This window comes from Solimonas aquatica (assembly GCF_900111015.1).
In the GTDB taxonomy this organism is placed as follows: domain Bacteria; phylum Pseudomonadota; class Gammaproteobacteria; order Nevskiales; family Nevskiaceae; genus Solimonas; species Solimonas aquatica.
Genome location: NZ_FOFS01000019.1, coordinates 1 through 56,408 on the forward strand (window position 1 = coordinate 1; position 56,408 = coordinate 56,408).

Consider the following 56,408-nt stretch of genomic DNA (forward strand, 5'->3'; position numbering starts at 1 on the left):
GCAAGGCTTCCTTGGTCGCCTCGTTCTCCAGCATCGCCTCAGCCAGCAGTCGTTTCAGCCGGCCGTTTTCCAGCTCTAATGCCTTCAGCCGCTTGGCGTCCGACACGTCCATGCCGCCGAACTTGCTCCGCCACAGATAGAAGCTCGCCTCGGAAAAGCCGTGCCTGCGGCACAGCTCCTTGATTGCCATGCCAGCTTCCGCCTGCTTCAGAAACCCGATGATCTGCTCTTCGGTAAATCGCTTCTTCACGTCCAATCTCCTTGTTCATGGGATTGGACTCCAAATGCCAGTGCTACTCAAAATCGGGGGGACGTCGCTTCCGGCAGTTCCAGGTTGGCTTTGTTGGCGGTGGTGACGATGCGGGTGCGGTAGTCCTTGCGGTTACTCACTTCTGAAACGCGCTGCTGGCTGGAGCCGGCGTCGGAGACGCGGGCGTCGATCTGGGTGTCCTTGCGCACGTACACGCCCTGGGCGACGCGTTCGCGGATGGAGATGTCGGCCACCAGCATGTAGGTGACGTCCTTGACCAGGGAATTGGCCACCAGCGAAACGCCCGTGGCAGCGAGGCCGCCGACGACACCGCCGGTCCAGGTATTGCCGCTGCGTGAGCCGATCACCGCACCGGCCGCAGCGCCGGCCATGGTTTCGCCACCACCCACATAGCCCTGCTGCAAGGCTGCCTGTGCGGCCGTGGGGCTGGCCTTTTCCAGATTCAGCACATAGACCAGCATCTGGAAGTGTGCCTGATCCGGATCGTCCACGATCTGGTAGCCATTCTCGTTGCTGGCGAACTGCTGCTTGACGAACTGCGAGAAGTTGCGCCGGTCGAATTCCATCACGCCGCTGCGCACGTCCAGAAAGATGGTGCGCTGGTTGCGAGGCACCGGATCGACGAATACCGAGGTGCTGGTCTTGGTTTGCACGTCGAGGTCTTTTTTCGACAGCGCCACCTGCGTGGCGGCGCAGCCGCCGAGCAGGCTCAGGGCGACGCCCAGCGACAGGAGGCGGAGAAAGGTTTTATGTCGGCTCATGACGAATCTCCCTAGGGGAACAGGCTTGAAGGACAAGGCTGCGCGTGCCGGATTGGCGGCTGCGCAGGCGTGAAGCAGGCGGTCTACCAGTAGTGCCCGTAATAACGGTGGTAATAGACGCAGTCGCGGTAGTCGTAGTAGCTGTAGTACGCGTAGCCGGCGAGACTGGCGCAGCTCCAGCCGGGCTGCCAATAGGCAGGCGGCTGGGCGGGCGGCGGAATGTTTTTCTTGAGCGCGTCCTCGGCGTATTCCTGTGCTTTCTTGATGTCGCCGGCATTGAACGGCGAGGCCATGGTCTGCGCGTTGAGGGTGCGCTGCATTTCTTCGCGTTGTGGATCAGTCGCCGCGCCGGCGCGCGCGACCGTGCACAGCAACAGCATTGCGCTGAGCGCCAGAGATAGTTTGTTCATGCGAACCCCCATGCAGCCGTTTTTGATTTCAGGTCGAAACTGCGGTGCTGCCGCTTTGCGGCGTCCTGATCTTGTGCTGCAGAAGATGCCGAATGCAGACCGGCTTATCTGTGCGACGTCTCTCAGATGAATCGCGTCGGTGCGTCGCCAGCACCGCCGGCCGTAGGCGCCGCTGCCCTGAAGGACCCGGACCAGTCCTTCCGTCATAATCGACTCAGGATGTAACGCCACGGATGACAAACGAGCCCGAGGAGAAAACTGGAATGAAAGCGGTGATCTGCAAGCAGCTGGGCGGTCCGGAATTGCTGCGGCTGGAAGAGGTGCCCGATCCCAAGCCGGGTGCGCGTGAGGTGAGGATTGCCGTGGCCGGCGCCGGCGTGAATTTTCCGGATGTGCTGATCATCCAGGGCAAGTATCAGCTGCGCGCCGAGCCGCCCTTCATTCCCGGTGCCGAAGTTGCGGGGCGCGTGCTGGAAGTGGGCAGTGAGGTGAAGCGCTTGAAGGTGGGCGACAGCGTCGCGGCGCTGGTCAATGTCGGCGGCTTTGCCGAGCAGGTCTGTGCCGCGGATAGCAACTGTCTGCCGGTGCCTGCGGGCATCGATCTGGTGGCGCTGGGGGCGTTTCCGCTGGTGTACGGCACCACGTATCACGCGCTCAAGCAGCGCGGCCAGCTCAAGGCCGGCGAGACCCTGCTGGTGCTCGGTGCCTCGGGCGGTGTGGGTCTGTCGGCGGTGCAGCTGGGCAAGCGCATGGGCGCGAGGGTGATTGCCGCCGCGTCCAGCGCCGAGAAGCTCGCGCTGTGCCAGGCGCAGGGCGCCGATGCGCTGATCGACTACTCCAAGGAATCACTGAAGGATGCGGTGAAGCAGCTCACGCAAGGCCAGGGCGCGGACGTGATCTACGATCCGGTCGGCGGTGCGCTGGGCGAGGAATGCCTGTCCTGCATCGCCTGGAACGGCCGCTATCTGGTGATCGGTTTTGCGTCCGGGCCGATTCCGAATCTGGCCGCCAACCGTCTGCTGCTCAAGGGGGCTTCGGCGGTCGGTGTGTTCTGGGGCGCGTTCACGCAGCGCGAGCCCAAGCTCAATGCCGAGAACTTTGCGCAGCTGTTCGCCTGGCTGGCCGATGGCTCGCTCAAGCCTTATCTGTCGAAGCGTTATGCCTTGCACGAAGCGCCGCAGGCGCTGCAGGACATGATGGCGCGCAAGGTCAGCGGCAAGGTGGTGATTGCGCCTTGAGCGGCGGGGTAAGGCAGATGTCGCGGCCGAGGCCGCTCCTGCAACAGGCGACTGCAGGAGCGACCTTGGCCGCAAGCGCGTTTCAGCTCCAGGGCCGCGCCTCGATGCGCAGCTTGCCGGTCAGGCCCGGATTGGTGTTCTGCTGGATGGGAATGTCGAAGCCGATGCCGCTGTTGTCGGCCAGGGCGTAGGTGTTGGCGCTGGAGCCGGGCTTGCCGGGATTCAGGTCCTGATAGCCGTACTTGATGCGCCAGCCGCCCAGCGCGGTCTTGTCGGGAATGGCTTCGACGATGATCAGCTCGCGATAGATGAAGCCGCCCTCGTAGTGGCGGTCCAGGAACAGCAGGCCGTCGATGGTGTAGTCAGGCACCAGCACCTTGAGATCCAGCGCAAAGCTGACCGCGCCGGAATTTTTCACGCTCTTGTCGGGATCGAGAAACACCGAGAACAGATGCGGGCTGGCCTTGCGATCCGGCGCGCGCTTCTCGCCCTGCGTCTCGGGGAACAGCTCGTCGTAGCTGCGGAAGATGGCGGAGTTCTCGCGCACGTCGCGGCGCGTGAGCTGCCACTGGCAACCGCGCACGCTTACCGCAATCTCGAACTGGTAGGAAGCCTTCACATCCTTGCCGCTCTTGAGTTCCTTCTGCACTTCCACCGGCAGGCTGATGTCGTCCACATCGAGGATGCCGTCCACGCGCAGCTTGCCGAACAAAAAGCGCGTGAGGTTCTGATAACCCTCTTCGGAATTGACGATGCCGTAATAGCCGGAATGGCTGCGATGCACGAAGGCGCGCGGCGACTGCAGGTCGGTGCCGCTCTTGTCCGGTCCGTGCGTGGTGGCGTTTTCGATGCGCACCAGACCGTCGCTGGATTCACCCACCGCCCAGGACGACAGGCCGCCGGCCACCTTGTAGTCGCGCGGATTGGTGCCCACCAGATTGAAGACGCGCTCCGGCGGGAAGTCACGCAGCACGGCCACATCATCGCCCTTGGGCAGGTACAGATACTTGGCCATGCGCTCGCGGTTGAAGTTGTTGACGTCGCCAAAGCTCAGCCAGCCCGGCACATTGCGCACGATGCGCATGTCGATGCCGTTGTGCGGCGTGGCGTAGGTGAAGAGCTTGTCGACGCTGGCCTGCGCGGCGTCGAAGGCCGGATCGGGGTTCTGCAGGAAGGAGCGGCAGACCAGGCCGCCCATGGAATGCGCGACCAGATAGCAGCGGAACTGATCGCTGCTCACGCCATTGGCGGGGTTGTCGCAGACCTTCTGCTTGAGCCGCAGAATCAGATCGTTCAGGCCACGCGCAAACTGTTCGATGGCCGGCGTGCCCTGACCGTCGCCGAAGTCCTGCGAGGCCTGATCGTAGTAACGGTAGATGACGATGCACCGGTATGGCACGCCGGCGTCGAAGCGCCGCGCCTCGGAGAGATCATCGCCATCGACGAACACATCCTGGTAGTCGTGATCGCTCATCAGGCGCACCAGGGGCGACTCGAAGAAATACTTCTTCACCTCGCCGGTCCACACCGTGCGCGACTTGGTGGAGCCGATGTTGAAGCCCATGTAGGGATCGGCGACGGTGTCTTCGATCTCGCTCTGCGTGGCGGCAAAGCCGCGCACGTAGATGATGGGGTGAAACGGATGTAGTTCGGCCACGACGCTCTCCCGGTTGTGGTGTCTGAAGCTTGCTGATCCTGCCGACGTCCGCGTAGGCGGTTTGTGCGCTGGCGCGCGGCAGGCACACTTTAGAACCTATCCGTGAATTGCGCGCGCCTGCGATGGAGGTCGTTTTGCCGCAGACGTTCGCAACGCACGGATAGGTTCTCAGACGCCCTGATGCTGGAGCCTGCCGGCTTGATCCACGGCAAGGAAGGCCGCGTGCTGGCTCTGCAGAAAAGCCGGCGCCTGGGCGCCGCTGAGCATGGCGATGCTGCTCAGCGCGCCAGCCACCAGGCACAGCGGCGCCAGCACGCTGATCGACTGGTAGTCCTGCACCGGCCAGCCGCTGCGTGGATCGAGCAGATGGCAGTAGCGACGACCGTCGATCTCGAAGTAACGCTCGTAGTCGCCGCTGGTGGCGAGCGCGCCCTGCGCCAGCGCGAGCACGGCAATCACCTCCTCGGCGCGGCGCGGGTGCTGGATGCCGAAGCGCCAGGGCTGGCCTTCGGCGTCCGGGCCCAGCACGCGGATGTCACCGCCCAGGTTCACATAGCCGCCGCGCGCACCGGCGTCCTGCAGGACGGTGGCGACACGATCCGCCGCGTATTCCTTGCCGAAGCCGCCGAAGTCCAGCTCCATGCCGGCGCGCGGCAGGGCGATGTGCGGGCGCAGCCACTGCACCTGCTGCCAGCCCACCAGCGGCAGCAGCGCGGCGATCTCCCCGGCCGCAGGCAGGCGTGGCTCGCGGAAGTTCCACACGCGGCGCAGCACGCCGCTGCTGATGTCGAAGCGGCCTTCGCTCTGCACGTGCAGCTGCGCGGCGAAGTCGAGCAGGCCCGCGGTTTCCTCGTCCACCTCGATGCGCGCGCCGCTGCCGGCGGCGGCATTGATGCGCGAGACGATGCTGTCGCTCCGGTAGCGCGAATACTTGTATTCGATGCGCCGCGCCTCGGCGATGCCGGCGGCAATCGCATCCTGCGCCGCGGCATCGTCCAGCCCCCAGATGCGGATCTGGGCACGACAGGCCATCACGCCGAATTCGGCTTCGAGACTGTCGCGGGTGTCTGGCATGCGCGGACGATACAACGCGATAGCGGCGCTTGTTAAGAACTTATCCGTGAATTGCGCGCGCTCAAGGCGCGGCCCGGGCGTCCCCCGATGCGTGCGGCATCGAGGGACGCATCCGCTCAGAAGCGGTAGGCGATGCCCAGCTGCACGGCGTACCAGTAGAAGGTGTCGAGCCCGGGCGAGCCATTGCCGATGAAGCGCAGGCCGGCGCGCTGCACGCTGTATTCACCCTTGATGTCGAAGTTCCAGTGCGGGCTCGCCTGCCAGGCCAGCTTCTGGCCGAAGGTGAGACTGCCGAACGCCGCCATGCGCTGATCCAGGGTGGAGTAGGCGCCGTCCGGCAGCGTCGGGAAGCTGCCGCTGGCCGGTGGATCGACGTAGAAGTCGGCCGCACTCTGGGTGTCGTAACGCAGCGCGCTGGTCCAGGCCAGGCTGTTGCCGACCGGCTGCACCCACTCCTCGCCCAGGCTGTGGGCGCGGATGCCGAAGCTGTCGTGATAGTAGCGATAGCTGCTGCGCAGGCTGGCGCGCAGGCCTTTGAAGTGATGGTTCCAGCGCAGCAGGGCGGTCTCCTGCTGGCGCGAATCGGGGCGGTTGTCGAACAGCTTGTAAGGATCGCTGTAATAGCCGCTGCCGCTGCTGTAGCCCGCCTGCAGCTGCACGATGTCGGTGGCGGTGAGCACGCGCGTGACGCCAACGATGCCCTGCCAGGTGCGGCGGCTTTCGTTGTCGGCGGCGCCGTTCTCGGTGTCGATGCTGTCATCGGCATAGCCGACGCCGGCATTGAAGGTGGTGTTGTTGTCGTCGCTGGCCCAGCGTCCGTCGAGCGAGACCGCGCGCGAGGTGTAATCGTGCTCGGTGGAATAGCTCAGTCCCACGCTGTAGGCGCTGCGCGCGCGGTAGTGGGTGAGTTTCACGTCGCCTGCCGTGCGCAGATCGTCCATGTGCGAGGCACCGGACTTGGTGGTGTAGTAGCGCGGCGAGGCGCCGGACACCGAGTCGGTCACCACGGAGGACTCCACGCCCCAGGCCGTGCCCATCGGCAGGCTCAGCGACAGCGAGGGGGCGTTGACCGTGATGCGCTGCAGGCCGGACTGGTAGTCGTGGTAGTACAGCTCCTTGAAGGCCAGCACCGCGTGCTCCGGCGCGTTCTCGGCGGCGGCGGTGTACGGTGTGAGGCCGGGCAGGGCCAGTGCCGCGAGCAGGATGCCGCCGAGTCCCTCCTTGCGATCAGTTGCAGCCACAGCCGCCTCCTCCCACGCCGTAGCCACCGGAAGCGGCCTGCTTGCTGGCGCTGATGTGTTCGTCGAAGCGCTGTTCCAGGGCATCGCCGCCCATGGTCATTTCCGGGCGCGCGAGCATGCCCTTCTGCCAGGGCTTGGGGGGCTGCAGGCTGCAGGCCTGCAACAGGCTGAGCGCCAGCAGGGCGCCAATCAGGCTGAGCGGTTTCATGGGGCGGGATTTCCTTGGGCAAGCGCTTCACCGATGCGGCGTTCCAGCTCGGCGCGGTCGGCTTCCTTGAAGCTGGGATGCACCATCAGGACCTTGCCGTGCTCGTCGATCAGATAGGAGGTGGGCATGCCGTCCGGCTTGTACTGTTCCGGCGCCTTGCCGGCGGGGTCGAACAGCACGGTGAACTGCGCCGGCGTCTGCTTCAGGAACTGCTCGGCATCGCTGCGCTGCTCATCGACATTGATCGCCACCACGCGCAGGCCTTTCTTGCCGTACTTGGCGTGCATCTCGTTCATGAAGGGGAAGCTCTGCCGGCAGGGCGCGCACCAGGAGGCCCAGAAATCCAGATACACCACGCGGCCGCGCAGCTGGGTGAGGCTCAGGCTGTTGCCGTCTTTCTGCGCCAGCGTGAAGTCCGGCGCCGGCTTGCCGACTTCCGCGGCTTGCGCGCTGCCGGCCAGCAGCAGCCCGGTGAGGCCGGCGAGCAGCGCGCGGCCAAGGCGATGCGTGTTCATGAATGCGTTCTCTTCTTGGAGGCCAGGGGGATCAGGCGCCGCGCCAGCAGCAGTGCGGACAGCAGCAGCAGGCTGAGCGTGGCGTGCAGCGGGGTGTCATAGCGGCCCAGCAGGAGCGCGCCACCTCCGCCGACATTGGTATTGGGCGTGCCGCTCACCATCACCGTGACGGTGCCGCCGGAGGAATTGCTGCGGATCTGCAGCTGGGCATCGATGCTGCCGCCGGTGGCGGGCGTGACCATCACCGTGCAGCTGGCGCCGGGCTGCAGGGTGTAAGGCGCCGCTGCGCAATCGCCGCCGCCGCTGCCACCGGTTTCCAGGGTCAGCGACGGCGGGATGAGATAGCTGCTCACGGTCAGCAGCGCCGCGCCCTCGTTGGCGATCACCAGCGCCTGCGGCTGCAGCGGCTGATTGGGCAGGCTGCTCAGCGTCATGCTGGTCGGTGAGGCCGTGAGCAGGGGCGAGCCGCTGGCCACGCCGGTGCCGTTGAGATTCAGCGGGGCCGCGGTGCCGCTGCTCAGGCTGAGGCTGAGCTGCGCGCTGCGGCTGCCGGCGGCGCTGGGTGCGAAGCGCATCGCCACCGTGCAGGAGGCGCCGGGCGCGAGGCTGCTGCCGGCCGTACAGCCGTTGCTGTCGATGATGAAGTCGCCGGCATTGCTGCCGGCCAGGCCGATGGCCGTGAGGCTGGCCGCGCTGCTGCCGGTATTGCTCAGCGTGGCGCTCTGCGTCGCGGTGCGCACGCCGACCACGGTGCTGGAGAAGCTCAGCGTGTCCGGCGACCAGCTCAAGGTCGCGCCGCCGGCCACGCCGCTGCCGGACAGCGCGGCGGTGAGCGGCGAGCCGCTGGCGTTGGAACTCAGGCTCAGGGTGCCGGCGATGCTGCCGCTGGCGCTGGGCGTGAAGCCGATCTGCAGCGCGCAGCTGCTGCCGGCCGCCAGGGACGCGCCGCAGTTGTGGCTCAGCGAGTAGTCGCTGGGACTCACGTTCAGACTGCTGATGCTCAGGCTGGCCGTGCCGCTGTTGCTCAGGGTGATGGTGCGTGCGGCGGCGGCGCTGCCCACGCCCACGCTGCCGAAGTCCAGGGTGCTGGGGCTGAAGGCCGGAATCGGCGCCGAGGCCGAGCCTGCCGTGCCGCTCAGGCTGATGGTCACCGGCGTGTTGATGGCGTTGGAGACGATCTGCACGCTGGCGGTGCGCGTGCCGCTGCTGACGCTGGGCGTGAACGTGACGTTGATGGTGCAGCTGGCGCCCACGGCCAGCGAGGTGCTGGCGGTGCAGGCGCCGCCCGGACTGGTGAAGGCGAAATCACCGGCGTTCGTGCCGGAGAGGCTCAGGCTGCTGAACTGCGCCGCCGCCGAACCGCTGTTGCTCACCGTCACCGTCTTGGCGCTGCTGCTGGTGTTCTGCGCCTGGGCAGAGAAGCTCAGGCTGCTGGCATCCACCGACAGCTGGCCGGCGGCCGAGGCCGTGCCGGTGCCAGTGAGCGTGACCGTGGACGGGCTGTGGCTGCTGTCGTTGTGGGTGATGCTGAGGCTGGCGCTGCGCGTGCCGGTGGCGCCGGGCGTGAACTTGAGCAGCACCACGCAGGAAGCGCCGGCCGCGACACTGCCGCTGCTGCTGCAGCTGGTGCCGGTGGCGATGCTGTAGTCGCTGGCCGCCGTGCCACCGATGGCCACGCTGCTGAGGCTGAGCGCGGCCGTGCCGGTGTTGCTGAGCGTGACGGTCTGCGCGGCCGAGGCCTGTCCGACGGTGCTGGCAAAACTCAGGCTGCCGGGGGAAATCTGCGCGGTGGGCGCGCTGACTGCGGCGCCGGTGCCGCTCAGGGCCACGGACTTGGTGCCGGCCCCGGTGACCAGACTCAGCGTGCCGCTGCGCGAGCCGCTGGCCGTGGGCTGGAACTTCGTCAGCACCGTGCAGGAAGCGCCGATGGCCACGCTGCTGCCGGCGCTGCAGCTGCCGCCGCTGACGATGGCGAAATCGCTGCCGGAGATGCTGATGGAAGAGACGCTCAGGCTCACCGTGCCGCTGTTCGTCAGCGTGACGGTCTGCGAGGCGCTGCTGCTGCCCACCGAGGTGGAGGCAAAGCTCAGGCTGGTGGGCGAGACCGCGGCGGTGGCGCTGAGATTGGGGTTGGCGATATAGGCCGCGATGTCATCAAGCTGCGTGCTGCTGAGCTTGTTGCGGAAGATCCCCATGCCGCCGGTGTTGCTGTTGATGGCACTGAGGATGGTCGAGGCGCTGTTGGCGCCGCGCTGGATCTTGTTCTTGGTGCCCGGCAGGCTGCCGTGACAGCTGGAATTGGAACAGGCGGTGCCGGCAATGCTGGAACTGGTGTACAGGGTCTTGCCGTTGCTGGCGTCGGCGGCGAGCGCCGTCTGAGGCTGGAAACAGAGACTGACGAGCAACAAACAGGCAAGCGCGGAAGCGCGATTTCTTGATGTCATTGTGGTCGGTGGCAGCTTGGGGGAACGGCGACGACGTTGACGGGCATGGTGACAATTCGCCGCCCTTGCGCGGTTCGGTCGCGACGGGCGGAGCGGGATTGCAGCATGACCGGTGACAGGGCCATGCTAGGTACGGAATTCTTAAAAACCCTTAAGCCCTGCGCGCCAATCCGTAGCGGTTTCTCGGGGTTTGCCCGTATCGTGCACGGATGCGTCATTAGGGTCTGTTGACATTCACTTTGTCCGCTGCGTTGCTGCCGCAAATCGCGCCATGCGGCGTTGCGAAACTTGGCCTTGGAACCACCAAGGCCTGCGTTTCGCGCCTTGCCTGGCGCGATTTGCGGCGCAACCCTTACGGGACGGGGCCGTTTTGACGCAGGGCGGCGTTGGCAGCCGCTGGCTTGGAATCACCAAGCGGCGCGTCTGCCGCCTTGCCCTGCGGCAAAACGACCTCCGTCGCAGCGGGCAAAGTGAATGTCAACAGACCCTAGTCAGGCGCTAAGCTCGCAAGCCCGGGTTTCCCCCACTTCGCCGCCACTCATGTTCAAGTCCATCCTCGTCGTCTGTACCGGCAACATCTGTCGCAGTCCGATGGCCGAGGCCTTGCTGCGCCGCGAGCTGAAGGCGAGTGGCATCGTGGTGGGTTCTGCCGGCACCGGCGCGCTGGTCGGCTGGCCGGCCGATGCGCAGGCCCTGGCGGTGGCATCGGATCACGGCCTGGACATTTCCGCGCATCGCGCGCGGCAGGCTTCAGCGGACCTGCTGGGGGCTTCCGATCTGATTCTGACCCTGGACGAGAGCCACAGCCGCTGGCTGCACCAGCGCCATCCGCAGCTGCGCGGCCGCGTGCACAAGCTGCTCAAGTGGCAGAACGATGCCGACGTCGAAGATCCCTTCCAGCGCCCGCGTGCGGCCTTCGAACAGGCCTGGGCCGACTGCGAGCAGGGGGTGGCGGACTGGGTGAAAAGGCTGAGCTGACCCGTCGCTTATACTATGCGACCCGTGTCTCCTGACGGCCCGACCGCCGCCGCCATGTCCGAAGCCGCAGAACCCAAAACGCCGCGCAAGCTGTACCTGATTTCCTACGGCTGCCAGATGAACGATTACGACTCGGCCAAGATGGCCGAAGTCCTGGCGGCCTCGCACGGCTATGAGCGCACCCAGCAGCCCGAAGAGGCCGACCTGCTGCTGCTCAACACCTGCTCGATCCGCGAGAAGGCCCAGGAGAAAGTGTTCTCCGAACTCGGCCGCTGGCGCGAGTGGAAAGCGGCCGCGCCGGGGCGGGTGATCGGCGTCGGCGGCTGCGTGGCCTCGCAGGAAGGCGAGGCGCTCACCGCGCGCGCGCCCATCGTCGATATCGTGTTCGGCCCGCAGACCCTGCACCGCCTGCCTGAGCTGCTGGACCGCACCCGCCAGACCCAGGCCCCGAGCATCGACATCAGCTTCCCCGAGATCGAGAAGTTCGACCGCCTGCCCGAGCCCAAGGCCAGCGGGCCTTCGGCCTACGTCTCGATCATGGAAGGCTGCTCCAAGTACTGCACCTTCTGCGTGGTGCCTTACACGCGCGGCGCAGAAGTGTCGCGGCCGCTGGATGATGTGCTCACCGAATGCGCGCTGCTGGTGGCGCAGGGCGTGCGCGACATCACCCTGCTGGGCCAGAACGTCAATGCGTATCGCGGCAAGATGGGCGAGAGTCGCGAACTCTGCGATCTGGCGCTGCTGATCCGCTATCTGGCGCAGCTGCCGGGCCTGGAACGCATCCGCTTCACCACCTCGCATCCGGCGGAATTCTCCGATGCGCTGATCCAGGCTTATGCCGACGAACCCAAGCTCGCCTCCTTCCTGCATCTGCCGGTGCAGTCGGGCAGCGACCGCATCCTGGGCATGATGAAGCGCGGCTATACCCGCGCGCAGTTCCTCGACAAGATCGCCCGCGTGCGCGCCGCGCGGCCGGACCTGTCGCTGTCCTCGGACTTCATCGTCGGCTTTCCCACCGAGAGCGACGAGGACTTCGTCCTGACCATGAACCTGATCGACGAGGCGCGCTTCGACTGCGCGTTTTCCTTCGTCTACAGCCCGCGCCCCGGCACGCCGGCGGCGAATCTGCGCGATGGCGTGGACGCCGACACCAAGAACCGCCGCCTGCAGATGCTGCAGGCACGCATCCGCGAGTACGACGACGCCTTCCGCGCCGGCCTGGTCGGCAGCCGTCAGCGCGTGCTGGTGGAGAAGGCCGCGACGCGCGGCGGCGGTCAGCTGGCGGCGCGTCTGTCCAATCATCGCTGGGTGAACTTCGACGCCCCCGAGTCCCTGATCGGACAGCTGGTGGACGTGGAAATCACCGCCGCCGCCGCCAACTCCCTGCGCGGCCGCCTGCTCACGGACCGGGTCTGCGCATGAGCCCCACGCCCCGCGCGGTACAGCAGGCGCGTCAGGAACTGACGCTGGAACCCGACGAGGCGCAGCGCCTGGTCAATCTCTGCGGCCCTTTCGATGCGCACCTGCGCCAGATCGAGCTGCGCCTGGGCATCGAGATCCGCAATCGCGGCAACCGCTTCCAGCTGCTCGGCGCCAAGCGCGACATCGCGCGCGGCGAGGCGGTGCTGCAGGAGCTGTTCAATCTCACCGGCAATGACACCGTCACCACCGAGGACGTGCATCTGGCCCTGGTGGCGCAGCTGGGCGATGAAGAGCCGCAGGACGAGGAAGAACCGCGCAGCACCCAGGGCGAGGTGGTGATCCGCGGCAAGCGCGGCGTGATCCGCGGCCGCGGCGTGCAGCAGAAGCTGTATCTGAAGAACATCGTCACCTATGACCTGAATTTCGGCATCGGCCCGGCCGGCACCGGCAAGACCTATCTGGCCGTGGCCTCCGCCGTGCATGCGCTGGAGCGCGACCGCGTGCGCCGCATCGTGCTGGTGCGCCCGGCAGTGGAAGCGGGCGAGAAGCTCGGCTTCCTGCCCGGCGACATGGCCGAGAAGATCAACCCGTATCTGCGCCCGCTCTACGACGCGCTCTATGAGATGCTGGGCTTTGAAAAAGTGGCGAGACTGGTGGAGAAGAACGTCATCGAAGTCGCGCCGCTGGCCTTCATGCGCGGCCGCACGCTCAATGAATCCTTCGTGATTCTCGACGAGGCGCAGAACACCAGCGTCGAGCAGATGAAGATGTTCCTGACCCGCATCGGCTTCGGCAGCGTGGCGGTGGTCACCGGCGATCTCACCCAGATCGACCTGCCCAAGCACCAGCTCTCCGGCCTGCGTCACGCGCAGAAGGTGCTGGCCGGCGTGGCCGGCATCAGCTTCACCGCCTTTCGCAAGGAAGACGTGGTGCGTCATCCGCTGGTGCAGGCCATCGTGCAGGCCTACGAGCAGCACGAGAGTCAGGAGCCGCAGGCTTGAGCCGCGCGACGGCCCCGGCGACGGATGCCATCGTCGTGCAGCGCGTCGGCGTGCCGGCCGCCGGCATTCCCAGTGCCGCGAGCCTGCGTGGCTTCGCGCTCGCCGCCCTGCCCAGACGCTACGGCGAGCTGACCATCCGCATCGTCGTCGATGCCGAAAGCCGCGCCCTGAACCATCATTACCGTGGCAAGGACAAGCCCACCAATGTGCTGTCCTTCCAGGGCGGGCCCGGCGTGCTGGGCGATCTGGTGATCTGCGCGGACGTGGTGGCGCGCGAGGCCCGGGAACAGGCCAAGCCGGCGCGCGCGCACTGGGCGCACATGGTCGTGCATGGCTGCCTGCACCTGCAGGGTTATGATCACGAGCAGGACGCCGAGGCCCAGCGCATGGAGGCGCGGGAAATCCGAATTCTCAAAACCCTGGGTTTCGACAACCCTTATTCATGAACGACGACAGTAGTCTCAAGGAGCAGCAGGACGGCGGCCGCAGCCATTGGTGGCGCCGCGTCACCCAGCGTCTGGCCGGAGGCCCGCGCACCCGCGAGGATCTGCTGGGCCTGCTGCGCGATGCGCGCGAGGCGCAGCTGCTGGATGCCGATGCCATGTCGATGTTCGAGGGCATCCTGCAGACCGCCGAGCTGCACGTGCGCGATGTCATGGTGCCGCGCGCGCAGATGGTGACCATCGAGCGCGACTGGACCCTGGCCGAAGTGCTGGACGTGGTGATCGAATCCGGTCACTCGCGCTTTCCGGTGGTGGGCGAGTCCAAGGACGAGGTGCTGGGCATCCTGCTGGCCAAGGATCTGCTGCGTTATGCGGCAGCCGTGCCCGGCGGCGGCGCGCCGGACTTCGACCTGCAGCGCCTGCTGCGTCCCGCCGGCTTCGTGCCGGAGTCCAAGCGCCTCAACGTGCTGCTCAAGGAGTTCCGCCGCAGCCGCAATCACATGGCCCTGGTGGTGGATGAATACGGCGGCGTCGCCGGCCTGATCACCATCGAGGACGTGCTGGAGCAGATCGTCGGCGAGATCGACGACGAGTACGACGAAGCCGAAGGCGCGCGCATCCTGCGCCAGGACGAGCGCCGCTATCTGGTCAGCGCCCTGACCAGCGTCGAGGAGTTCAACGCGCATTTCGGCACCAAGCTGCCCACCGGTGATTTCGACACCATCGGCGGCTATGTGCTGCATCTGTTCGGGCACATGCCCAAGCGCGGCGAAAGCGTGCAGCTGGAACGCCTGTCCTTCAATGTGCAGCGCGCCGACAAGCGCCGCGTGCACCAGTTTCTCGTCACCGTCGCCCCGGCCTGAAGCCGATGCGCGTGCGCGCCCCGCTGTCGGCCGTCGCGCGCCTGCTGCTGCGCGTGCTGCTGTTGCTGGGCCTGCTGCCGGCGGCGGTGCTGGCGCAGGACGGCGGCGAGGCGCCGCGCATCGCGCTGGTCACTTTCGGGCCCGGTCCCGTGTACTGGGAGCGCTTCGGCCATAACGCGCTGCTGGTGCGTGACGAAAGCGGCGAGGCGCTGCTCTACAACTACGGTGTGTTTGATTTCGCGCAGAAGAATTTCTTTCTCAACTTCGCGCGCGGCCGCATGCAGTACCGTCTGGCGGTGCAGCGTTTCAGCGAGGCTCTGCCGCAATACGCCGCCGAGGACCGCTGGCTGCGCGTGCAGCAGCTGAACCTGACACCCGCGCAGGCGCGGCGTCTGGCCGACTATCTGCGCTGGAACGCGCTGCCGGAAAACGCCGAGTACCACTACGACTATTTCCTCGCCAACTGCTCGACGCGGGTGCGCGACGCCATCGACATGGCCAGCGACGGGCAGCTGCGCGTGGCGCTGCAGGCGCAGGCCGCGGACAGCAGCTATCGCTTCGAAGCCACGCGCCTGATTGCGCCGGTGCTGCCGCTGGCCCTCGGCATGGACCTGATCATGGGCGCTGCCGGCGACGGCGCCATCAGCCGCTGGCAGCAGGGCTTCGTGCCCATGTCGCTGATGGAAGCGCTGCGCGGCGTGCAGCTGCGCGATGCCGAGGGCCGCGCGCGGCCGCTGATCGCACGCGAATTCGCCTTGCTGGAGGCCAGCCGCTGGGCGACGCCGGCCAGGCCCTTGCCGCTGCGCGCGCCACTGACGGCGCTGGGCCTCGGCTTTGCGCTGCTGTTGCTGGGCCTGGCGCGTCTGCGCCGGCACACTGCGGCGCGTTATGCGGACGCGCTGCTGAGCACGCTGGCCAGCCTCAAGCTCGGGTTGATCGGTCTGGTGATGCTGGCGGTGTGGACGCTCACCGATCACTGGGTGATGTGGGCCAATCACAATCTGCTGCTGTTCAATCCGCTTTATCTGCTGCTGCTGCCCACGCTCTGGCGCCGCCGCCGCCCGGACTGGCAGCCGGCGCGCTGGGCCGCTCGCCTGAGCCTGCTGCTGGCGCTCGCGGGTCTGGCCGCGCTGCTGTGGCTGGCGCTGCCGGGCGCGCAGCAGAACCTGCCCTGGATCGCCGCCGTGCTGCCGCTGCAGCTGGTGCTGGCCTGGTGGCTGCGGTCTGCGGCTCGCGCATGAGCGCCGCGCCGCAGCTGATTCTGGCCTCTGCCTCGCCGCGTCGCGCCGAGCTGCTGCGCCAACTGGGCCTGCGCTTCGTGGTGCACCCGGCCGATGTGCCGGAACGGGTGCAGCCCGGCGAGGCGGCCGCCGCCTACGCGCGGCGCATCGCGCTGGAAAAGGCCCGCGCCGGCTGGCAGCAGGCGCAGGCGCGCGGCGATGCGAGCCTGCCGGTGCTGGGCGCGGATACCGATGTGGTGCTGGACGGCCGCATTCTCGGCAAGCCGCGGGACCGGCAGGACGCGCTGGCGATGCTGGCGGCGCTTTCGGATCGCGAACATGAGGTGTATTCGGCGGTGGCGCTGAAGCGTGGCGCGCAGGAAGCGCTGGCGCTGAGTGTCACGCGCGTGCGTTTCGCGCGGATCGGCAGCGCGCAGGCGCAGGCCTACTGGGACAGCGGCGAGCCTCTCGGCAAGGCCGGTGCCTACGCAATTCAGGGGCTGGGCGCGCTGTTCGTGCGCGAGATCACGGGCAGCTACAGCGGCGTGGTGGGTTTGCCCCTGCACGAAACTGCCGCGCTTCTGGAACAATTCGACATCCACCTTCTCGCCACGCCGACATGAGCAGCGAAATCCTGGTCAATATCGGTCCGCAGGAAACCCGCGTGGCACTGGTGCAGGCCGGCGCCGCGCAGGAAGTGCACGTGCAGCGCGCCTCGCGCCACGGCCTCACCGGCAATATCTACAAGGGCAGCGTGCAGCGCGTGCTGCCCGGCATGCAGGCCGCGTTCGTGGAAGTGGGCCTGGAGCGCACCGCCTTCCTGCACGTGGCCGACATGTTGCCGCCGCCGGTCAATGGCGAGAGCCTGCCGGCGGTCACGCAGCTGCTGCACGAAAGCCAGCAGGTGCTGGTGCAGGTGATCAAGGACCCCATCGGCAGCAAGGGCGCGCGCCTGACCACGCTGCTGTCGATTCCCTCGCGCTATCTGGTGCTGCTGCCGCACGAGCCGCATGTCGGCGTGTCGGCGCGCCTGGAAGACGAGGCCGAGCGCGCGCGTCTGAAAGGCATTCTCGAAGAGCTGCAGCAGCGTCTGGCGCCGCAGTTCGGGGTGATTGCGCGCACCGCCGCCGACGGCGTGGAACCGGCGGCGCTGGAGGCGGACCTGGCCTTTCTGCTGCGGCTCTGGCAGGCGGTGAGCACGCAGGCGCGCGGCGCCAAGCCCGGCACCCTGGTGCACGGCGATCTGCCGCTGGCGATGCGCACCCTGCGCGATCTGATGGGCACCGATGTCGAACGCATCCGCATCGACAACGCCGAGGAGTACCACAACGTCAAGCAGTTTGCGCAGAGCTTCGTGCCGCAGGCGGCGGGGCGCATCGAGCTGTACGAGGGCAGCGCGCCGATCTTCGATCTCTACGGCGTGGAGGACGATATCGACCGCGCCCTGCAGCGCAAGGTGGAGCTGAAGTCGGGCGGGCATCTGGTCATCGACCAGACCGAGGCGATGACCACCATCGACGTCAACACCGGCGCCTACACCGGGCATCGCAATCTCGAAGAGACGGTGCTCAAGACCAATCTCGAAGCCGCGCAGGCCATCGCCCGGCAGCTGCGCCTGCGCAATCTGGGCGGCATCATCATTCTCGACTTCATCGACATGGCCGAGGCCGACCATCGCGGGCAGGTGCTGCGCGCCCTGGAGCGGGCGCTGGCCGATGACCCGGCGCGCACCCAGATTTATCCCTTCTCGCCGCTGGGCCTGGTGGAGATGACCCGCAAGCGCACCCGCGAGTCGCTGGGCCATATCCTTTGCGAGCCCTGTCCCACCTGCGCCGGCGGCGGCACGCTCAAGACCATCGAGACTGTCTGCCACGAAATCACCCGCGAGGTGCAGCGCACCGCGCGGCAGTTCGAGGCCAAGGGCTTTCTGGTGCTGGCGGCGCCGGCCGTGGTGCAAAAGCTGATGGATGAGCAATCGGCGGACCTGGCGATGCTGGAAACCACACTCAACCGGCCCATCCGCCTGCAGGCCGAGGCGGCGTACACGCGCGAGACCTTCGATGTCGTGCCGCTGTGAGCGGCTTGCGTGAACCGCAGCTGATCGGGGCGGGTCTGACAACTGGCCGCGCGCCGGCCGGCACGCGACAATACATCCCCCCATAAGCAAGCCGCCCGAAACCGCTCTCGATGGAACGCGTCAAACGCCGCTGGTGGACCTGGGCGATCTCGCTCTTGGCCGGCGTGGTGATCGTGACCACGGCCATCAGCGGTCTCTTCCAGGTGGCGGTGCTGGCGCTGCCCAGTTATCGCGCCGATCTTTCGGCCTGGATCACCAGGGTTGCCGACCGTCCGGTGCAGATCGGCGGCATCAATCTCAGCTGGCGCGGCCTGGAGCCGCGCCTGGATCTGGATGACATCACCCTGTTCAGCAACAGCGGCGAGGAGAGCCTGTCCGCCGAGCACCTGAGCATGGGCTTCAACCCGCTGCGCCTGCTGACCGGCAATGTCTTTCCCGATCATGTCGAGCTGTCCGGCATCAGCCTGAGCGCCGAGCGCGACGCGCAGGGCCGCTGGCGCATCGCCGGTTTCGGCGGTGGCGAGGACGACCCGGCCTGGCGCGAGGCCCTGGCGCGCGATCTCAAGCGCTTCCGCCATCTGCGCATCCAGAACTGCGAGCTGAGCCTGAGCGCGCCGGAGCTGGGGCCGCAGCCGCAGCTGCTGCGCCTGGGCGTGATGGAGCTGGATCTCACCAGCCAGGGCTTCGCGCTGTCCGGCGCGCTGCATCTGCCGGCGGCTTACGGCGATCTGCTGGAACTCTCCGCCGATGTCGAAGGCCCGCTCGCCGAGCCGGCGCAGTGGCACGGCGATTTCGAGCTGCGCTTCAAGCGCCTGCAGCCGCAGGGCTGGCTGCGTGCCTGGCTGCCGGAGGGCGCGGTCGCGGCGGCGCAGAATCTCAATCTCGGCATCGAAGGCAGCTTTGCCCAGCAGCGCGTCAAGCTCGCCGATCTGGTTCTGGATTCCGGACCGCTGGTGCTGGCGCAGGCCGGCCGCGTGGCGCAGGCGCGGCGCGCGCGCCTGCGCGGCCAGCTGCGCGGCGAGGCCGACGGCGCCTGGTATCTGGATCTGCGCGATCTGCGGCTGGACGATGAGCGCCTGGCGCACGGTGCGATCCGCTACCGGCGCAGCGACGCAGGCGGCGAGCTGGACGTGGACGCCGCCGAGCTGCGCCTGGGCCGGATCGCGCCCTGGTTCGGCATCACCACCGCAGCCGACGGCGCGGCGCGGCAGCTGACGCGTTTGTCCGGCAACCTGCGCAATCTGGTGCTGCGCTTGCGTGAGGACCAGAACCAGACCCTGCGCTACACCCTGACCACGCAGCTCGAACAGCTGGCCTTCGCCGCCGAGCCGGAGCAGAACCGCCCCGGCTTCAGCGGCCTCAGCGGGGAGCTCTCCGCCAGCGACAGCGGCGGCAGCCTGCGTCTGCAGCGTCTGCCGCTGTCGCTGCAGCTGCCCGGGGTGATGGCGCAGAACGTGTCCTTCGACAGTCTCAGCGCCCTGCTGCAGTGGCAGCGCAGCGCCGAAGGCTGGCATCTGGCGGTGCCGCAGCTGGCCTGGGTGCTGGCCGGCAGCAGCGGCGACGGGCGCCTGAGCCTGGAGCTGCCGGCCGAGCATCCGCACGATGCGGTGCTGGATCTGCAGGCCCGCTTCAGCGCGCAGGACGTGGAAGCCTTCAAGCCCTTCATGCCGCTGCACTGGCCGCAGCATCTGCGCGACTACCTGCAGCAGAGTCTGAAGAAAGGCCGCGTCTCGCACGGCGAGCTGCGCATCCAGGGGCCGCTCGCGGACTTTCCGTATCACCAGCGTCCCACCGGCAGCTGGCAGCTGGATCTGGACGCGCTGGGCGTGACCCTGGCCTTCGCGCCGGACTGGCCGAAGCTGGAGGACGTGGCCGCGCACCTGAGCTTCTCCGGCAACAGCCTGTCGATCGAGGCGCAGTCGCTGAAGATCGCCGGCAATCCGGTGCGTCGCGCGCTGGCCCGTTTCGACGACTTCGACGACGGCATCCTGCGCGTCTCGGCGCGCACCGAAGGCGAGATCGCGCGCTACTACGACTATCTGCGCGCCACGCCCCTGCACGAGCGGCTCAGCGGTCTGGTGGACGAAACCCGCGCCGCCGGTTCGGCGGCGGTGGATCTGGATCTGACCCTGCCGGTGCACGACATCAAGAGCAGCAGCGTGCAGGGCACGGTGAGTCTGGACGAGGTGCAGCTGATGGTGGGGCGCCTGGAACAGCCGCTGGCCGGCATCAGCGGCAGCCTGCGCTTCGACGATCAGGGCGTGAGCGCCGACCGGCTCAGTGCGCGCTTCGAGGAAATCCCGCTGAGTGTGCGCATCGTGCCGCGCGCCGGCACGCATGGCGTGGTGCAGGGTGATTTCAGTTTCAGTCCCGACGCCGATGGCCGCGGCGCCAGCGCGCTGATTCCCGCCTTCCTGCGGCCCATGTTCAAGGGCGAGAGCGCCTGGCATGCCGAGCTGCCGATCCAGGATGGCAACACCGCGCTGTATCTGAGCAGCGATCTGCGCGGCACCGACATCCAGCTGCCCGAGCCCCTGGGCAAGAGCGCCGAGCTGGCCGCGCCGCTGAACCTGCGCATCGGCGGCAAGCCGGAACTGATCGGTTTCAATTACGCGCAGAAGCTCAGCGGCGCGCTGTTGCTGGGCAGCGGCGAGCAGGGGCAGAGCCTGGACGGTCTGCATCTGCGTTTCGGTGCTGACAGCGCCTCGCCGCCGCAGCGCGGCCAGTATTTCATCGACGGGCACGCCGACACCGCGGACCTGGCCACCTGGATTCCCGCCATCGCCGGCATGAGCGGCACCGGCGGCGGCGCCCCGCAGATCGAAAGCCTGGAGCTGGATGTCGATCATCTGCGCTGGCAGCACCAGCTCAGCGAGGCCACGCATCTGCGTTACCGGCCGCAGAACAACGGCTGGCAGATCACGCTCAGCGGCGAAGGCGCGCAAGGCACGATCGACTGGCAGGGACCGGCGCCCGGCCGGCTCACCGCGCGGCTGGATCGCCTGCGCGTGCGTCCGCAGACGCCGCCGGGCGAGGCCGAGGCTGCCAGTGCCGACAAGGCCAGGAGCAGCGAGCCACCGCTGGATCCCACGCAATGGCCGGAACTGGACATCAGCTGCGCGGGGATTTTCTCCGGCGACACCGAGCTGGGCGCGCTGACGCTCAACAGCGCGCGCATCGCCGGCGGTCAGCGCCTGGATCGTTTCAATGTCAGCGGCGGCATCGCCGAGCTGCAGGCCGGCGGGCAGTGGCGGCGCAGCGAGGGGCGCTCCACGGGCGAGCTGCGCTTTGAACTGCAGAGCCGCGATATCGAAGCCCTGCTCAAGGCGCTGGACTACGCGCCCAGCCTCTCGGCCAAGAGCAGCCACGCCAATGGCCAGCTGCGCTGGACGCCGGCGGCGGGCGGACTCGACTGGCAGTCGGCGGCCGGCAAGATCGAGCTTGGTGCCGAAGACGGCCAGCTGCGCGCGGTGAAGCCCGGCGCCAGCCGCGTGCTGGGCCTGATCAACTTCTACGCGCTGCCACGCCGGCTCACGCTCAATTTCAGCGACGTGGTCGATCAGGGCCTGGCCTTCGACACCATCAGCGGCCAGTTCGATCTGGGCAATGGCGCGGCCAATACCCGCGATCTGGAAATCAAGGGACCTTCGCTGCGCATGCAGATGCATGGCCGCATCGGCCTGGCCGCGCGCGACTATGATCAGTACGTGACGGTGTATCCCGGCGTGTCCTCGGGTGTGACCCTGGGCGCGGCCCTGCTCGGCGGTCCGGCGGTGGGCGCGCTGGTGCTGCTGGCGCAGGAAGTGCTCGACAAGCCACTGGACCAGGTCACGCAATTGAGCTATCACCTCAGCGGCAGCTGGGACAATCCCAAGGTGGAACGCGTGGACGGGCGCGACGCGCGGCAGGGCGGCGAAGCCAAGTCGGGCAAGACCAACGGCGGCAACAACTCGGGCAAGCGCAAATGAGCTCTTCGATCATCGCGGCTTTGCAGATGAACAGCGGCGACGATGTCGCCGCCAATCTCGATGCGGCCGAGACGCTGCTGCGCGAAGCGGCTGCCGCCGGCGCCTGTCTGGCCACGCTGCCGGAGAACTTCGCGTTCATGGGCGCGCGTGATCGCGACAAGCTCGCGCACGGCGAGGCCGATGGCAGCGGCCCGATCCAGGACCGCCTGAGCAAGCTGGCGCGCGAGCTGGACTTGTGGATCGTCGCCGGCACCTTGCCGATCCGCCAGGACGGCGGCGAGCGCGTGTACGCGGCCAGCTGCGTCTACGACAGTGATGGCGCGCGCGTGGCGCGCTACGACAAGATTCATCTCTTCGACATCGAAGTGCCGGGCAGCGGCGGCGAGCGTTATCGCGAATCCAATTCCATCGCGCCCGGTCAGGCGCAGGCGGTGGTGGTGGATACGCCGGTGGGGCGTCTGGGTCTGTCGGTGTGCTACGACCTGCGCTTCCCCGAGCTGTACCGGCGTCTGGTGGCGGCCGGTGCCGAACTGCTCTGCGTGCCGGCGGCGTTCACCGTGAAGACCGGCGAGGCGCACTGGGACTTGCTGCTGCGCGCGCGCGCCGTGGAAAACCTCTGCTATGTCATCGCCCCGGGCCAGTGCGGCACGCATCCCGGTGGTCGCGGCACTTACGGTCACAGCCTCATCGTCGAACCCTGGGGCAGCGTGATCGCGACACGCGCCGAAGGTCCCGGCGTGGTGCTGGCCACGCGCGATGCGCAGCGCCAGAGCGAACTGCGCGCGGGCTTTCCGGCGCTGAGTCATCGGCGGCTGTAGGGCTTTAGCGCTGCCAGAGGCCGCTGCTGCTCAGGCCCACAAAGATCACACTGTTGCGCTGCAGGCGGCCGTAGGGACCCAGTGACGGACCGGCGAAATAGTCAGCGCCCAGCAGCAGACTGAGCTGATCGTTGAGCTGGTAGCGCAGGCGTGGACGGACGACCAGATCGCCATGCGCGGGCTGCCAGGCGGCATCCAGCGACAGCGCGCTGCGCTGATCCGCCGTGTAGTAGGACAGCCCGCCGCCAATGCCCAGACTCTGCGCGTACAGCGCTTCCGAGAGACTGGCGTGGGCATAGGCCAGGCTGCGCAGCGGTGCCGGGTTCAGCGCCGGATCGCGGTAGTCCAGGATGCGGCGCCACTGTGCTTGCAGGAATACCGAGCTGCTGCCCAGATGGTGCTCCACGCCAAACACTGCATCGAGAAACGCCTCGCCTTGCGAAAGATCTTCGCGTCGCGGCTGTCGCGGCCGTGTATACGCGGCCTCGCCGCGCCAGGCCCAGCTGCCTTTGATCCACTCCCAATCGCCGCCGAAGATCGCGCTGTCGGGATGATTCAAGCGCAGCAGTCCGGTAGCCAGATCTGGTGCCGAAACCAGCAGATTGGGCCGCTTCGCCGGCCCTTGAAAATAAGACAGTGACCAGCCGCCGCGCTCGTCGCGGGTATCCAGGCGCAGACCGCCGGCACCGAGTGAATGCGCGTCTCGCTCATCCTGATAGCGAAGCCCGGGCACTACCGGCAAGGGCATGCGGCTGGCGCGAAACAGCGGCTGCCAGAGTGCCTGCAGCGCGTGCGGGCCCCAGTTGTATCGCAGGCTCGCGGTCGGCAGCCCGAGTTTTTGGGCATCGTCGCTGTCCACCAGGCGCGTGTAGTCGCGGGCCGCGAGATTGTCGGTGGGGTTGAGCACCTCGGTACGGCCCCAGCGGATGATCTGCCAGCCGGCGGCCAGCTGCAGCATGCCATGCCGATAGTCGAGGTAGGCCTCGCGCGCCAGCGCCTTGCTGTGCGTGGCGGCGGATTCGTCGTCGGCCTGCACCCGCTCGCCATAGCTGCTGGCGCGCAGCGTCAGCCCGCCCGGCAGCGGCAGTTTAAGTCTGCCATCGAGCTGCATCACCGCTGCAACACGCGAGGCATCCAGCGTGCGTGTCCCTGACCAGTCCGAGAAACTGAGGGTGCCGAGCAATTCGGTGCGCCGTGGCCGCTGTGCGGCGACAGCCTCGGCGCTGACATCGCCGGTGGCAGGCGCTGCAGCTTCGGCATCCGGCGAATCCGCAGCGCTTGCCGAGCCCATTTGCAGCAATACCAGCAGCAAGGCTGCGGCGATCCTATTCATCCTGCTGCAGCGCATTGGGCGCGAAGGCTTCGGCTTTCAGCTGCGGCAGGAACACGAAGTCCTGCACCAGGATGCGGCTGCTGGCCTGATCCTGCAGCTGCTGCGCGCTGACCTCATAAGCCTGAAACGCGCCGGGCTGCTGGCTGATGGCCTGCACGCGATGGTTCTCGATGCGCTTGAGCGCCTGGCCTTGCTCATCCCAGGTATCCATGCGCCAGTTGAACGCGGTTTGTTGATCGATCCAGCTTTCGCGACGCGAGTAGCCGCTGTTCTGAATCACCGCATCGCCACGTGGCAGCGACACCACGCGCCAGCACTTATGACCCTCGTACTCGTCTTCACCGACGATATTGTGATGCCAGTCCTCGGGCTTGTGGCCCAGTACGTCGGCATTGCTCAGCACCGTGCCCATGAAGCTGTCGCGCTTGCCGTCCGCCAGCAGGCGCCGCAGGCGCTTGGCTGCCGGCAGATACACCCACAGCTCATCGTCACGGCCCTGATGCTCGATCAGCAGGCTGGCAAGGCCGCGCACCTCCGCCGGCAGCAGATAGAGCGCACGGCGGCTGGATTCGCCACTGTCGGACTGGGTGCGGATCAGGGTTTCCACTTCGCGCTTGCGCAGATTGCCGCTGGCGTTGCGCAGTTCGAAGACCATGTTCATGCGCGCACCACGCAGTTTGACGGTGGCGGCACTGCGCTGCATCAGCTGCAGCGCGTCCGGCGCATTCTCGATGGCCTGACAGTTTCCGGCAAAGGCCAGCAGCAGGCACGACAGGCTCAGCAAACGGATCATGAGCGGGGTTCTCCAAAAATGGCTTTGGGCCGCAAACTCAGCAGCAGGGCGGGAAACAGCGTCAGCGAGGCGATCACGCTGGCGAGCATGGCCAGGCTCACCATCACTCCGAGCCAGAGATGCACGTTGTAGCCCACGGACAGCACCAGCCCCAGATAACCACCGGCCACCGCGCTGGCCACGAACAATGCGGCCTTGCCGGCGGTACGGTAGGTGGCGGTGGTGGCGCGTTCGACATCGCCCTCGAACTCCACCAGGAAGTCACGCAGGCGCACACCGAAGTAGATGGCGTAGTCCGCGCCGATGCCCACCGATATGGCGGCGATGAAGACCGTGGCGACATTCAAGGGAATGCCCAGCGTGGTCATTGCCGCGAAGGCAAACAAGGTGGCGGCGAGCAGCGGTATGGCAATCAGCAGGCCGGTGAGCAGGCTGCGGAACAGCAGTGCCGCGACCAGGCTGGCGATGCCCAGCACTTGCAGGATGTTGGCGAGCTTGGCTTCGATGAATTTGCGATTCAGCGCCAGCGTGGTGGCGCCGGTTCCGCCCAGCTGCATGCGGATGCCGGGCGGCAGTTCGGCGTCGAACTGCTGGTGCAGACCGTGGAACAGCTGCTCGATATAGATCGAAGAGTCGGTGCGGGCCAGCACACGGATCAGCGCCGCATCGCGCTCCGGACTCAGCACATCGGCCAGGGCTTCACTGCCGGCGCCGCTCTCGTAGAGCAGCAGATACTGGCGCAGCGCGTCGGTGTTCCAGTCCAGCGCACCGCTGCGGCAGGCGCTGGGCTCGAAACCACAGGCGACTTCGGCGGCGGCATCGACATAAGAAGCCGTGGCGCCGATCTGCGCTTGCGTCTGCAGCCAGGCCTCGATGCGGCGCAGCAGATTGGCGGTTTGCGCGGTGGTCACCGAATCTGCGCCCTGGCCTTTAAACAAAAGATAAAGCACGTTGGAACCGGAGAAGCGCGCGTTGAGCGTCTGCTCGGCCTTGCGGATGGTGGTGAAGCGCGCGAAGTATTCGGCCACGGAATTATCCACCCGCACCTGCGCGGCCAGCAGGCCGCAGCCGCTGAGCAGCAACAGCGAGATCAGGATGGTGCGGCCGCGCCGCGCATCGCTGCTGCTGCGCTGCAGGAGCGCGACGATGCGATCCCAGAGGCTGTAGCGCTGTTCACCGGCGGGCAGCTGGCGGCAGGGCAGCAGCAGGCGCAGCGCCGGGATGAAGATCAGCTCGATCAACAGGCCGGCGGCGATGCCCAGCGCCACATAAAGCCCGAAGCTGCGGATCACCGGCGTCTTGAAGATCATCAGCGAAGCGAAGCTGGCGGCAGCCACCGTCGAGGCCGCCACCATCACCGGTGCCACAGCGACGAAGGCGCGTTCGATGGCGAGGCGGTTGATCGCCTGCCAGTCCGGATTCGCGGCCGGCATCTCAGCGGCCAGCTTGTGCAGCTCTTCATTGAAGCGCTTGAGCATCTGCACGGCGTGGCCGGCGGTGAGCGCGACGATGATGATCGGCGCACTGGTGTTGAAACCGTCCAGACGCATGCCGGCCTGCGTGATCACGGCAGTTGCGATGCCGGCCGAGGCCACCGCCGTGATCAGCGGAAAGATCATGCCCTGCAGGGTGCGGAAGGCCTCGTAATGAATCAGGCCGATCAGCAACAGCGTGAACGGCAGCACCAGAAAGATGTTTTGCGTATAGCGTTCTAGCTGCGCAAACACGCTGGGCTGGCCGCCGACCACCACGGTGAAGCCCGGTTCGGTGATCGCGGCGAGCTGTTGCTGCAGATCGGTCAGGTAGGCGCGCTTGCCCTGCGCCGGCTCCTTGAGCCGGAACAGAATCAGCGTGGCGCGACCGTCCTCGCTGAGCAGGCTGTGGTACAGGCGGCTCTGTCGCGCCCGCGCTTCGGCGTCGCGCCAGTCCTGGGCATTGCGCAGGATGCGGCTGATTTGCATGTCGCCGTCCTGTGTCTGCACCACACGCGCGCGTTCCGAGAGCAGCGAAATCACATCCAGGCTGCGCGCACCGGGCTGGGCGCGCAGCAGGGCGTGGATCGTGGCCAGCTGCGCGGCGCCCTTCTCATCCAGCAATGGCCCGTGGTCGCGGCTGAGGCCGATCACGATGTAGTCGCTGGGGCCGAACAGTTGCTGCGCGCTGCGGATGGTCTGGGTGATTTCGGATTCCTCCGGCAGCATGGTGTCCAGCTCGATGTAGATGCGCGGATACGGCAGGGCCGCGCAGACCAGGAGCAGCAGCACTGCTCCGCTGCCGATCACCGCCCGGCGGTGATCCAGCAGCAGGCGCAGCAGGCGCGCATAGTTCCAGGCGCTCATCCGCGCTTCACCAGTTCCAGATAGCCGACGGTGCCGAACGGGTCCTGGTGATAACGCCGCTGCGCGATCTGCGCCGCGTCCACGGCAGCGTCCAGCGCCTCGATCTGCGCGGGGCTGCGCACGATCAGGTTCCAGTCCATGAACAACTCCATGTAGCCGCGCACCATGTTGTCGGCCAGGAAGTTCGGCACGATCAGCTTGCCGCCGGGCGCGAGCCTGTCGAACAGACAGGCGGTCAAGGTCTGCGCCACCGGTTCCGGCAGGTAGTCGTAGAGGCCTGCGGCGTAAGCGAGATCCAGCGCCGGCAGCGGCAGCGCACGATTGAGGATGTCGCGCATCGGCCGATGGATGATCTCGACCGCGAGGCTGCCGTAGTCCTGTCGCACCACAGCCAGGCTCTCGGCGTCCTGATCAACGGCGTAAATCTTCGCGATGCGGCCCGCGCGCAGCGCTGCGCTCATGCCGGCTTCACGCAGATGGCCACAGGCCAGGGATAAGATGCGCGGTTCTCGTCCGCCGGCGGCGAGACGATCAATCTCCTGCGCCAGATACTGCAACCGCCAGCGCACGCCTTCGGCGCCGACTGTTGAAGTGGTACCTTCAAAGATGCGGCGGCCGATATCAGAAATGTCCGGTGGCGGTGTGCGGAAGTAGTGATGGTCCAGCATCACCGCATCGCCGGCGTAGCCGCGCGGTTTCTCGCGTGCGCGTGCGGTATGCGGGTCTTGCAGCAAAATCTGGTTGATCTCGTGGCGCGCGCAGAAGGGCCGCGCCACCTCGTTCCAGTATTGGTCGTCGCTGCGCAAACGCAGCTCGCTCAGCTGTCGGCAGAACTGGTGAACGGTGCTGGTGGTCTCCCCGCGATGCAGTTGCTGCAAAGCGCGGTCAAGGATGGTTTCGAGCATCAGAGAACTCCTGCGGCGCGCGGGCGCCGCCTGTGAATGAGGGTGGGTGGATCTTTTGATGTGCTAAGCAGCTAGAGGCTGATCAGCGGCCTTGGGCTCATGGCGACACCGCCAGCGAGCGCAGTGCGTTGAGGTCGTAGCCGAGCAGGATGCTGAGGCGAAGCTCGGAGTCGGTGGCCTGTGCGCTGCGCGACATGCCGGCCGCCGGCATGCTGGCGTAGAAACGCGTGGCCACGGAGGCGCCATTGCCGAACTTCACCATTTCCAGCAGGCCAGAGAGCACGATGCGCTCATAGCGGTTTCTGGTCTCGTCCGCACCGATGTCCTCCTTGGCCCAGCGCTTGTCACGCGCCAGGCCAATGAATATTTGACCGACGGACGAATCGAGATAGGGCTGACGGAATACGACCCCGGCGGAATAGTTGGGCCTGAGCGTCGCCATCATGCTTTTGTTGCCATCCACCGGCAGGCTTTCGTATCCCAGTCGGAAGCTGAGGCCAAAGAAGTCGGAGGGGCGCATGAAGTTTCCGCCGACCTGGATATTGGCAACGCCGCCTTTCTTGTCGAAGGGACTGACGACGTCGCTGTTGCCGCCGCTACTGCCGCTACCGCTACCGCTACTGCTGCTGTCCGTCTGCGCGGCGCTGCTGCTGCGCGTGAAGTATTCCAGGGTAGTGAAGGTGCGCAGCTCGGGCAGCCAGCCGAAGAAGCCGTAGTCCCCAATATTGATCAGGCTGCTCTCGGATCGGTACATCGCGGCATAGCCGCTCACCCAGTCGCCATTGCCCAGCAGCTGCTGATTGCTGCCGAAGTAGAAGGCGTAATGTCCGGCGCCATTGTCGAGCGCCTCGCGTGCAGCCTCCCCCATGAGCGCGAGCCGGCGTTTGGCATCAGCGCTGTCCGCCGCCGCCTGCTTGGTGTCGTCGGAGGCGTCCTTGCCCTTCGTTGCGGCGGCTCTTTTCTTGGCGTCCTCGCTCAAGGCGCTGGACAGGCTGCTGATGGCGGGGTAGAGCAGGCGCAGTGCCGGCGGGCTTTGCAGGTCCGGCAGGTCTTTGCGGGTGTTCAGGTCCAGAAGAAAGGCATTGACCTCCCGTACGCAGGCCAGCGTCTTGGCGTCGTCCGCTTCCTTACTGATGTACGTGCCCGCCACGCTGAAATAGGTGACCAGCTCGGCCACCAGACCCTCCGGGAGGGTTTGCACGCTGCCGCCGGCTTTTGCGGCGGGCAGCTTGGGCGCGGCTTGGCTGCATTTGGCCTCAACGACCGGCGCCGCATCGGCCGCGTGCGCCAAGGTGCCGGGCAAGGCCTGCGCGAGCCAGAGTCCGGCCGCCACTCGAAAATGCGCTTTCATGATCATCCCCTGTTGGTTGATCGCCGGTGTGCTGCGCGGCGACGGGGTTCACGATGAAAGCGGGCGGGAAATTAGTCCTGACGAGGTGGTGACGGACTTGTGAAAGATTTCTGCCGGCGGTTAAGTGCTTGTCTGAAAAGCAGACGCCGGAAGTTCTTGGGATGGCTGCGGATGTTCCCGCTGCAACCTGAACCTTCCGGCGCCCGGCAATGAAGACGAATCAGCTGCAGAGGTCCCTAGGCTGGCACTCGGCGGGCGGACGCCTCATGAGTGAGACACTGTTGGCAAGCTTGGCGCTGCTGATCGCCGTGACACGGTAATGGCCTTGTGCCATTCAGTCGATGACTGTTACGGAGTTGGCCGCAAGAATTTTCCGCAGATTTGCGAGGAAAGCGGCTTTGCTCGTGACCGTTTTGGTGAGCGGAGCTTTGATTTCAATATTTGTACCGCCTTGACTAACTGTGTTCTCCGAGAGGCGTTCCGGGGCGAGCATCGCCTGTGCAAGTTGCTCAGGCGTGGGCGGCTGTTGGAGGTTGAGCTGTTCATCCGCCCAAACAAAATAGCCACCACCTAAACTCTTGAGGCCACGCTTGTGCTCTGATTGCAGCTTGAGGAAAGGATTTCCAAGTACTTTCCTGGCCGTACCCTTTGCGTCATCGACCAGCGCTTGGCGCAGGCAGGCATTGTCGATCACCTTTGCGATGAGCTCAATGATTTGATTCTCGTTTGTTTCAACCGCAATGATCTCGATGCTCATAAGTCTCCTGGTTGGGATGGACAGCCTGAACAGTCGGCAAGATCGGGTGCGCCGGTCTTGCCTAACATGGGGACAAGAGACTGGGTCGGGCCGTGCCGGGCGCGGTGCAGGGCCTCGCACAAGGACGCCGCCGCCTGTGCCAGAACGTCCGTATGCGCGATGTGCAGGCACAGATCGCAGGCATTGGCATATGCCTCGCGCAGATGCTGACCATCACCCGCAAGGATCGCGGCGCCAGCGAAGTAGGCAGGCCCATGCTCGCGTAGCAGTCGCTGCTTGGCGCCCTGCTGCAGCCGATGCTGCAGCTCGGCCAGCGCAATGGCGCGGCTGTCGCCCAGCGACAGAAAATCGTGGTCGGCGCCGGGGGTGGCACAGCTGTAGGCCATGCCGTTTTCGCTGATGGCCAGGCTCTGGCCGGGGCACACCTCGCGCGGCAGTCCCGGCATACGAGGGTAGGAAGCTTCAGGCAGCGTTTGCCCGGTACTGAGGTAAGGCAATATCGGAGAATGAATATGCACGGCCGCCGGTATGGCCTTGCTCCACTGCAGGGCCGCGCCCTGCGTGCCCGCCTCATCCTGGGTGAAGATAACCTTCAGCTCGGTGAGCAGACCGGTGGCGCGTGCGAGGCGGACGGCGCGCTCCACTCTGGAGAGCGGCACGAAGGCCTGGTGAAATCGGCTGGTGCTGATCGCCAGCGTGCTCAGGCCGGCCTGCTCCAGGCGGCGGAGCTTGTCGCTGGCCGAGGCGTCGGACGTGGCCCAGTAGGCATTGCTCACGCATCCCACTTCGGCGCCGAGCTGACTGGCAAATCGCACCAGATCGAGCAGACGATCAAAATCGAGAAACACTTCGCCGCCGGTGAAATCGACGCGCAGCGCGTCGCCGGTGCTGAGCGCAGCGGCTTCTGTGATCAGGCGTTTGACCTCCTGAACCTCCAGCCAGGTATCACGGTGCGGCCCGCAGCTGCTGGCGCAGTGCACGCAGCGAGCATTGCAGCGGGAGGTCAGCGCGAAAGAGATTTCCATGGGCGCTCAGGGTCCAGATCGCGACTGCGCTTTTGCCACCCCGGCTTCCAGCAGCTGGGTACGCCAGTGCTTCGCGCCAAAGCGCTGCCGATAGGCCGTGACTGCATCCGCTGCGATTTCGGCATCGCCCCGGGCAGCAGAAAGCGCGGATTTGAGCGCCGTCAGCTGGAGTCGCATGAGATGCTGAGCGGGAAGCTCGTCCAGCTGCAGCCCCTTGCGCAGAAGCTCAGTGGCGGCAGGCTTGTCTCCAGCCAGAACCAAGCTCATCAGAAGCTGGGTATTGAGCAGCCGCGCCTGCAGGCTGTCCTGCCCGAAGTCGCGCTGCGCATGATGAATGCCGAGCTGCAGTGTCTGCGTGGCTGCCATGGGCTGGCCCAGCCTGAGCAGGACATAACTCAGTGCGATGCGAATCGGACCGCTTTGATCCAGGGTGGCGTCGTCGTTTTGAGCTACGACTGAAAGCAGTGTGGGTAGCGCTGCGCCTGGGTCGCCACTCTCCGCTTGCAGCTGCGCCAGGGCGGCGCGCGCGTTGAGTACATGCCAGGTCTTTTCGCTGCTCCAGAGCAGGCTATCGTGCAGGGCTCGGTTCAGAACCTGCCGCGCCTCGGGCAACCGGCCCGTGCCGAGAAGGACCAGCCCCAGGCTGACGCGCGCCCTGGCAGCGTCGATATGGCTGTCCCCATGCGCCGCCGAAAAATGGCCGATGGCAGCTGTGAGCGTGCGTTCGGCGTCGCCCAACTGGTCGAGATCCTGTTGGCAGCGTCCCAGCTCCAGTTCGATGCTGCCGAGCCGCTCAGGGTCAAGCGGCTCTTGTCCGGATTCCGTCATCAGGCTTTGCTTGAGTTGCTGTTCGGCCAGTGGCCATTCGCCAAGCCAGTAATGAGCGGCCGCCAAAGCGAACTGCACGCGGCGCACATCGGGGTCCTGTGCGCCCAGACGCGCAACGCCGAGGCGAAAAGCCGAATCGTGCTGATTGATCGTGCTTCTGAGTTGTCCCAGCACCCATTCCATGGTGATCAATTCGTCACGCCGCCGGAGGGTGGTGTTGGCGCCCAGACCGTCGAGCTGCTCCGATATCTGCAGCGCAGTTCGCAGATGCCGCGCCGCATCATCTGCCAGGTGCAGCTGGATGAAGGAAGTGCCGAGCGCCGAATGTACGTCTGCAGCGATAGCCGGTTCGGCCTTCAGCCGCCGGTCGATGTTTTCCGCCGCCATGCGCAGAAACTGCTCCACCGACATGTACATGACCGGTTCCTGACGGTCGTTGATTGGTGCGAAGAGATCCTTGCTCAAATAGTCGCTGACGGCTTTGGCTTGCTCAGCGGCGGTGTCGGCGCGACGCCGTTGCTGCTCTGCCCGCCAGTACAGCCAGCCACTGAGCACGATGCCGATGCTAAGGATCAGCATCAAAACACCCAGTGTATTGCGGCGGGCTCTCAGGCGCGTCAGTGCCAAGGCTGCAGCTTGGGCTTCAGCCTTGGCTTGAGCATCGGCCTCTCGTTGCTGATGCCGCGCCGGAAGCGTTCGCAAGGCTTGCGCGATCACCGCCGCATCCCCCGCCCGGCGTTCGGGGTGGCCATCGGCGAAATGAGCAATGTCCTCGCGCAGCAACTCGTCGTGAACCTCGCGTTCCCAGCCTGGCAACCAGGGTTTGTTCAAGTCACCCACGACGAATTGATACAGCATCACCCCCAGCGCGTAGATATCCGACTTGATGGTCGGTGCCTGCCCGGACAGTATCTCCGGTGCCAGATAGAGCGGAGTGGCAAAGCCTGGATCGCGCTGCAGGTCCAGGCTCAGGCCGGCCATGGTGATCTGCAGCTTCTGCAGCACTTCGGGCGCCAGAACATCACCGCTGCCCAGATCGCAGAGCAAGATTCGGTAGCCGCCGTCGGGCTGGATCTTCATCAGCACGTTGGCGGGCTTCAGGTCTTTGTGCAGCACGCCGACCTGATGCAGGCTGGCCAGTGCTTCCGCGATGGCGGCGATCAGTTCGAGGCGCTGCTTCAGGTCAATCGCGCCGAGTTCGCGTCCGTCCAGCCAGTCCAGGACGCTGCCCGGTTCTATCCATTCCGATTCGACGAAGTAGGGTGCTTCTTCGAGATTCCAGTCGATCAGGCGCGGTATCGGCGCCAGCTCGCTCAGGGACTCGCGCAGCAGGCGGTGCAGGGTGATTTCCCGTTTCAGCGCCTTGAGGGCATCGGGTCGCAAGGCGAACTTGAAGACGCGGCGCTCACCGGTCTTTTCATGGACGCCCAGCCAGACATCGCCCTGTCCGCCAATACCCAGGCGTCGTTCCAGTTTCCACCAGGGTCTTTGCGGCGGACGGTCGCCGGCACTCAGAGCGGGAAACGGTGATTCAGGTGCAGGAGAGATCCATTCCACCTGCACCGGTGCCGCAAGCCGGTAACCGTACTTGTACTCGGTGCTGATGACCGTCTGATCGTGGTCGCCCAGCACCTGGCGCAGGCGGGCGATGGCCTTGGTGAGCACATTCTCGGTGAGTACCCGTCCCGGCCAGACGGCTTCGAACAACTCGTCCTTGGTCTGTACCTTGCCGGCATTGCTCAGCAGGTGTTTGAGCAGTTCCAGGGGCTTGGGCTCAAGCCTGACGGCTTCCCCGCCAACGCTGAGCAAATGCCGGTCTTCTTCGAAGACAGCGTTGGCAAACGTCCAACGTCGACGTAGTTCGACGCCGCTTGCTTCCGGCCTATCCCCCACTGCTTCCCCTTTTGCTTTCTCCCAACGACAAAGTAGCTCTCATAAAGCGCATAAGTCGTCCCCATTTCAAGGGACAAATGCCACGTGAGCTGATAAGTTGATGTTGGTGCGTAGGGGGCGTGAAATTGGCTGAAAAGTCGGGGGCGGTTATGAAAAAAGGACGCCGGGAAGCGCTGACTGAGTGTCTGAGAGAAGCAGCGCTGAATGATGACGCGCTCAACGAACTTCCCCGGCAAATTGCGACGCTAGTCGGCGGGATGAGTTGCATCGTGCTACATCAACCGAAGGATGGTGTCATCGAGAATTTCACCTATAACGCTTTCGGTCCAGAGCACCTGCCGATCTACATGACCGAATTCGCTAATGAAGATCCGTGGACGAAGATCGGATTGGAACGTGCCGTCAATCGAGCTGTCAGCATTGATCGGTACCTCTCTCTTGCCGAGTTTGAGCGAACCCGTATTTGCAATGAATTTGCGAGGCCTCACGGGCTGGAGTCCCGTCATTGCGTGGGCATCGTTCTGCCTGCCAAAACGGGTACAGGTGTCATAGGTGTCCAGCGGAACAAAAGGCAAGGCGCCTTTGGTCCTGTGGATGAGGCGATTTTGCAGAGTGTCGCGCCGGAATTACGCCATTTTTTTGAGGTTCGGTCGCGACTAGCCCGAGCAGAGCGACGTGCCAAAACGGCAGAAGCCCTGTTTGATCGCTTTGTGATGGGTGTCCTGCTTGTGGATTCAGAATGCCGAGTGCTGTTCGCCAACGAAGCGGTGCTTGCGCTTCTGCGACAGGGCGATGGTCTTTCTTATGGGGCGGGTCGGCGGATCAGTGCCAGCGTCCGCTGCATAACCCAGCATTTGCATATGGTCGTGAGACAGGTGGCATACAGCCCAGACGCAGAGTCCCATGAGGAGGGGCTGGTCGTAAATCGGGCCTCAGGCGCGCCGCTACAGCTCGCTATCGCGCCATTTCGTTATCCCCATTTGGGGCATAAGGCGTCGGTTTTGATCTTGGTCCAAGACCCCAGCGCTGGCGTTGACGGCCTGCGTGCGATTCTTGGAAAAATGTTCCGTTTCTCCGCTGGTGAGACCGATGTCGCACTGGGTCTGGCCGAGGGCAAAACCTTACCGCAGATTGCGAGAGAACGCGGCGTTTTGGTCAGCACCGTTCAGACCCAGCTCAAGCGTGCGCTCGAGAAATCCGGTCTGCGTAAGCAGTCGGCGCTGGTTGCGGCAGTTGGCAGAGTGCCATTGCTGCGGTCAAGGTAGCTAAGGAGCACCACTTGCATGCCACGGTTGCGGCTCGATTTGTTGAAGACTTGCGATCCTCGGGCCTTGACCGGTTTCCGGTGACCCACATCGCGAGGGGCAACATTCTTTGGCCTGATGCCGAACACCGCTGATGCGCTCGCGAGGGTGCTAGCGAATCCCCAGCAATCCGCTACCATGGCAGCACCATGACCAACACCCTTTCCCTCGCCCGCCAGACCTTCCTCGACCCCGCCGAACTCGACGAGCGCCGTATCGCCGAGGTGCTGGGGCGGCTGATGAAGCCCGGCGTGGATGCCGCCGATCTCTACTTCCAGCATGCGATCACCGAGACCTGGTCGCTGGAGGACAGCGTGGTGAAGTCCGGCGCGCACCATGTCGAGCGCGGCGTGGGGGTGCGCGCGGTGTCAGGCGACAAGCAGGGCCTGGCGTATTCCGACGACATCGCCTTCGCCGCGCTGGCCGACGCCGCGCAGACCGCCAATGCCATCGTCCGCGCCGGACAGACCGGCAGCGTGCAGGCCTTTGCGCCGCGCGCGGTCACGCCGCTGTATGCGGCGGTGGATCCCATCGCGGCCTGGCCCACGGATCTGAAGCTCAAGCTCTTGCAGCGCGCCGATGCCGCGGCGCGCGCGGCGGATGCGCGCGTGATTCAGGTGATGTGCTCGCTGGCGGCGAGCTACGAAACCGTGCTGATCGCCAGCAGCGACGGCACCTTCGCCAGCGATGTGCGGCCGCTGGTGCGCATGGATGTGTCGGTGATCATCGAACATCAGGGTCGCCGCGAGCAGGCGCATGCCGGCGGCGGCGGGCGCCTGACTTATGAGCAGGCTTTCGCCGATGACACGCCGGAGCGTTATGCGCGCGAGGCGGTGCGCATCGCGCAGACCCTGCTGGAAGCGGTGCCGGCGCCGGCCGGGCAGCTGCCGGTGGTGCTGGGGCCGGGCTGGCCCGGCGTGCTGCTGCACGAGGCGGTGGGCCATGGCCTGGAAGGCGATTTCAACCGCAAGGGCACCTCGGCCTTCTCCGGACGCATCGGCGAGAAGGTGGTGTCGGAGCTATGCACGATTGTGGATGACGGCACCCTGGCCAATCGTCGCGGCTCGCTGAGCGTGGACGACGAGGGCACGCCCACGCAGTGCACCACGCTGATCGAAAACGGCGTGCTGCGCGGCTACATCCAGGACAAGCTCAATGCGCGCCTGATGAACATGGCGCCCACCGGCAACGGCCGGCGCGAATCCTATGCGCAGCTGCCCATGCCGCGCATGACCAATACCTACATGCTCGCCGGCCAGAGCGATCCGCAGGAAATCATCGCCAGCGTCGAGCGCGGCCTGTACGCGGTGAATTTCGGCGGCGGCCAGGTGGACATCACCTCGGGCAATTTCGTGTTCTCGGCTTCCGAGGCCTATCTGATCGAGAACGGTCGCGTGACGCGGCCGGTGAAGGGCGCGACCCTGATCGGCAACGGCCCGCAGGCGCTGTCGCGGGTGTCGATGCTGGGCAATGATCTCAAGCTCGACACCGGCGTCGGTGTCTGCGGCAAGGACGGCCAGAGCGTGCCGGTGGGTGTGGGCCAGCCCACGCTCAAGCTCGATGCCATCACCATCGGTGGCACGCAGGTTTAAGTCTCGCCGCGATGCCAGGGCTCGTGCATGAGCCCGGCGCAGGCCCGCGCGGCGGTTGATGCCGCCTACCGCGAACATTCCCGCGCGGTGCTCGCCACGCTGATCCGCCAGTTCGGTGATTTCGACCGCGCGGAGGAAGCCCTGCATGAAGCCTTTCGTGCCGCGCTGGAGCAGTGGCCGCAAGCCGGCCTGCCGGATCATCCCCGCGCCTGGCTGATTGCCGCCGGCCGCTTCAAGGGCATCGACGGGCTGCGCCGCGAATCGCGCTTCGAACCCCTGGATCTGGATGTGCATGACCGCGCGGCCGAGCGCGAGATCGAGGCGGATCACGAAGGCCTGGAAGATGATCGCCTGCGCCTGATTTTCACCTGCTGCCATCCGGCCCTGGGCTTCGATGCGCAGGTGGCGCTGACCTTGCGCGAGGTTTGCGGCCTGAGCACCGAGGAAATCGCGCGCGCCTTTCTCACGCCGGCGACGACGCTGGCGCAGCGCATCGTGCGCGCCAAGGCCAAGATCCGCGACGCGCGCATTCCTTATGAGGTGCCGGCACCCGGCGAACTGGCCGAGCGCCTGGATTCGGTGCTGCGCGCCATTTATCTGGTTTTCAACGAAGGCTATGCCGCCAGCGCCGGTGCGGCGCTCACCCGTCATGAGCTGTGCGACGAGGCGGTCCGGCTCGCGCGTCTGCTGGTGCAGCTGCTGCCGGAACCGGAGGCCATGGGCCTTCTGGCCTTGATGCTGCTGCACGACGCGCGGCGCGCCACGCGCAGCACGCCGGACGGTGAGCTGGTGCTGCTGGAACATCAGGATCGCAGCGCCTGGGACCAGACGCAGATTGCGCAAGGTGCGCAGCTGGTGCGGCGCGCGCTGCTGGCGCTGGCGCGCCTGCGCCCGCCGGGGCCGTATCTGATTCAGGCCGCCATCGCCGCCGTGCATGCGCAGGCGCCGGACTATGCGCAGACCGACTGGGCCGAGATCGTCGGCCTGTACGAACTGCTGCTGCGCGCGCAGCCCTCGCCCATCGTCGCGCTCAACCACGCGGTGGCCCTGGCCATGCGCGATGGCGCGCAGGCCGGGCTCGATGCGCTCGATGCCCTGCTGGCGCAGGGCGAGCTGGACGACTACCACCTGGCCCACGCCGCACGCGCCGATCTGTGCCGGCGCCTGGGCCGCACGGCCGAGGCGCACGGCGCCTACCAGCGTGCCCTGGCGCTGAGCCGCCAGGAACCCGAGCAGCGGTTCCTGCGCCGCCGGCTGGCCGAGCTCGAAGCGGGCTGAGCCGCAAAAAAAGTTTTCGCAGGCTGTCGATCCGCCGCAGTCCCGTCCGACTCTGTCATGAGCGCCGCAGAAAATCGTCGCGGCGGACATCGGCACAGACCTGGAGATTGCAAGATGCGATTCATGATCATCGTCAAAGCCACGGCAGATTCCGAGGCCGGGGTGATGCCCAAGCCGGAAATGTTCGAGACCATGGGCAAATTCCACGAAGAACTCGCGCAGGCGGGCATCCTGCTCGACGCCTCGGGCCTGCAGCGCAGCGCCCTGGGCTGGCGCATCCGCTATCAGGGCGAGCAGCGCAGCTTTGTCGATGGCCCCTTTGCTGAAACCAAGGAGCTGATCGCCGGCTATACCCTGATCCGCACCCACTCGCGCGAAGAGGCCATGGCCTGGACGCGGCGCTTTCCCAATCCCGCCATCGACGGCGGCGAGGGCGAGATCGAGGTACGCCAGCTGTTTGAAAGCGAGGATCTGGAACCCAGCGAGGCGCTGGCACGTTTTCTGGCCCTGGACCTGCCCAGTCAGTCCAGCTGAGTGTTCTGCACACACATCACAGGAGAAAGCTCATGGCACAAGTGAAGAAGATTCCCGAAGGCATGCACAGCATCACCCCGCATCTGGTCTGCGCCGGCGCGGCGCAGGCCATCGAGTTCTACAAGAAGGCCTTTGGCGCAGTGGAGCTGATGCGCCTGCCCGGGCCGGAGGGCAAGCTGATGCACGCCTCGGTGCGCATCGGTGATTCGGTGCTGATGCTGGTGGATGAGTTCCCCGAGTTCGGCAGCGTGGGGCCGAAGGCGCTCAAAGGCTCGCCGGTCACCATCCATCTGTACGTGGAAGACGCCGATGCGCAGGCTGCGCAGGCAGTGGCGGCCGGCGCCAGATTGCTGATGCCGGTCAGCGAGATGTTCTGGGGCGACCGTTACGGACAGCTGGAAGATCCCTTCGGGCATCGCTGGTCGCTGGCCACCCATGTGCGCGATCTGACGCCGGAGCAGATGGCCGAGGCGATGCGGAAAATGCCGCCGCCGGAACCGAAACGCTGAGCGCCGCCGAACCCACAGGAGTTCAGTCATGAAACTGCCCATCACGCCCTGCCTCTGGTTCAATCGTGAAGCGGAGGCGGCGGCCCGTCATTATGTTTCCATCTTCGACCAGGCCAGGATCACCGGCATCAGCCACTATCCGGATACCGGCCAGGAAACGCACGGCATGCCGGCCGGCACGGTGCTGACCGTGGAATTCGAGCTGCGGGGGCGGCCGTTCACCGCGCTCAACGGCGGGCCGCTGTTCAAGTTCAATGAAGCGGCGTCCCTGCAGGTGTTCTGCGAGACCCAGGAAGAGCTGGATTATTACTGGCAGCGCCTGGGTGAAGGCGGCGATCCGGCGGCGCAGCAATGCGGCTGGCTCAAGGACCGCTACGGCTTGTCCTGGCAGATCACGCCCAGCATGCTGCCGCCGATGATGAAGGACCCCGATCCGGCGCGGGTCAAGCGCGTGATGGCGGCTTTCATGCCGATGAAGAAACTGGATATCGAAGCGCTCAAGCGCGCCTACGCCCAACATTGAGGAGAACCCATGAACCCGACACTCAGCGCCAGCGGCGTCTACATCAATCTGCCCGTCAAGGACGTGCAGAAGACCAGGGACTTCTTCACGCAGCTGGGCTTTGCCTTCAATCCGCAGTTCAGCAATGAGCTGGCGGTGTGCGTGATTCTCAGCGAGAACAGCTGCGCGATGCTGCTCAGTCACGAACACTTCTCGCGGTTCACGCCGCATGCCATCAGCGATGCACGGCAAGTCACCGAGGTGCTGGTGTGCCTGATGCTGCCCAGCCGCGCGCAGGTGGACGAGCTGGTGGCCAAGGCCATCGCCGCCGGCGGCAGCACCTACAAAGAGCCGGAGGATCACGGCTTCATGTACGGGCACGGCTTCAAGGATCTGGACGGCCACATCTGGGAGCTGGGCTACATGGACCTGGAAGCCTTCACGCGCGCGCAGCAGGAGCAGAAGCAGTGAAATACCTGTGCCTGGTGTACGGCGAGGAAGGCAAGATCGCGGCGATGGACGATCACGAGTGCCTGGCCTGCGATGCCGCGCTGCGCGACAGCGGCCACTGCCTGTCGTCCGAGGCGCTGGAGTCCACCGCGACCGCCACCACCGTGCGCGTGCGCAACGGCCGGCTGTCGCTCACCGACGGTCCCTTCGCGGAAACCAGGGAGGCGCTCGCCGGCTTCTATCTGATCGAAGCGCGCGATCTGAACGAAGCGATCCAGCTCGCCGCGAAGATTCCACCCGCGCAGGTGGGCTGCGTGGAAGTGCGGCCGGTGCGCCCGATCCGCGAGCAGCCGCGCGGCGGACGGGCCATGCCGGACTGAGGCGGCAACGCCGGCCGCGCCATGCGCATGGCGCGGCCGAGGTTGACGTGCGCGCGCGCCTGAATACAGTGGGCGGACATCAAGACCGGGAATGTTGCTTGAGAGTCTGCCAGGGAGCGCACTGATGGCCAGTCGCGGCGAAGGAAAACTCAGGGTGATCGGCGGGCAGTGGCGCTCGCGGCTGGTCGAATTCGATCCGGCCAGCGGCGTGCGGCCCACACCGGATCGCGTGCGCCAGACCCTGTTCGACTGGCTGGCGCCGCGCATCGAGGGTGCGCGCTGTCTGGACCTGTTCGCCGGCAGCGGTGCGCTGGGCATCGAGGCCTTGTCGCGCGGTGCCGGCAGCTGCTGCTTCGTGGAGGAGGGCCATCGCCAGGCCAATGCCATCCGCAATGCGCTGCTGCTGCTGCATGCGCAGCACGCCGAGGTGGTGGAGCTGGATGCGATCTATTACCTGGACCAGACCTGGCATCGCTACGATCTGGTGTTTCTCGATCCGCCCTACGGCAAGGGTCTGCTCGAACGCGCCCTGGCCGAGCTGCCGCGCGCGCTCAAGCCGCAGGGCAGCCATGTCTATCTGGAATGGCCGGAGGGCAAGCAGCCGGAGCTGCCGGCGGGCTACAGCCTGGTGCGTGAGAAGCAGGCCGGTCAGGTATGCTTCGCGCTCGCCACCTACCAGCACCCCGGCAAGAGCTGATGAAGACCACGCGCGAGGCGCGTCGGGCTTCGTCCAGGACATCCGACATGAGCGTCATCGCGGCCTATAGCGGCACCTTCGACCCGATCACCTTCGGGCACTACGACATCATCCAGCGCGCCGCCAAGATGTTCCCGCGCCTGATCGTGGCCGTGGGCCACAACGTGGCTAAGAATCCGAAGTTCACGCTCGAAGAGCGCGTGAGCCTGATCCGCAAGGTGGTGCGCAAGCACAAGAATGTGGAAGTGCAGGGCTTCTCCGGTCTGGTGGTGGACTTTGCCCGCGAGCATGGCGTGACCGTGCTGGTGCGTGGCGTGCGCACCACCTTCGACTTCGATTACGAAAAGCAGATGGCGGTGATGAACCGCGATCTGTATCCGAAGCTCGACACCGTGATCATGAATCCCTCGCCCGAGTACGCGCATCTGTCCTCCTCGCTGGTGCGCGAGCTGGCCAATCTCGGCGCACCGGTGGAGAAGCTGGTGCCGGAGCCGGTGATCCCGGTGCTCAAGGAACGCTTCGGGCGCAAGTGAGCAGGTGCGGCTGTGGCCTTGAAGATCACCCATGAGTGCATCAACTGCGACGTCTGCGAGCCGGTGTGTCCAAACCACGCCATCAGCCAGGGCGTGGAGATCTACGAGATCGATCCGGATCTGTGCACCGAGTGCGTCGGGCATTTCGACAAGCCGCAGTGCCAGCTGATCTGTCCGGTGTCCTGCATCCCGCTGGACCCCGAGCATGAAGAGACGCCCGCGCAGCTGCTGGACAAATACCGGCGTCTGATCCGGCTTTGAGCCGAATCCCTTTCCGCTGACGCGGGCTCAAGCCTTGAGCTTGCGAATGCGTGAAACACTGGAGTGTGCGATGAAAACCCGCTTCGGCTTCCTCTTGCTGTGTCTGCCCCTGCTGGGCCAGGCGGCCACACCCGCCACGCCGCCGGGCTATGCCTGTGCCACCGCGCAGCCGCTGGCCACGCAGGCCTGCATGAAAGTGCTGGCGGAAGGCGGCAATGCCTTCGACGCCGCAGTGGCGGCCAGCGCTGCGCTGGCGGTGGTGGAGCCCACCGGCTCGGGTCTGGGCGGCGGCGGCTTCTGGTTGCTGCATCGCGCCCGTGACGATGCCGACATCTTCATCGACGGCCGCGAGGTGGCGCCGCGTTCGGCCAGCGCCACCATGTATCAGGACGACAAGGGTCAGGCGCAGGCCGATCGTTCGCGCTGGGGCGTGCTGGCGGCGGGCATTCCCGGCGAACCGGCGGCGCTGGAACACATCGCGCGGCGCTACGGCGCCAAACCGCTGGCGGCGAGTCTGGCGCCCGCCATCGCCTATGCGCGTGACGGCTTCGCCATCGATCCCAAGCTGGCGCGGGCGATCAGCGAGATGGCGCCGCATCTGTCCGACACCGCCAAGACGGTGCTGTTTGCCGATGGCAAGCCGCTGGCATCCGGTGCCTTGCTCAAGCAGAGCGATCTGGCCAACACCCTGCAGCTGCTCGCGCAGAAAGGCCGCGATGGTTTCTATCAGGGGCCGGTGGCCGAGGCCCTGCTCAAGACCGTCAACAGCCAGGGCGGCAACTGGACGGCGCAGGAGCTGCATGCCTACCAGGTGATCGAACGTGAGGCGCTGCGTTTCGACTATCGCGGCTATCGCATCACCACGCTGCCGCCGCCTTCGGCCGGCGGTGTGACGCTGGCGCAGCTGTTCCAGCAGCTGGAAATTCTCGGCTGGCAGGATGATGGCTCGGTGCGTTCCAGGCATTTGTGGATCGAGAGTCTGCGCCGTGCCTATCACGACCGCGCCTCGTATCTGGGCGATCCGGATTTCGTGCGCGTGCCCACGCCGGAGCTGATCTCGCGCACGCATGCCCGCGAGCTGGCATCTGGCATCGATCCGCAGCACGCCACGCCCAGTGCGGCGCTGAAGCCGGTGCCCTTGGGCGGCGAGGGGCACAACACCACGCACTTCTCGGTGCTGGATGCGCAGGGCAATCGCGTCGCCGGCACGCTGTCGGTGAATCTGCCCTTCGGTTCGGGCGTGATGGCGGCTGGCACCGGTGTGCTGCTCAATGACGAGATGGACGATTTCGCCGCCAGCACCACGGCCAGCAATGCCTATGGTCTGATCGGTTCCGAGGCCAATGCCATCGCGCCGGGCAAGCGGCCCTTGTCTTCCATGGTGCCGAGTTTCGTCGAAGGTCCGCGCGGCCTGCTGATCATCGGCACACCGGGCGGCAGTCGCATTCCCACCATGGTGGCCCTGGGGATCGCCGCCTGGATACGCGGCGACAGCGCGCCGAGCATCGTGGCCGAAGGGCGCATTCATCATCAATACCTGCCGGATCAGGTCCAGTACGAACTCGGTGCGCTATCCGAGGAACAGCAGGCCGGGCTCAAGGCCCTGGGTCATGTGCTGACGCAGGTGAAGGCGCCTTACGGCAATCTGCAGGTGGTGAGCTGGACCGTGGCCAAGGATCAGCTGGAGGCGGCGGCGGATCCGCGAGGTGTGGGCAGCGGTGAAGTGGTGTTGCTGCGCAAGCCTGCGCGCTGAGGCCCTGCTGCCGAGCCCCCCGTCGGTCGGCCCGGCGCCCGTGCACCCGTAACCCGCCGGGGTTTGCTGTTGCTGCTTGGCGTGCCGCTCAATTGCGCCTTGGTTTCGTGCGCCTGTCGGCGCCCGAGGTACTTCTCTTTGCTCGTGCAAAGAGAAGTACCCAAGAGAAAGCACGCCCTACGCCTCGCATCCGTCGCCGCTGTCGCGGCGCCGGCAGCCTGCGCTGCTCGCGTGCTCGGGGCCGTTGCAGACGCGCCATCCATGGCGCGGCTGCAACTGAGCCGGACTTCGTGTCCGGCTCTCCCACTGCGCTCGCTGCGCTGCTCGGTGCGAGGCAAAGGGGGGTAGGTCAAAAGACACGGCAACAGCAGCTTCGAGCGATGAGCGTTGCTAGGCTGTTGCTTTTGACTTTGGGGTCCCCGTCTCTGGCGCTGAGCTGTGCGGCGCGCGCAGGGGAGAGCCGCCCAGGAAGGGCGGCTCAGTTGCAGCCACGCCAGGATGGCGTGTCTGCAACGGCCCCGAGCACGTTGCACAGCGAAGGCACCGGCGAAGCCGGCGCCGGAGCCGGGGTGTGCTTTCTCTTGGTTACTTCTCTTTGCACAAGCAAAGAGAAGTGACTCCACCGCCGAAGGGCGGTGGAAGAAGGCAATAGATCAGGAGCCAAACAAAACAAACAACAGCAACGCCCGGCGGGTTACGGCGCTCACGCGCCTAAGCCGCCCTACGGTGTATGACGTTCAGAACGCCAGCTTATGATGTTCAGAACACCAGCACCGGCTTGATCACCGAGCCGTCTTCCGACGCCTTCGCCGCTTCGTTGATCTGCGAAAAAGCGAACTTGCCAATCAGTTGATCGAAGGGGAAGCGTCCTTCGCGATAGAGCTTGAGCAGCTGCGGAATGAAGGTCTGCGGATCGGCATCGCCTTCGAGAATCGCCTTGATGGTCACGCCGCGCGAGATCAGGCTCATGATGTTGGCCGGCAGCATCGCATCCATCGGCGAGACGCCCACCAGACCCAGCACCCCGCCCGGCAGCATCGTCTCCACCGCCACCGCAATCACCCCCGGAATACCCGTGGTGTCAAACGCGTGATTCACGCCGCCGCCGCTGCGTTCGCGCAGCTCGGCGAGCACGTCGGCACTGGCCTTGGGATCGATCGTGAGCGTCGCGCCCAGACGCTGCGCCAGTTCGCGGCGGCCGGCATTGGGTTCCACCACCACGATCTGGCTCGCGCCCAGTGCCTTGGCCGCCATCACGCCCGCCAGGCCGACCGCGCCCGCGCCAAACACTGCAAGCGACTGGCCGGCGCGCAGCGCAATGGAATTCATCACGGCGCCCGCGCCGGTCTGCAGACCGCAGCCCAGCGGGCCCAGCAGCTCCAGCGGCAAGTCGCGATCCACCACCACCGTGTTGATCTCGCGCGCCACCGCATAGCTGGCGAATGAAGACTGACCGAAGAAATAACCGTGCAGGATCCTGCCTTCCTGCGTCATCGGGCTGCTGTTGTCCGGTGCGCGCAGGCCGCCGAAGTTCAGCGGCATGAACTGGTAACAGTGCGCCGGCGCCTGCTGCGCACAGCTGGGACAGCTGCCGCAGGAATTGAAGGACAGCACCACATGATCGCCGGGCCTGACGCGCTTGACCTGCGGCCCGACCGACTCCACCACGCCCGCACCCTCGTGCCCCAGCACGATGGGCAGCGGCACCGGAAAGCCGTCACGCGCCACCAGATCGGTATGGCACATGCCGGTGGCCACCATGCGCACGCGCACCTCGTCGCCACGCGGCGCTGCAACATCGGCCTGCTCCACATGGAAAGGTCCGCCCGCCTGACGGACCACGGCCACCTGCGCACGCAAGCTGGTGCTCATGAGCGATCTCTCCTGTTGCGAATGATCAAAGCGATGAGGGTGATGCTCGGCGCCGGCGCGGATGGGGGCGCAATACCAAAGGTTGGGTCGCGGCCGCCCTTAAGTTTCGATAGTCAGCATCACGGTACTGAGGAGGTCATGAACCATCCTGGTGCGCCCAACCCCGTTAGGGCCTGTTAACGCTATGGCGGTCGCAGCGACCGCCATAGCGTTAACAGGCCCTAACCAAAGGCTGGGTTGCGACGCAGACGGACATTCATGATGCAGGCCGTCGGCACTGGCCGATAGCGGATCACAAAAGAATGAGAGGGGAAGATGGACTCACTGCGTTTTCGTCTGGCTCGCTGGATCATGGCCCATCGCGGGCTGGTATCGATCCTCTTCCTGCTGGTGACGGCGGCCTTCGTCGCCGGCATTCCGCGGGTGGAGATCAGAACCGTTTTCAAGGATCTGCTGCCGATGGACGACGAGTTCGTGCAGGTCTATTACGACCATCCGAACTTCGGCAATCCGCTCACCGTGTCGGTGATGATCAAGCGCAAGGACGGTGACATCTACAATTCCGAAACCCTGGCCAAGGTCTGGAAGTTCACGCGCGACATCGACCTGGCCCCCGGCATCGATCATGACCAGCTGATCTCCATCTCCACGGAGAAGCTGCGCTACGCCGAATCCACGCCCTTTGGCATCGACATGCGTCCGCTGATGGACGATCACGTGCCGAAGACCGATGAGGAAGTGCAGGACTTCCGCCGCCGCATCGAGCAGTCGCCCAATGCGCGCACCTTCTATGTCTCGCGCGACGAGACCGCAACGCTGATCAACGCCACCTTCCTGGACTCGGTGGACTACGGCAAGGCCTTCGAGTTCGTGCAGGACCTCGCCGCCAAGGCGCGCGACGAACACCACGAGGTCTACGTCGCCGGCCAGCCGATACTCACCGGCTGGGTGTACAAGCTGCAGAAACAGACCTACAAGATCTTCGGCGTGACCCTGGGCCTGCTGACCCTGGCGCTGGTGCTGTACATGCGCAACATCGCCGGCGTGGTGATGCCCATCGTCTGCGCCGGCGTGGCGGCGCTGTGGGGTTTCGGCTTCATCGGCTGGCTGGCGCGGCCCATCGAGCCGCTGCTGATGATCGTGCCGCTGCTGCTGGTGGCGCGCACCTTCTCGCATTGCATCCAGTACACCGAGCGCTACTACGAGGTGCTCTCGCATCTCAAGGACAAGCGCAAGGCCGCGGAAGTGACCATGGGCGTGATGATGGTGCCCTCGATCCTGGGCATCTTCACCGACGTGTTCGGCATCATCTTCATCGCCATCGCGCCGATCAAGACCATGTACAACCATGCGCTGTTCTGCGGCGCCTGGGCCTTGTGGATCATTCCCACCGGCGTGTTCCTGGCGTCGATCCTGCTTTCCTATCTGCCGGTGCCGAACAACGTCGAGGAAATCTCCGGCGGCGCCGAGAAGGAATCCGGCATCCATCTGTTCCAGAAGCGACTGCTGCGCCGCATCGCCAGCCTCACCTATGGTCCGGCCGCGCGCCTGACCACGGTGGTGGTGGTGATCGTGGGCGCGATCTCCATCTACGAAACCTTCCAGATCAAGATCGGCAACCCGGTGGAAGGCAGCAATCTGCTGCGCTACGACTCCGACTTCAACACCGCGGTGCGTTCCATCAACGCGCACTTCCCGGGCATGAACACCCTGGAGATCGTGCTCGAAGCCAAGGAGCGTGATCGCGAGAACCGCGTTGCGCGCACGCCGGAAGCCGCGGCGGTGGCGGCGCAGATCCAGGCCATGGTCGAGGCCGACACCAAGATGCCGCCGCGCGCCACGCTGTCGTTCAACGATTACATGATGGAAGGCAACCGCCTGTTCTCCGGCGGCAATCCGAAGTGGCTGCCGCTGGATCCTACCGTGCCGGCGGTGCGCGCGGCGGGCACCGCCGTGGTGTTCGGCACCAACCCGGTGAATTTCGGCCACATCTCCGACTTCGAGTTCCAGAGTTCCACGATTTCGCTCTGGTACAAGGACAACAAGCAGGAGACCGTGGACGCCGCCCTGGCCAGCGCGCGCCATGCGGTGGAAGCGGTGGGCGTGGATCATCCGCAGTTCCGCGTGCGCCTGGCCACCGGCTTCATCGCCCTGCAGCAGGCCATGAACGTGGTGGTGGAACGTTATCACTGGCTGATTCTGGGCCTGGTCAACGTGGCCATCGCCATCATCTCGGCCATGGCCTATCGCTCCGTGGTCGCCGCATTGCTGCTGCTGATTCCGGTGAACCTCTCCAACTTCCTGCTGCTGGCCACCATGAAGTGGCTGGGCGTGGGCCTGGACATCAACGCGGTGATCGTGGCGGTGATGGGCGTGGGCGTGGGCATCGACTACGGCATCTACCTGCTCTCGCGCATCTGCGAGGAGTTCACCGCGCGTGATCACGACTGGGGCGAGGCCATCACCGCGGCGCTCACCACCACTGGCAAGGCGATCATGTTCACCGCCACCATCATGCTGCTGGGCATCCTGCCCTGGTACTTCCTGTCCGATCTCAAGTTCATGTCGGACATGGGCATCCTGCTGGTCGCGGTGATGCTGATCAACATGGTGTTGTCGCTGGTGGTGCTGCCGCTGCTGGTCTGGCTGGTGAAGCCCAAGTTCGCTTCGCGCGAAGACCTGGCGGTGGGCGAGAACATCGACCTGTCGCAGTTCATGACGCCGGAGCCGGACGCGCCGGGCGCCAACATGGCGGTTGCCAAGTGAGTTGAGTACCAGCGTCCGCGCGTTGCCACATCACCGCGCGCGGACGTCTCCCCCAAGCAGCTGAAAACAAGAAATGGCGCTGGCCGGCGCCGTACAGACAGGCCCGGTTTTCGCCCCCCGGACTACGCGGGCGAGGCATGAAAGAGGAGAAGCGTATGTGGATCAGGAAGTATGATTTCAACTACGGCCGCCGCAAGCTGATGGAGAACGTCGCTTACGGCATGGGCGCCGGCGCACTGATGCCGCTGAACAAGGTGTTCGCAGCACAGGGCGAGCTGAGCAAGGCCTATCCCGATGAGCTGATGTCGATCGACGCCTACACCAAGGGCAAGATCAAGACCGGCGACACCATCAGTGCCGACAACGTCGAAATCGTCAAGGATCTGCTCGACCCCTGTGTCTACGAGCAGGTCAAGACCATGGGTCGCAAGTTCCGCATCAAGAAAACCTGCACCGACTGGACCGCGATGTTCCCCGGCGAGTTCTACGAGGCCACGCTGCGCAGCGTGAAGAGCCCGGCCAAGTTCGATGCCGACGGCAACGTGGTCACGCAGGACGGCAAGACCTGGGGCGGCGGCCTGCCTTTCCCTGACCCCAAGACCGGCGACGAGGTGCAGGCCAATCTCTGCCTGAGCTGGGGCCGTGGCGACTACAACCAGTACGCGGTCAATGACACCGTGCTCAATCCCGATGGCAGCATCGGTTACAGCTATGACCTGGTGTGGGTGGAGCTGCAGGCGCAGGCGCGCATGGACGGCAAGCCCTTCAAGGGCCGCACCGATCTGCTGCGCTTCCAGACCGTGGCCTTCACCGCCTCGCAGGACGTGGCGGGCAGCTCCTTCCTCAGCACCTGGTATTACGACCAGCGCAAGTATCCGGAGCTGTACGGCTATCTGCCGCAGTTCAAGCGCGTGCGCCAGTTCCCCACCAATCAGCGCTTCGAGCCGCTGATTCCCGGCGTGACCTGGTTCCTCTCCGATCCCTGGGCGGCGGGCGACCCGATGCGCACCTGGGGCGAGTACAAGATCATCGCGCGCAAGCCCATGCTCGGCGCCTTCAACACCACCATGAGCCTGGACAAGCCGAACTGGGTGTGCGGCACGCACGGCGGTCCCAAGGGCACGCATTTCTGGGATGCCGATTTCGAGCTGGCGCCGGAAGTGGTGATTCTGGAGTCCAAGCCCACGGGTTATCCGCGCGCGCCGGTCGGCCGTCGTCTGGCCTACATCGACGTCCGCAACAACATGTACTGCGGCAACATCCGTTTCGACCGCCAGGACAAGCCCTGGGTGAATTTCGAAACCGGCTTTGGCCAGTACAAGCAGGGCGGCAAGACCGTGTTCGGTGCCGACGGCAAGACGCCGGCCTGGTCCTGGGTCTACGTGATGTCCTACGACATGCAGACGCATCGCATGAGCCGCGCCCGTCACCTCGAACAGTGCGCCGGTGGCCACAAGAGCGTGTTCAAGGCCGACAACGAGGAGATGTACAACAAGTGGTTCACCCAGCAGGCGATCCAGCGCCTGGGTCAGGTGTAAGCACCACTCGCCTCGACCGGGCGGCGCGCGGGACGCCGCCGCCCGGCTTCTTTCAAGACTCATGGGTGACATCGTGATCAAGACAGCCAAGCGTATTTGCTGTGTCTTGCTGGCGCTCGCTGCCTGTCAGGCAGGCGCCAGCGTGGTGCCGCAGGACGTGGTCAGCGGCATTCCGCATCAAGCGTTGTTCAGTGTGGATTTCGACGGCCGCAATGCCGTGGCGGTGGGCGCCGGCGGCGAGATTCTGGCCAGCGCCGATGGCGGCAAGAGCTGGCAGCCGGAGGCGGCGCCCAGCCGTCTGAGCCTGCTGGGCGTGACCGTGCAGGGTTCGCAGCGTATCGCCGTCGGCATCATGGGCCAGATCCTGCGCAAGGACGGCAGCTCGGCCTGGAAGGCGGTGGACAGCGGCACGCAGGAACGTCTGTTTGCGGTGAGCATGAATGCTGCAGGCCAGGCGGTGGCGGTCGGTTCCTTCGGCACGCTGCTGGTGTCGGAAGACGCCGGTCGCAGCTGGAGTGCGCGCTCGCCGGACTGGAATTCCTACTTCCAGGGCTTCGCGGAGACGCTGGGCGACGGCTTCAGTCCGCATCTGTACGCGGTACGCGTGGACGAGGCCGGCCACATCCTGGTGGCGGGCGAGATGAACACCATCCTGCGCAGCGACGATCAGGGCCGCAGCTGGACGCTGCTGCATCGCGGCGATCTGTCGCCCGATGGCCGCGCCTCGATCTTCGCCATGGACATCGGCGCGGACGGCGAGGGCTATGCCGTGGGCCAGCTCGGTCTGGTGCTGAAGACCCGCGATGGTGGTGCGAGCTGGGCGCGCGTGGCCGCCGACACCAAGGCCAATCTGCTGGGCGTGGCGGTGGGTCGCAGCGGCAAGGTCACGGTGACCGCGATGCGTGAGCTGCTGCTGAGCAGCGACGGCGGCGCCAGCTGGCAGAAGGTCGGCACCCTGGACGTGAAGACCGGCTGGTACGCAGCCGCCGCCACCGCGCCCGACAGCGGCGAAGCCTACGCGGTTGGACATTCCGGACGAATCATCCGTTTCGCACCGTGAAGCCGGCGCCGCCAAGCGCCGGGCTTTTCAAAAACGAGGGAGGGGACAAAAAAATGAGACAGCTGAGCAAGTTTGCCGCCGGGCTGCTGCTGACGCCGGCGCTGGCCATCGCCCAGGAAGGCGGTGGGTTTCTCGATGAGCTGCTGGGCGACATGGATCTGCGCGTCAACGGTTTCGTGCGCGCCGAGTCGGCCTACAGCACCACGCAGGCCAAGAACCGCAACAACCAGGAAGGCAATCCCTTCAACCAGATCGAAGCCAATCGCACCGCGTATCTGCCGCCGGCCCTGGCGCTGGGTGCCGGCAAGTGGGGCAATCTGGCCCTGGGCCTGAACACCACGCAGCTGCCCATCATCGGTCCGGTGGCGCAGCAGCTGGGCCTGGACGGCGTGCTGTTCTCGGACCAGATCCAGCGCAGCGAGTTCGGTTTCAAGTCCTCGGTGGACCCGGTCAATTACATGATCCTGCGCGGCGAGTCCGAAGCGCAGCTGTCCATCAACAGTCACTGGAACATCATCGGTCGCATCCGCGCCATCTATCAGCCCGATGTCATCGACGGCTTTGATGCGCACTCGGTAGAGGCGTTCCAGGGCGGCATCACCGGCGGCGAGCCGGCGCTGTATCAAAGCCGCAATCCCAACTACTTCGCCTATCGCGTCGAAGGCAGCCACCATCCCAATCCGCTGGAAATCTCCGGCCGCAACTACCTGGTGTATTTCCCGGCGCTGGTGCTCGACTACAGCAGCGGTCCGGTCAATGTGCGCTTCGGCAACCAGTCGATCGCCTGGGGCCAGTCGATCTTCTTCCGCGTCTTCGACGTGCCCAATGGCCTGGACTATCGCCGTCACCTGATTCTGGATCGCGGTCTGGAAGAGTTTTCCGACAAGCGTCAGCCGCAGCTCTCGCTGCGCATGACTTATCAGGCCACCGACGAGATTCTGGCCGACGCCTTCATCGCCAAGTTCCAGCCCACGGTCTATCCCAACCCCGGCACGCCCTACAACGTGATTCCGGTGCAGTTCACGGTGCATGACCGTTATCACCAGTTCGGTTATGACGACAAGCTCAACTACGGCATCCGCCTGAAGGCCGACTATGGCCAGTGGGGCTGGCAGGCGATGGCGGCGTATCGCTACAACCCCGACGGCACCTTCCGCTGGACGCGCTCGGGTGTGAACAAGCCGCTGTCCGGTGCGCTGGGTTCGCTGGTCAACACCGTGTACAACGCCAAGCTGCCCAATTGCGGCAGCGGCTATACGCCCACACTGTGCCGCCTCTACGACAACATCGGTGAGGCGCTGGCCGAAACGCCGTTCGATGCCGCGCCCGGCGGTGTGTACTCGGCGGATGAATGGTTCAACTACGCCGCTGATGTGCGTCTCAACGGTCTCACCGGCCTGAACGCGGCCATCGATCCCTTCCCGGCCTCGCGTGACGTGTTCGCCACGGACGTGGATCTGCCCACCGAATTCGGCGGTACGGTGAGCCAGACCGAGTCGCGGCGTCAGGCCGATGCCGAGCTCAACACCTTCTTCATCGCTGCCGGCGGTTCGCTGCGTGGCCATATCGAGCGCGTCTATCACCGCGAGAAGGTGTTCGGCCTGGGCGTCAGCTACGTCAATGAAAGCGATAACGACTTTCTCAACCAGCTGATCTTCAACCTGGAAGCGCAGTACACGCCGGACCGCAATTACACCAACACCGGCCTGGAAAACCGCTTCATCCGTCAGAACGAGTACACCATCTCGCTGGTGGTGGACAAATGGCATCGTCTGTTCGCCGACTTCCCGGGCACCTACATGGTGTTCCAGGCGCTCACCAAGAATCGCAGCGATCTGGTGGGCCGCCACCTGAACGGCTACGGCAGCGAACAGGATCATGTCTCCACCGGTCTGGGCCACAACGCCAACTATATCGTGTTCGGCTTCCTGCAGCCGTTCCCGAACAAGATCTGGGCGGTGGAAATGGCCAGCCTGCTCGATCCGCAGGGCGGCATCCTGGTGCAGCCGGTGCTGCAGTGGAATCCCGGCAAGGGCGTCACCATCGAAGCCTTCTACAACTACGTCAACGGTCATCTCTGGGGCAAGCCCACCAACAACCTGGTGTCGACTCTGGACTTCGCGGACGAAGTCACCGTGCGTCTGGCCTACCAGTTCTGATTCACTCCCCTGCAGATCCTCCTCATTGGGGAGTTACTCGCCGGCAGCCGCTACGCTGCCGGCGTATTTTTTTGCATGCCAGGCTTTCGGGAAGGGTCTTCCTGAGTCATGGGACTACTCGTGCGCGGCGAATCGATGCACAATCTTTTTTTGCCGACATCAAGATCAGCCAGCATGGCCAACGAACTCGTGCCATCCGCGCGTAAAAATCCGCGCCGCCGTCGCGAGCCGCCCAGCTTCTCGTTTCCGCTGGTGCGCACCCGCGTGTTCGAGGCGCTCTGCCGTGGCGCCACGCCGGAGCGCAAGCTCACCATGGTGATGGCGCCCACCGGCTACGGCAAGACCGTGCTGGCCAGCAGCGTGTATCACCATTTCCGTCAGAGCGGACTGAACAGCTACTGGATTTCGCTGGATGATCGCGACCACTCCATGGAGCGCCTGCTCGGCCTGCTGGAGAATGCGCTGGGCAGCGGCCAGGCCGAGGTGCATCCGACGCAGGCCCTGATTCATGGCGACGAGCCGCTGGAGAGCCGTGTCGAAAGCCTGCTGGCGGCGCTGGCGGAAATCGCCGAGCCCTCGCTGATCTGCATCGACAATCTCAATTACTGTGACGACGAGACCCTGGGCCTGCTGCTCGACCGCCTGGTGTTCCGCACGCCGGCTTCGCTGTACCTGCTGTTTTCCAGCACCGACGAAGTGCCCTTCAATCTTGCCCGCGCCAAGCTGGAAGCGCGCGTGCAGGAGCTGCGCTATTCACAGCTGAGCCTGCAGCCCGACGAGATCCGCGATCTGCTCGGCACCGAGCTGTGCGCGCAGCTGGGCGAGGACGCGCTGGCCGGGATCGTGGAGCAGACCGAGGGCTGGCCGGCGGCGGTGCGTCTGGTGCAGATCATCCTCACCGGCGCCGAGCGTCCGCGCGAGGCACTGGCGCGCTTCTCCGGCGGCGACGAAGACCTGGCCGATCTGCTCAACCGGCAGGTGCTGGCCGGCTTTGCGCCGCAGACGCGCGATTTCCTGTTGCGGATCGCGCCGCTGCGCAGCTTCTGTGTGGAGCTGTGCCGTCACGCCACCGGCGATGAGCAGGCGGCGCGGCATCTGGAGCTGCTGCTCAAGCGCAATGTGTTCATGATTCCGCTGGACCGCAACCGCAGCTGGTATCGCCTGCACGGTCTGTTCCGCGACTTCCTGATCAAGGAGGCGCAGCGCCAGCTGCCCGAGGCGAGCCGCCGGCAGGCGCTGGCGCGTGCCGCCGAGTGGTGCGAGAGCGGCGGTCACTGGCAGGACGCCATCGACTACGCGCTGGCCGCCGATTCCGGCGCGCTGGCCGCAGCGGTGCTGGACCGCGTCGCGGCGATGTTCGTGCGCGACCGTGGCGATCTGCGCCAGTACATCGAATGGGTGGAGCAGCTGCGTGCGGCCGGACAGCCGCTGGGCTGGGAAGCGGACTACTGGTACGCCTGGGCGCTGGTCTTCCACCGGCGCTACGAAACCGCGCGCCAGCACGGCGAGCGCCTGGCGCGACGTCTGGAACAGGAGCTGGGCGCCGGCGTCGATGTCGCCGAACTGGCCGAGCTGCGCCGGCGCGTGGAGGTGGTGCAGATCTGCATCGCCATCTACACCCATCGTCTTGCGGAAGGGTATCAGCGCGCCAGCGTCTGGCTCGCCGAGCGCCATGCCGACGATCCCTTCGACGTTGCCACCATGGCCTGCGTGGCCACGATCTATCTCACGGGCGCGCATCGCTTCGTCGAAGCGCGGCAGATGGCGCGTGAAGCCCAGGCGGCGATCGCGCAGACCGGCAGCGCCTATGGTCAGGGCTGGGTGGCGCTGCTGAACACCATGATCGCCGTGACCGAGGGCGATTACGCCGGCGTCTACGACGAGCTCAAGACCGTGCTGGCACGCGCGCAGGCGACGCTGGGCGAGCACTCCGGCATCAGTGCCACGGTGGCCATGGTGTGTGCCAAGGTCGCGGTGGAGATGAATCTCGATGAAGAAGCGCGGCCGCTGCTGGACATCGGCCTGCGCTGGGCCCACAGCCACGGCATTCTCGAAACCACCGCGCTGGGTCTGGATGCCGCGCTCAAGCTCTGGTCGGGCCGGGACAGCGGGCTGCTCTCGCTGGCGCAGTTTCGCGAAATCGCCAGCAGTTATCCGCCGGCGCTGGGCGTGATGTTGTCCTGCCTGATGGTGCAGCGACTGCTGCGGCTGGGCCGCGTCGAGGAGGCGCTGGCCGAGGCGGCGCAGATCGGTCTGGGCGGCGGCGTCATGCCCAAGCTGGAAGGGCTGGAGCTGCCGCGCGCGCGCGATCTGTTCAGCGCCGCGCAGATCGATCTGGCCCTGGCCTCGGGTCAGCTCAAGCAGGCGGAGACGCTGGTGGCCGAGGCCACGCGTCTGGCGCGTGCCGAGGGCTGTATTGCGCGGCAGGTGGAGCTGGCCTTGTGCGAGCTGGCGATTGCGGTGTGCTCGCACAATCCGCAGCCGGCCACGCGGCATCTGACGCGCGCGGTGAGTCTGGCGGCGCGGCGCCGCATCCTGCGGCCGTTCCGTGACCGCGGCGAGCTGATTGCCGGTCTGGTCAACGACACCAAGCCGCAGGCCTGGGGTTTTGCGCTGGAAGAGGAGCGCAAGTTCTTCATCGACATCTGCCGTGGCCTGCCGCTGTCCAATCCCGCCTTGCTGGAGCAGCTGGGTCATCTGCAGGGCAAGAGTCAGCTGCTGGAAACGCCGACGGCGCGCGAGATGGAGTTGTTGAGTCTGATCGAGGCGGGCTTGTCGAATCAGCAGCTGGCGGATCGTCTCAGTGTCTCGGTGGCCACGGTGAAGTGGCATCTGTACAACCTTTACACCAAGCTCGGCGTCTCCTCACGCGCCGCCGCCCTGGCCCGCGCACGTTCGCTCAACCTGCTGGCACGCTGAGGTCTCTCGCTGCAGCATCGCCGTACTAACCGTAGGGCGGGTTAGGCGCGCGAGCGCCGTAACCCGCCAGGGCTTGGCTGTTTATTGGCCAGCTTGGTCTCTCGATCTATTGCCTTCTTCCACCGCCCTCCGGCGGCGGCCGCAGAAGCTCCCCCGTAGGTCGCTTCTGCTCTCTTTGCTTGTGCAAAGAGAAGTAAGCAAGAGAAAGCACACCCCGGCTCTGGCGCCCGCTACGCCGGTGCCTGAGCTGTGCAACGTGCTCGGGGCCGTTGCGGACACGCCATCCCTGGCGTGGCCGCAACTGAGCCGCCCTTCCTGGGCGGCTCTCCCCTGCGCTCGCCGCACAGCTCAGCGCCAGAGACGGGGACCCCAAGGTCAAAAGTTACAGCAACAGCAGCTTCGAGCCATACGCGTCGCTGCGCTGTTGCTTGTGACCTACCCCCCTTTGCCTCGCACCGAGCAGCGCAG

General features: G+C 65.8%; 46 protein-coding genes. 28 read left to right on the forward strand and 18 right to left on the reverse strand.

Annotation, left to right across the window (positions count from 1 at the left end; all coding sequences use genetic code 11):
* The 3 genes from BMY12_RS18865 to BMY12_RS18875 all read right to left on the reverse strand — a co-directional run.
* Positions 1-190, reverse strand: a 190-nt coding sequence (locus BMY12_RS18865) for a transposase (RefSeq protein WP_245732634.1), incomplete at its 3' end; no start/stop codon positions are given.
* Positions 191-297: 107 nt separating this feature from the next.
* Positions 298-1,032, reverse strand: a complete 735-nt coding sequence (locus tag BMY12_RS18870; RefSeq protein WP_093289474.1) for a complement resistance protein TraT — start codon at positions 1,030-1,032, stop codon at positions 298-300.
* An 83-nt stretch (positions 1,033-1,115) separates the two neighbouring features.
* Positions 1,116-1,442, reverse strand: coding sequence for a hypothetical protein (locus tag BMY12_RS18875; RefSeq protein ID WP_143069014.1), 327 nt, complete (start codon positions 1,440-1,442; stop codon positions 1,116-1,118).
* 263 nt (positions 1,443-1,705) lie between these two features.
* Here BMY12_RS18875 and BMY12_RS18880 point away from each other — a divergent pair, with 263 nt between their 5' ends.
* Positions 1,706-2,680 (forward strand): NADPH:quinone oxidoreductase family protein, encoded by a 975-nt coding sequence (locus tag BMY12_RS18880; RefSeq protein WP_093289477.1) that lies wholly within the window; start codon positions 1,706-1,708, stop codon positions 2,678-2,680.
* A gap of 82 nt (positions 2,681-2,762) precedes the next feature.
* Here the strand turns inward: BMY12_RS18880 and BMY12_RS18885 are convergent, their stop codons facing one another.
* From BMY12_RS18885 to BMY12_RS18910, 6 genes are all read right to left on the reverse strand, one after another.
* Entirely contained in the window at positions 2,763-4,337 is a 1,575-nt protein-coding gene (locus BMY12_RS18885) for a PGAP1-like alpha/beta domain-containing protein (protein WP_093289478.1), read from the reverse strand.
* Positions 4,338-4,505: 168 nt separating this feature from the next.
* Positions 4,506-5,411 carry an FAD:protein FMN transferase gene (locus tag BMY12_RS18890; protein ID WP_218140265.1) on the reverse strand — a complete coding sequence of 302 codons (906 nt, stop codon included), beginning with the start codon at positions 5,409-5,411 and terminating at the stop codon, positions 4,506-4,508.
* A gap of 116 nt (positions 5,412-5,527) precedes the next feature.
* Positions 5,528-6,652 (reverse strand): DUF3570 domain-containing protein, encoded by a 1,125-nt coding sequence (locus BMY12_RS18895; RefSeq protein ID WP_218140266.1) that lies wholly within the window; start codon positions 6,650-6,652, stop codon positions 5,528-5,530.
* Complete coding sequence (locus BMY12_RS18900; RefSeq protein WP_093289480.1) at positions 6,639-6,860, reverse strand: DUF4266 domain-containing protein; 222 nt, start codon at positions 6,858-6,860, stop codon at positions 6,639-6,641. Before BMY12_RS18900 ends, BMY12_RS18895 begins: the two co-directional genes overlap by 14 nt.
* Positions 6,857-7,375: a TlpA family protein disulfide reductase gene (locus tag BMY12_RS18905; RefSeq protein WP_093289481.1), complete on the reverse strand. Its 519-nt coding sequence runs from the start codon at positions 7,373-7,375 to the stop codon at positions 6,857-6,859. The genes BMY12_RS18900 and BMY12_RS18905 overlap by 4 nt, the downstream gene beginning before the upstream one ends.
* Positions 7,372-9,783 (reverse strand): choice-of-anchor D domain-containing protein, encoded by a 2,412-nt coding sequence (locus BMY12_RS18910; RefSeq protein ID WP_177189082.1) that lies wholly within the window; start codon positions 9,781-9,783, stop codon positions 7,372-7,374. The genes BMY12_RS18905 and BMY12_RS18910 overlap by 4 nt, the downstream gene beginning before the upstream one ends.
* Positions 9,784-10,359: 576 nt before the next feature.
* Between BMY12_RS18910 and BMY12_RS18915 the strand changes: the two genes are divergently transcribed.
* The 10 genes from BMY12_RS18915 (at position 10,360) to BMY12_RS18960 (ending at position 22,609) form a co-directional block, all read left to right on the forward strand.
* Positions 10,360-10,797: a low molecular weight protein-tyrosine-phosphatase gene (locus BMY12_RS18915; protein ID WP_093289484.1), complete on the forward strand. Its 438-nt coding sequence runs from the start codon at positions 10,360-10,362 to the stop codon at positions 10,795-10,797.
* Between the two features lie 54 nt (positions 10,798-10,851).
* The gene (gene miaB / locus BMY12_RS18920) at positions 10,852-12,219 is read left to right on the forward strand and encodes a tRNA (N6-isopentenyl adenosine(37)-C2)-methylthiotransferase MiaB (protein ID WP_245732629.1); all 1,368 of its coding nucleotides are present in this window, start codon (positions 10,852-10,854) and stop codon (positions 12,217-12,219) included.
* Complete coding sequence (locus BMY12_RS18925; RefSeq protein WP_093289487.1) at positions 12,216-13,220, forward strand: PhoH family protein; 1,005 nt, start codon at positions 12,216-12,218, stop codon at positions 13,218-13,220. Before miaB ends, BMY12_RS18925 begins: the two co-directional genes overlap by 4 nt.
* Positions 13,221-13,249: 29 nt before the next feature.
* On the forward strand, positions 13,250-13,666 hold the full coding sequence (gene ybeY, locus BMY12_RS18930; protein ID WP_093289538.1) for an rRNA maturation RNase YbeY: 417 nt from the start codon (positions 13,250-13,252) through the stop codon (positions 13,664-13,666).
* Positions 13,663-14,526: a CorC family transporter gene (locus tag BMY12_RS18935; RefSeq protein ID WP_093289488.1), complete on the forward strand. Its 864-nt coding sequence runs from the start codon at positions 13,663-13,665 to the stop codon at positions 14,524-14,526. Before ybeY ends, BMY12_RS18935 begins: the two co-directional genes overlap by 4 nt.
* Positions 14,527-14,537: 11 nt before the next feature.
* The gene (locus BMY12_RS18940) at positions 14,538-15,767 is read left to right on the forward strand and encodes a lipoprotein N-acyltransferase Lnb domain-containing protein (RefSeq protein ID WP_177189083.1); all 1,230 of its coding nucleotides are present in this window, start codon (positions 14,538-14,540) and stop codon (positions 15,765-15,767) included.
* Positions 15,764-16,369, forward strand: a complete 606-nt coding sequence (locus BMY12_RS18945; RefSeq protein ID WP_093289540.1) for a Maf family protein — start codon at positions 15,764-15,766, stop codon at positions 16,367-16,369. Before BMY12_RS18940 ends, BMY12_RS18945 begins: the two co-directional genes overlap by 4 nt.
* The gene (rng, locus tag BMY12_RS18950; RefSeq protein WP_093289491.1) at positions 16,366-17,823 is read left to right on the forward strand and encodes a ribonuclease G; all 1,458 of its coding nucleotides are present in this window, start codon (positions 16,366-16,368) and stop codon (positions 17,821-17,823) included. Before BMY12_RS18945 ends, rng begins: the two co-directional genes overlap by 4 nt.
* Positions 17,824-17,933: 110 nt before the next feature.
* On the forward strand, positions 17,934-21,791 hold the full coding sequence (locus tag BMY12_RS18955) for a YhdP family protein (protein WP_093289493.1): 3,858 nt from the start codon (positions 17,934-17,936) through the stop codon (positions 21,789-21,791).
* Positions 21,788-22,609 carry a carbon-nitrogen hydrolase family protein gene (locus tag BMY12_RS18960; protein WP_093289494.1) on the forward strand — a complete coding sequence of 274 codons (822 nt, stop codon included), beginning with the start codon at positions 21,788-21,790 and terminating at the stop codon, positions 22,607-22,609. The genes BMY12_RS18955 and BMY12_RS18960 overlap by 4 nt, the downstream gene beginning before the upstream one ends.
* A gap of 4 nt (positions 22,610-22,613) precedes the next feature.
* Here BMY12_RS18960 and BMY12_RS18965 read toward each other — a convergent pair whose 3' ends face one another.
* The 8 genes from BMY12_RS18965 to BMY12_RS19000 all read right to left on the reverse strand — a co-directional run bounded on the left by BMY12_RS18965 (position 22,614) and on the right by BMY12_RS19000 (position 33,749).
* Positions 22,614-23,942: a hypothetical protein gene (locus BMY12_RS18965; RefSeq protein WP_143069015.1), complete on the reverse strand. Its 1,329-nt coding sequence runs from the start codon at positions 23,940-23,942 to the stop codon at positions 22,614-22,616.
* A complete protein-coding gene (locus BMY12_RS18970) occupies positions 23,935-24,735 on the reverse strand; it encodes an outer membrane lipoprotein-sorting protein (protein WP_093289497.1) in 801 nt (266 codons plus the stop codon). The genes BMY12_RS18965 and BMY12_RS18970 overlap by 8 nt, the downstream gene beginning before the upstream one ends.
* Entirely contained in the window at positions 24,732-27,074 is a 2,343-nt protein-coding gene (locus BMY12_RS18975) for an efflux RND transporter permease subunit (RefSeq protein ID WP_093289499.1), read from the reverse strand. Before BMY12_RS18975 ends, BMY12_RS18970 begins: the two co-directional genes overlap by 4 nt.
* Positions 27,071-27,979 (reverse strand): class I SAM-dependent methyltransferase, encoded by a 909-nt coding sequence (locus BMY12_RS18980; RefSeq protein WP_093289500.1) that lies wholly within the window; start codon positions 27,977-27,979, stop codon positions 27,071-27,073. The genes BMY12_RS18975 and BMY12_RS18980 overlap by 4 nt, the downstream gene beginning before the upstream one ends.
* A gap of 97 nt (positions 27,980-28,076) precedes the next feature.
* On the reverse strand, positions 28,077-29,330 hold the full coding sequence (locus BMY12_RS18985; RefSeq protein ID WP_143069016.1) for a hypothetical protein: 1,254 nt from the start codon (positions 29,328-29,330) through the stop codon (positions 28,077-28,079).
* 334 nt (positions 29,331-29,664) lie between these two features.
* A complete protein-coding gene (locus BMY12_RS18990) occupies positions 29,665-30,087 on the reverse strand; it encodes a hypothetical protein (protein WP_093289503.1) in 423 nt (140 codons plus the stop codon).
* On the reverse strand, positions 30,084-31,112 hold the full coding sequence (locus BMY12_RS18995) for a radical SAM protein (RefSeq protein ID WP_093289505.1): 1,029 nt from the start codon (positions 31,110-31,112) through the stop codon (positions 30,084-30,086). The genes BMY12_RS18990 and BMY12_RS18995 overlap by 4 nt, the downstream gene beginning before the upstream one ends.
* A gap of 6 nt (positions 31,113-31,118) precedes the next feature.
* Positions 31,119-33,749, reverse strand: coding sequence for a protein kinase domain-containing protein (locus BMY12_RS19000; protein WP_177189084.1), 2,631 nt, complete (start codon positions 33,747-33,749; stop codon positions 31,119-31,121).
* 203 nt (positions 33,750-33,952) lie between these two features.
* Between BMY12_RS19000 and BMY12_RS20090 the strand changes: the two genes are divergently transcribed.
* From BMY12_RS20090 to ggt, 12 genes are all read left to right on the forward strand, one after another.
* Positions 33,953-35,098 (forward strand): helix-turn-helix transcriptional regulator, encoded by a 1,146-nt coding sequence (locus BMY12_RS20090; RefSeq protein ID WP_143069017.1) that lies wholly within the window; start codon positions 33,953-33,955, stop codon positions 35,096-35,098.
* A gap of 188 nt (positions 35,099-35,286) precedes the next feature.
* Entirely contained in the window at positions 35,287-36,729 is a 1,443-nt protein-coding gene (tldD, locus tag BMY12_RS19015; RefSeq protein ID WP_093289511.1) for a metalloprotease TldD, read from the forward strand.
* Positions 36,730-36,756: 27 nt separating this feature from the next.
* Positions 36,757-38,007, forward strand: coding sequence for an RNA polymerase sigma factor (locus tag BMY12_RS19020; RefSeq protein WP_093289513.1), 1,251 nt, complete (start codon positions 36,757-36,759; stop codon positions 38,005-38,007).
* 114 nt (positions 38,008-38,121) lie between these two features.
* Positions 38,122-38,541 (forward strand): YciI family protein, encoded by a 420-nt coding sequence (locus BMY12_RS19025; RefSeq protein WP_093289514.1) that lies wholly within the window; start codon positions 38,122-38,124, stop codon positions 38,539-38,541.
* A 32-nt stretch (positions 38,542-38,573) separates the two neighbouring features.
* Positions 38,574-39,050 carry a VOC family protein gene (locus BMY12_RS19030; RefSeq protein ID WP_093289516.1) on the forward strand — a complete coding sequence of 159 codons (477 nt, stop codon included), beginning with the start codon at positions 38,574-38,576 and terminating at the stop codon, positions 39,048-39,050.
* Between the two features lie 28 nt (positions 39,051-39,078).
* Positions 39,079-39,573: a VOC family protein gene (locus BMY12_RS19035; RefSeq protein ID WP_093289517.1), complete on the forward strand. Its 495-nt coding sequence runs from the start codon at positions 39,079-39,081 to the stop codon at positions 39,571-39,573.
* A gap of 9 nt (positions 39,574-39,582) precedes the next feature.
* Complete coding sequence (locus BMY12_RS19040) at positions 39,583-40,023, forward strand: VOC family protein (RefSeq protein WP_093289518.1); 441 nt, start codon at positions 39,583-39,585, stop codon at positions 40,021-40,023.
* On the forward strand, positions 40,020-40,382 hold the full coding sequence (locus BMY12_RS19045; protein WP_093289520.1) for a YciI family protein: 363 nt from the start codon (positions 40,020-40,022) through the stop codon (positions 40,380-40,382). Before BMY12_RS19040 ends, BMY12_RS19045 begins: the two co-directional genes overlap by 4 nt.
* Before the next feature lie 124 nt (positions 40,383-40,506).
* Positions 40,507-41,079: a 16S rRNA (guanine(966)-N(2))-methyltransferase RsmD gene (gene rsmD, locus BMY12_RS19050; protein ID WP_093289521.1), complete on the forward strand. Its 573-nt coding sequence runs from the start codon at positions 40,507-40,509 to the stop codon at positions 41,077-41,079.
* A gap of 47 nt (positions 41,080-41,126) precedes the next feature.
* Positions 41,127-41,612, forward strand: coding sequence for a pantetheine-phosphate adenylyltransferase (coaD, locus tag BMY12_RS19055; RefSeq protein WP_093289523.1), 486 nt, complete (start codon positions 41,127-41,129; stop codon positions 41,610-41,612).
* Between the two features lie 12 nt (positions 41,613-41,624).
* On the forward strand, positions 41,625-41,873 hold the full coding sequence (locus BMY12_RS19060; RefSeq protein ID WP_093289524.1) for a YfhL family 4Fe-4S dicluster ferredoxin: 249 nt from the start codon (positions 41,625-41,627) through the stop codon (positions 41,871-41,873).
* A 70-nt stretch (positions 41,874-41,943) separates the two neighbouring features.
* Entirely contained in the window at positions 41,944-43,626 is a 1,683-nt protein-coding gene (gene ggt, locus BMY12_RS19065; protein ID WP_093289526.1) for a gamma-glutamyltransferase, read from the forward strand.
* 759 nt (positions 43,627-44,385) lie between these two features.
* On the opposite strand, the gene BMY12_RS19070 is transcribed toward ggt, so the two are convergent.
* Positions 44,386-45,498: an NAD(P)-dependent alcohol dehydrogenase gene (locus BMY12_RS19070; protein ID WP_093289527.1), complete on the reverse strand. Its 1,113-nt coding sequence runs from the start codon at positions 45,496-45,498 to the stop codon at positions 44,386-44,388.
* Positions 45,499-45,813: 315 nt separating this feature from the next.
* On the opposite strand from BMY12_RS19070, the gene BMY12_RS19075 reads away from it, so the two are divergent.
* From BMY12_RS19075 to BMY12_RS19095, 5 genes are all read left to right on the forward strand, one after another.
* Positions 45,814-48,264, forward strand: coding sequence for an efflux RND transporter permease subunit (locus BMY12_RS19075; RefSeq protein ID WP_093289529.1), 2,451 nt, complete (start codon positions 45,814-45,816; stop codon positions 48,262-48,264).
* A 155-nt stretch (positions 48,265-48,419) separates the two neighbouring features.
* Positions 48,420-49,802, forward strand: coding sequence for a DUF1329 domain-containing protein (locus BMY12_RS19080; RefSeq protein ID WP_093289541.1), 1,383 nt, complete (start codon positions 48,420-48,422; stop codon positions 49,800-49,802).
* 61 nt (positions 49,803-49,863) lie between these two features.
* Positions 49,864-50,862 carry a WD40/YVTN/BNR-like repeat-containing protein gene (locus BMY12_RS19085; protein ID WP_093289530.1) on the forward strand — a complete coding sequence of 333 codons (999 nt, stop codon included), beginning with the start codon at positions 49,864-49,866 and terminating at the stop codon, positions 50,860-50,862.
* Positions 50,863-50,915: 53 nt separating this feature from the next.
* Positions 50,916-53,021, forward strand: coding sequence for a DUF1302 family protein (locus BMY12_RS19090; RefSeq protein ID WP_093289532.1), 2,106 nt, complete (start codon positions 50,916-50,918; stop codon positions 53,019-53,021).
* A 174-nt stretch (positions 53,022-53,195) separates the two neighbouring features.
* Positions 53,196-55,940, forward strand: a complete 2,745-nt coding sequence (locus BMY12_RS19095) for a helix-turn-helix transcriptional regulator (RefSeq protein ID WP_177189086.1) — start codon at positions 53,196-53,198, stop codon at positions 55,938-55,940.
* Positions 55,941-56,408 lie beyond the last annotated feature (468 nt).

Coding starts and splice junctions, on each gene's coding strand:
- BMY12_RS18925 (WP_093289487.1), top strand. CDS start 12,216: ATGAGCCCCACGCCCCGCGCGGTACAGCAGGCGCGTCAGGAACTGACG.
- BMY12_RS18935 (WP_093289488.1), top strand. CDS start 13,663: ATGAACGACGACAGTAGTCTCAAGGAGCAGCAGGACGGCGGCCGCAGC.
- tldD (WP_093289511.1), top strand. CDS start 35,287: ATGACCAACACCCTTTCCCTCGCCCGCCAGACCTTCCTCGACCCCGCC.
- BMY12_RS18870 (WP_093289474.1), bottom strand. CDS start 1,032: ATGAGCCGACATAAAACCTTTCTCCGCCTCCTGTCGCTGGGCGTCGCC.
- BMY12_RS18995 (WP_093289505.1), bottom strand. CDS start 31,112: ATGGAAATCTCTTTCGCGCTGACCTCCCGCTGCAATGCTCGCTGCGTG.
- BMY12_RS19025 (WP_093289514.1), top strand. CDS start 38,122: ATGCGATTCATGATCATCGTCAAAGCCACGGCAGATTCCGAGGCCGGG.
- BMY12_RS18980 (WP_093289500.1), bottom strand. CDS start 27,979: ATGCTCGAAACCATCCTTGACCGCGCTTTGCAGCAACTGCATCGCGGG.
- ggt (WP_093289526.1), top strand. CDS start 41,944: ATGAAAACCCGCTTCGGCTTCCTCTTGCTGTGTCTGCCCCTGCTGGGC.
- BMY12_RS18970 (WP_093289497.1), bottom strand. CDS start 24,735: ATGATCCGTTTGCTGAGCCTGTCGTGCCTGCTGCTGGCCTTTGCCGGA.
- BMY12_RS18880 (WP_093289477.1), top strand. CDS start 1,706: ATGAAAGCGGTGATCTGCAAGCAGCTGGGCGGTCCGGAATTGCTGCGG.
- BMY12_RS19095 (WP_177189086.1), top strand. CDS start 53,196: ATGGCCAACGAACTCGTGCCATCCGCGCGTAAAAATCCGCGCCGCCGT.
- BMY12_RS18990 (WP_093289503.1), bottom strand. CDS start 30,087: ATGAGCATCGAGATCATTGCGGTTGAAACAAACGAGAATCAAATCATT.
- rsmD (WP_093289521.1), top strand. CDS start 40,507: ATGGCCAGTCGCGGCGAAGGAAAACTCAGGGTGATCGGCGGGCAGTGG.
- BMY12_RS19080 (WP_093289541.1), top strand. CDS start 48,420: ATGTGGATCAGGAAGTATGATTTCAACTACGGCCGCCGCAAGCTGATG.
- BMY12_RS18890 (WP_218140265.1), bottom strand. CDS start 5,411: ATGCCAGACACCCGCGACAGTCTCGAAGCCGAATTCGGCGTGATGGCC.
- BMY12_RS19040 (WP_093289518.1), top strand. CDS start 39,583: ATGAACCCGACACTCAGCGCCAGCGGCGTCTACATCAATCTGCCCGTC.
- BMY12_RS18955 (WP_093289493.1), top strand. CDS start 17,934: ATGGAACGCGTCAAACGCCGCTGGTGGACCTGGGCGATCTCGCTCTTG.
- rng (WP_093289491.1), top strand. CDS start 16,366: ATGAGCAGCGAAATCCTGGTCAATATCGGTCCGCAGGAAACCCGCGTG.
- coaD (WP_093289523.1), top strand. CDS start 41,127: ATGAGCGTCATCGCGGCCTATAGCGGCACCTTCGACCCGATCACCTTC.
- BMY12_RS18965 (WP_143069015.1), bottom strand. CDS start 23,942: ATGAATAGGATCGCCGCAGCCTTGCTGCTGGTATTGCTGCAAATGGGC.
- BMY12_RS19035 (WP_093289517.1), top strand. CDS start 39,079: ATGAAACTGCCCATCACGCCCTGCCTCTGGTTCAATCGTGAAGCGGAG.
- BMY12_RS18960 (WP_093289494.1), top strand. CDS start 21,788: ATGAGCTCTTCGATCATCGCGGCTTTGCAGATGAACAGCGGCGACGAT.
- BMY12_RS19020 (WP_093289513.1), top strand. CDS start 36,757: ATGAGCCCGGCGCAGGCCCGCGCGGCGGTTGATGCCGCCTACCGCGAA.
- BMY12_RS18975 (WP_093289499.1), bottom strand. CDS start 27,074: ATGAGCGCCTGGAACTATGCGCGCCTGCTGCGCCTGCTGCTGGATCAC.
- BMY12_RS18905 (WP_093289481.1), bottom strand. CDS start 7,375: ATGAACACGCATCGCCTTGGCCGCGCGCTGCTCGCCGGCCTCACCGGG.
- BMY12_RS18900 (WP_093289480.1), bottom strand. CDS start 6,860: ATGAAACCGCTCAGCCTGATTGGCGCCCTGCTGGCGCTCAGCCTGTTG.
- BMY12_RS19030 (WP_093289516.1), top strand. CDS start 38,574: ATGGCACAAGTGAAGAAGATTCCCGAAGGCATGCACAGCATCACCCCG.
- BMY12_RS19075 (WP_093289529.1), top strand. CDS start 45,814: ATGGACTCACTGCGTTTTCGTCTGGCTCGCTGGATCATGGCCCATCGC.
- miaB (WP_245732629.1), top strand. CDS start 10,852: ATGTCCGAAGCCGCAGAACCCAAAACGCCGCGCAAGCTGTACCTGATT.
- BMY12_RS18875 (WP_143069014.1), bottom strand. CDS start 1,442: ATGAACAAACTATCTCTGGCGCTCAGCGCAATGCTGTTGCTGTGCACG.
- BMY12_RS19085 (WP_093289530.1), top strand. CDS start 49,864: ATGGGTGACATCGTGATCAAGACAGCCAAGCGTATTTGCTGTGTCTTG.
- BMY12_RS19090 (WP_093289532.1), top strand. CDS start 50,916: ATGAGACAGCTGAGCAAGTTTGCCGCCGGGCTGCTGCTGACGCCGGCG.
- BMY12_RS18945 (WP_093289540.1), top strand. CDS start 15,764: ATGAGCGCCGCGCCGCAGCTGATTCTGGCCTCTGCCTCGCCGCGTCGC.
- BMY12_RS19070 (WP_093289527.1), bottom strand. CDS start 45,498: ATGAGCACCAGCTTGCGTGCGCAGGTGGCCGTGGTCCGTCAGGCGGGC.
- BMY12_RS18915 (WP_093289484.1), top strand. CDS start 10,360: ATGTTCAAGTCCATCCTCGTCGTCTGTACCGGCAACATCTGTCGCAGT.
- BMY12_RS18985 (WP_143069016.1), bottom strand. CDS start 29,330: ATGAAAGCGCATTTTCGAGTGGCGGCCGGACTCTGGCTCGCGCAGGCC.